We start from the raw sequence: 56920 nt of genomic DNA on the forward strand, positions 1-56920 counted from the left end.
CGCGGACGTCGTGGCCGTCCTCGACACCACCCCGCAGGCGCCGGGCCCGGCGTCGGAGAGCCTGCACCGGACCGTGCGCGGCGCTACACAGGTGGTGCAGACGGCCCTGCAGCGCGGCGACCGGGCCGGGGTCGTCGTCCACGGGTTCCGGCTGCGATGGCTCGGCGCCGACATCGGACGCAGGCAGTTCTACCGAATCCTCGACACGGTGCTCGACTCCGACGCCGGCGCCTCCGAAGGCACACTCGTCCCGCGGGTCGCGTTGCCGCCGAGGGCCGTGGTCATCGCGTTCTCCACCATGTTGGACACCAACTTCGCGCTGTCGCTGCTGGAGCTGAGGCGGCGCGGTCACGTTGTCGTGGCCGTCGACGTGCTCCGCGGCCCGCCGTTCGAGTATGAACTCGATCCGATGACCGGCAGGATGTGGCGGCTCGAGCGGCGGAACATGTACCGGAACATGGGTGTTCTCGGGGTCCCGGTGGTGGCGTGGGACGACGATTCCGCACTGGATCTGGCGCTGGCCCTCGCCGATCGTGCCCGCCGGCCGTCGGGGGCACTCCGATGAGGTGGATTGCGGTGGTCGTGGTGCAGGCGGCGCTGGTCGCCCTCGTCCTGGGCAACGCGTCCGCGTTCGCGGCGGCCGCCGCGGGTGTCGGGGCGACGGGACTGCTGCTCGTCGCGTACACCGGTCTCGCACCGGGAATCTCGACGCTGCTGCTGGGCGCGGTCGTCACCGGCGCCGCGGCGTCTCTGGCAGCGGCACTGCCGGACGGGCCGGCATGGATGTGCCTGCTCGGGCCGGTTGCGGCGGTGGTGCTGTTCCTCGTCGCGGTGTGGCCGTACGTCGCCAGGCGCACGCCCACGACCGAGGATCAGAAGCGGCGGATGCTGTAGATGTGGAACTGCGACAGCGGCGCCAGACCCACGGGCACGCCGCGCCCGTACGCATTGAAGACCTGACCGAAGCCGGCGTAGATACCGATGTGCGACGCGTCCGGGTTGAGCACCACGATGTCGCCGGGAGCCAGCGCCCACAGCGGAATGGGTGCGCCGACCTCGGCCTGCTCCCATGTGGTGCGTGGCAGATTCACCCCCGCCTGCCGGAATGCCCACTGCACCAACCCCGAGCAGTCCCACGCGTCCGGACCCGTCCCACCCCACAGATAGGGCTTGCCCGTCTGGGTCGTCGCGGCCGCGAGCGCGGCCAGCCCGGTCGGGGTGGGAATGGGTGTCGGGAGAACGGACGAACCCATCGAACTGCCGCCGGTGCTGCCGCTGTCGGAACTGCCCGCCACCGGTGCGGCGTTCGCGGGAAGAGCAACGAGGGCGGTCGCACAGAACGCGAGAGCACCGGCAACGGCAGCGCGTCGCACGGGACGGAGATGTCTGCGCTGGGACACGAGGTCCCCCCTTTGTTCGCTACTGCTCGTGGAGAGCCGTGGAACCGCCCCGACCATCGGTTGACACGTCTCGATGAGGTCACGGAAAGCGTACAAAGTGTTGCGGCATCATGCCTGATAATTGCGAATATCCGTCCGAAGTGGGCGGATTCGGTCAAATTTCGGTAACTGTCACCCCTGGGCCAGGGTCAGCACCACGTCTGCCAGGGCTGGAGCATGATCGCGCTCGGGAACCGTGGCCGAGATGAGGAGCCGGCCCTCGTCCCGCCAGATCCGCGTGTGCAGCGTCTCGCCGGGAAAAACCACCCCCGCGAACCGGACTCGGAACCCCGCGACCTGCGACGCGTCCGAGTCGAGCATCGCGTCCACGGCCGCTTTACACACCATCCCGTACGTGCACAGGCCGTGCAGAATCGGGGCGGGAAACCCTGCGGCGGAAGCGAACTTCGGGTCGGAATGCAGGGGGTTGCGGTCGCCGCACATCCGGTACATCAGCGCCTGCTGCGGAAGGACGGGGGTGTCGACCTCGACGTCGGCAGGCCGGTCGGGCAACTCGACGGACTGGGCCGGTCCGCGCTCACCCCCGAAACCGCCTTCGCCGCGGGCGAAGATGGACGACCGCCCGGTCCACAGGGGAGTGCCGTCGAGGTCGGTGGTCGTCGATTCCTGCACGATGACGGCGGCCTTGCCCTTGTCCCATACTTCGGCGATTCGGGTGGTGGTGCGGGCCTTGCCCTCCGGCGGGATCGGCTGGTGCACGGCCACTTCCTGGCTGCCGTGGACCACATTGGCGAGGTCGATCTCGACTCCCGGGAACGACACACGCGGGGCCTCGGTCGCGTGGAAATTCGCGGCCACCGTGGCGAACGTGGGGAGCACCTGCGGCTTCCCGTCGGTGAGGTACCGCAACTCCTTCTCGTCGAGCGGACGGGATCCGGCACCGAGAGCGAGGTGGTAGTGCTGCACGTCGGAACTGGTCCAGGAGTACTCCTGAACGGGCAGTTCGGCTCCGATGGCGATGTTCGGATCAATGGGCATTGGTGGTGTCTCCGGTGAGTGACGTCGGGGAATCGGCCTGGGAGGACTTGTCGAGGATATCGAGAACCGCGAGATAGCCGAACGTCATCGCTGGGCCGATGGTCGCGCCGGGGCCTGCGTAGGTGTGGCCCATCACCGGGCCGCTGGCATTGCCCACCGCATAGAGGTTCTCGATCGTGCTGCCGTCCTCCCGCAGCACGCGGGCGTTGCGGTCGGTGCGGAGACCGCCCTTGGTGCCGAGGTCGCCGGGGACCATTTTGACGGCGAAGAACGGCGTCTTCTCGAGCGCCCCGAGGCTCGGATTGGGCTTGTTGCGGGGATCCCCGTAGTAGTGGTCGTAACCGCTCTCACCACGGCCGAAGTCCTCGTCCTTGCCGTTCCGGGCGAAAGTGTTGAAACGCGAGACCGTTTCGGTGAGTGCGTCGACCGGCACGCCGATCTTCCCGGCCAGCTCGGCGACGGTGCCCGCCTTGACGATCACACCGGCCTTCAGCCAGCGACCCGGGAACGGGGAGCGCGGGGTGACTCCGGCGAACGCGTACCGGTCGCGGTAACGCTGGTCGAGGACGAGCCAGCACGGCACGTTCTCGCCCGGTCCGTCGCCCTGCCCGTGCGTGCCGCCGTACATCGCGTGCGTCGCCTCGACGTACGGCGCGGATTCGTTGACGAAGCGTTTGCCGGATTCGTTGATCATGATGCAGCCGGGCAGGCTCCGTTCGGACAGCGCGAACCACGGGCCGCCGGTGAGCGGGATGGACGGTCCCCACCAGGCGTCTTCCATCAGATCGAGCGCGGCGCCGAGCTTTTCGCCCGCCCAGATGCCGTCGCCCGTGTTGGCCTTCGCGCCGACGGTCCATTCGGTGCCGATCGGTGCCCGCTGATACTTCTTGCGGGCCTCGTCGTTGTGCTCGAAGCCGCCCGAGGCGATCACGACGCCGCGGCGCGCCCGGAACACCTGCGGCTGTCCGTCGACCGTGGCGTTGACGCCCTTGACCACGCCGTCCTCCACATACAGGTCGGTGAGCGGGGTGTCGAGCAGGATCGGGACACCGGCGGCCTTCAGTCCGGCCTGCAGTCCCGCGACGAGCGCCTGACCGCGGACGAGCAGGCGCTTCCCGGTGAGCTTGGCGCCGAGGAATCGGAGCCCGACCCGGGCGGCGCGCAGCGGGCCGCGCGGGTTGCGCATCAGCAGGTTCAGCCAGCGGTAATCGGCCTGGGTGATCACGAAATTCGACGGTGCCTTGACGTAATCGGGTTCGAGCTTCGCGAGGTCGGCGCCGAGCTTCCTGCCGTCGAACGGTGTCGGTTCGACGGACCGTCCGCCGAGCCGTCCGCCGGGGGCCTCGGGGTAGTAGTCGGAGTATTCGGGCACCCACTGCAGTTTCAGTGGGCTGTTCTTCAGCACGAACGACAGCATCTCGGGGCCGCGGTCGATGTAGGCGTCGATCCGGTCCTTCGGGACGACGTCGCCGATGATGCTGTGCAGGTAGGTCCGCGCGGCGTCCGTGGTGTCCTCGACTCCCGCGGCGATCAGCGCCTCGTTGTTCGGGATCCACACGCCGCCGCCGGAGCGTGCGGTGGAGCCGCCGAAGTGCGGCGCCTTTTCGAGGATGACGACGCTGAGTCCCTTGTGGGCCGCGGTGAGGGCCGCGGTCATTCCACCGGCACCGCTACCGACGACCACGATGTCGTATTCGTGCTTGCTCATGTAGAACACGTTATAGAATGATGGGGTTGTCAGTCCATCCTTTCTGCCAGGAAGTATTACTGACGCCAACAAACAAGAACGAAACACGTTGCAGTGGAAACCGGTGGGCGTGCGCACGCAAACGAACTTCAGGGAAGGTCCTCACACCATGCTCTCGACCCAACTACGCACCGAGTTGGCGAATCAGCTCGACGCCGCGGAACGGGGCCGCGCTCCCATCGGCCCCCTGACCGCCGACCACCCCGACATCGACGTCGTCGACGCCTACGAGATCCAGTTGATCAACATCCGCCGCCGGCTGCAGGACGGCGCAAAGGTCGTCGGGCACAAGGTCGGCCTGTCGTCCCTCGCCATGCAGCAGATGATGGGCGTCGACGAACCCGACTACGGCCACCTGCTCGCCGACATGGAGGTCTTCGAGGACCAGCCCGTCGACACGGCGCGGCTCTGCTTCCCGCGCGTCGAGGTCGAGGTCGCGTTCGTGCTGGGCGCCGACCTCCCCGGCGCAGGCTGCACCGAGCAGGACGTCCTGGACGCCACCGTGGCGTTCGCGCCGTCCATCGAGCTGATCGACAGCCGGATCACCGATTGGAAGATCACACTGCCGGACACGATCGCGGACAACGCGTCGTCCGCCGGTTTCGTGCTCGGCAAGAACCGGGTGCGGCCCGCGGACATCGACATCACAGCCATCGACGCCGTCCTGACGAGCAACGGCGAGACCAAGGCCGAGGGACGCAGCGACGCCGTGCTCGGCAACCCGGTGACGGCCGTCGCCTGGCTCGCGCAGAAGGTCGAGAGCTTCGGCGTCCGGTTGAAGGCCGGCGACATCGTGCTGCCCGGATCGTGCACCCGCGCCATCGACGCGCATCCGGGCGATCACTTCCGCGCCGAGTTCAGTGGGCTCGGCTCCGTATCCCTGCAGTTCAAGTAGGAGTTTGTTCATGACCAAGGCAAGTGTGGCGATCGTCGGTTCGGGCAACATCAGCACCGACCTGCTCTACAAGCTGCAGCGATCCGAGTGGCTCGAACCCCGGTGGATGATCGGGATCGACGCCGAGAGCGAGGGCCTGGCACGGGCCCGCACGATGGGACTGGAGACGTCGGCCAAGGGTGCCGGCTGGTTGCTGAACCAGCCGGAGAAACCCGATCTCGTCTTCGAGGCCACGTCCGCGTACGTGCATCGGGAGGCAGCACCGCGGTACGAGGCCGCCGGCATCCGGGCGGTCGACCTGACACCCGCCGCCGTCGGACCGGCCGTGGTCCCGCCGGCGAACCTGCGCGAACACCTCGGCGCCCCCAACGTCAACATGATCACGTGCGGAGGGCAGGCCACGATCCCGATCGTGTACGCCGTCTCCCGCGTCGTCGACGTGCCGTACGCCGAGATCGTCGCGTCGGTGGCGTCCGTCTCCGCGGGCCCGGGCACCCGCGCCAACATCGACGAGTTCACCAAGACCACCAGCCGCGGCATCGAAACCATCGGCGGAGCGCAGCGCGGCAAGGCCATCATCATCCTCAACCCGGCCGACCCGCCGATGATCATGCGGGACACGATCTTCTGCGCGATACCCGAGGACGCCGACCGCGCCGCCATCACCGATTCCATCCACCGCGTCGTCGCGGACATCCAGCAGTACGTCCCCGGCTACCGGCTGCTCAACGAACCGCAATTCGACGACCCGAGCGTCGTGTCGGGCGGGCAGGCGACGGTCACGACGTTCGTCGAGGTCGAGGGTGCAGGCGACTTCCTGCCCCCGTACGCGGGCAACCTCGACATCATGACCGCAGCGGCAACCAAGGTGGGCGAGGAGATCGCCCAGAAGCTCCTGAGTGTGGAGGCATGAGCACTATGGTCCAATTCGACGGGGCGAGCGGAGCGACGGGAAATATGCGCAGCAGTTGGGACATCCGCGTCACCGACACCTCGCTGCGGGACGGTTCGCACCACAAGCGGCACCAATTCACCGGTGAGGAGGTCCGGGCCATCGTCGGTGCGCTCGACAACGCCGGGGTCCCGGTCATCGAGGTGACGCACGGCGACGGACTCGGTGGGTCCTCGTTCAACTACGGGTTCTCCAAGGTCCCCGAGCAGGAACTCATCTCGATCGCCGTCGACACGGCGAAGAACGCGAAGATCGCCTTCCTCATGCTGCCGGGGCTCGGCATCAAGGACGACATCATCGTCGCCCAGGACAACGGCGCCTCGATCTGCCGCATCGCCACGCACTGCACCGAGGCGGACGTGTCCATCCAGCACTTCGGGCTGGCCCGCGACCGCGGTCTCGAGACCGTCGGCTTCCTGATGATGGCGCATTCGATCGCACCGGAAAAGCTCGCCAAGCAGGCCCGCATCATGGCCGACGCCGGCTGCCAGTGCGTGTACGTCGTCGACTCCGCAGGCGCGCTCGTGCTCGAGCAGGTGTCGGACCGCGTCGAGGCGCTGGTGCAGGAACTCGGCTCGGACGCCCAGGTGGGTTTCCACGGTCACGAGAACCTCGGACTCGGTGTGGCCAACTCGATCGCCGCCGTTCGGGCAGGGGCCAAGCAGATCGACGGCAGCACACGCCGATTCGGCGCCGGTGCCGGTAACGCGCCGGTCGAGGCGTTCGTCGGCGTGTGCGACAAGATCGGCATCAAGACGGGGATCGACTTCTTCGCGATCGCCGACGCAGCTGAGGACGTGGTGCGTCCGGCGATGCCCGCCGAATGCCTCCTCGACCGTCAGGCGCTGATGATGGGCTACGCCGGCGTCTACTCGAGCTTCCTCAAGCACGCCGAACGCCATGCCGAACGGTACGGCGTCTCGTCCGCCGAACTCCTCGTCCGCGCCGGCAAGCGCAAGCTCGTCGGCGGCCAGGAAGATCAGCTCATCGACATCGCCCTCGAACTGCAACGCGAGCGGGCTGCGGCTGCGCCGCCCGTGAGTACTTCTTAACGTCCCGCGGTTAATAAGTACTCACGGGTCAGCGGGCGGTCTCCCACAGCCCGACGACGTTGCCCTCGGAGTCGGTGAAGTATGCGGCGAATCCCATGTTCCCGACGGGGGTCCTGCCGGTGACGGTCTTGCCACCGAGGGATTCGATCCGTTCGAGGGCGGATTCGATGCTCTCGACGTCGACGGTGACCACGGGAGAGGTCACTTCCCCGCGCTGCATCATGCCGCCGTTGATGTAACCCGGTTCGTCGGGCATGCCGCTCTCACCGACGGGTCCGGTGGTGACCATGCTGTAGTCCATGTCGGGGATCTCGGCGATGGCCCACCCGAATGCGTCCCGATAGAACGCTCGTGCGCGGTCACCGTCGTCGAAGGGGATCTCGAAGTGCACGATTCGGCCTGTCATGGCGCGCCTCCGGCTCGGCTGGAACCGCCGGATCCGACGGCACATCCAGCCTAAGCGCCCAATGTGACATTCGTGCAGCCTGACTGCACGAATGTCACATTGGGCGACGCATCCGCCGCAGCGGTACCGACGACTATTCGACGCGATCTCGCACGTCGATGAACCCCTCCATCACCGCGTGGTTGATGCTGTCCCACAGTCGCGGGCACCCCTCGCGGAGCGCGGTGGACTGTCCCTCGCCGACGGCGTCCCGGAACGTCGGGCACGTCTTCGCAGGGTCGTCCGTCCACTGGACGCTCGTGTGCTCGAGGCTGTTCTTGCGCACCAGCACACAGGTTCCGCACGTACGGCACTCGACTTCGTTCATGCCGTCGTCGAGGTAATTGGCCTTGTCGGCCAACGTTTGCGCATGAATGGCCTCGAGCCGAGCAGGCTGCCCGGCGAAGTCGGGAGCTTTGGCCCATTCGGTCGAGGCACTCATGATCAGACCTGCGCTTCCTTGCTTTCGGACCGCTCCGCGGTCGCGCTCTCCGCGGCCTCGCGTTCGGCCTTCTGCCGGGCCAGGTTCTCCTCGACCTCGTGCTGCCAGGCTTCGTTGGCCTTGGTGGTGTCGACCTCGAATTCGAAGCGTTGCGTCATCTTGTCGGTGACGTCGGCGACGTCGACGTAGAACTGGTCGTACCAGCGTCGCAGCTGGTAGACCGGACCGTCCTCGTCGCAGAGCAGGGGGTTGTCGATCTTGGTCTTGTTCTTCCAGATCTCGACGTCCTGCAGGAACCCCTCGGCGATGCCCTCGGTGAACTTCGCGGCCAGCTTGTCGGCGGTTTCGTCGTCGATGCCGGTCGGCTTCTTGACGGTGACGCCGTACTGGAGCATGAACGAATTGTTCGTCACCGGATAGTGGCAGTTGATGAGGACGCTCTCGACCTCGTACCCGCCGTAGCTGTTCCACAGCGGATTGATCATGTAGGACGGCCCGTAGTACGCGGCCTCGGAGCGCAGCAGCGATTCCATGCCGTACTGCGTCGCCATCCCGACGTCCGGGCGACCCTTCGTGTTGAGGTACTGCGTTGCGATGTGGCCTTCGAAGACGTTCTTGAAGTACGTCGGGAACGCGTAGTGGATGTAGAAGAAGTGCGCCATGTCGACCACGTTGTCGATGATCTCGCGGCAGTTGGACCCCTCGATCAGCATCGAGTTCCAGGTCCAGTCGGTCCATTCGTCGCTGTAGGCGCCCTCGATGCGGGGGATGGTCACGTTCTCCGGCGGGGGATTGCCCTCCGGGTCGTTCCAGACGAACAGCTGGCCGTTCTGCTCGAGGGTGAGCCACGCCCGGGTGCGGGCGATCGGGGGAACCCGGCGTGCGTAGGGAATGCTGGTGCACTTGCCGTTGCCGCCCCAGCGCCAGTCGTGGAACGGGCAGGCCACGGAATCGCCCTTCACCGTGCCCTGCGACAGGTCCCCGCCCATGTGCCGGCAATACGCGTCCAGAACCTTCAGTTCGCCCTTGCTGTCGGCGAAGACGACGAGTTTGGTGCCGAATGCCTCGATCGAATGCGGTTTGCCGTCCTTGAACGTCTTGGTCAAACCGAGGCAGTGCCACCCACGCGCGAAGCGGGTCTGGACCGTGCCCACATCGATCTCGCGAATCTGCGCCATTGTGCCCTCACATCCCTTCATGCTGTTAGTAGAACACGTTATAGAACTTCGACACGATCCGCCAGATTTTCGGGGGCTTTCTTCCAGACCCGGGCCGTCAAACAGCACCTTTACCGGTATCTCGACATAAATGGGAACGTGTTCTAGTCTCAGAAGATAAGTGAACCATCGAACGAGACAGGAGCGTCCTGTGGGTGACCATGACAGTCACGAGGTGATGCAGCGGCTCGACGCACTACTGCCGACGCTGCGAGAGCGTGCGCAGGAGACCGAGGATCTCCGTCGTATCCCCGACGATTCCATGAAGGCGCTCCAGGAGACCGGATTCTTCCGGTTGCTCCAGCCCGAACAGTGGGGTGGCTACCAGGCGGATCCGGTGCTGTTCTACTCCGCGGTGCGGAAGATCGCGAGCGCCTGCGGTTCCACCGGCTGGGTCTCGTCGATCATCGGTGTCCACAACTGGCACCTCGCGCTGTTCTCGCAGCAGGCTCAGGAAGACGTGTGGGGCAACGACACAGACGTCCGCATCTCGTCCTCGTATGCGCCGATGGGCGCCGGCCAGGTCGTCGACGGCGGATACACGGTCAACGGTGCCTGGGCATGGTCGTCCGGCTGTGATCACGCCAGCTGGGCGGTGCTCGGTGGGCCCGTCATCAAGGACGGCCGCCCCGTCGACTTCGTCAGCTTCCTGATCCCGCGCGAGGACTACCGGATCGACGACGTGTGGAATGTCGTGGGACTTCGCGGAACCGGCAGCAACACTGTGGTGGTGGAGGACGTCTTCGTCCCGACGCACCGCGTTCTCAGCTTCAAGGCGATGAGCACCCTCACCGCTCCCGGGCTCGGGCGCAACACCGCGCCCGTCTACAAGATGCCCTGGGGGACAATCCATCCCACCACCATCTCCGCGCCGATCGTCGGGATGGCCTACGGCGCCTACGACGCGCACGTCGAACATCAGGGCAAGCGCGTCCGCGCAGCGTTCGCCGGTGAGAAGGCGAAGGACGACCCGTTCGCCAAGGTTCGCATCGCCGAGGCGTCGAGTGACATCGACGCCGCCTGGCGCCAGCTGTCGGGGAACGTCGCCGACGAATACGCACTGCTCGTCGCGGGTGAAGAAGTGCCGTTCGAGCTGCGGCTGCGGGCACGCCGCGACCAGGTGCGCGCCACGGGCCGCGCCATTTCGTCCATCGACAAACTGTTCGAGAGCTCGGGGGCCACCGCGCTGGCCAACGGCACGCCGCTGCAGCGTTTCTGGCGGGACGCGCACGCCGGACGCGTCCACGCGGCCAACGATCCCGAGCGCGCCTACGTCATGTACGGCACCGGCGAATTCGGTCTGCCCATCACCGACACGATGGTCTAGGAGAACACGTGACGACTACCGAAGAGGCCCTCACGTTCGAGTCCACCTCGAAGTTCGCCCAGGTCCGGCCCGACCTGAAGTTGCACTACCACGAGGCCGGGGTCGGCAACGACACCACGATCGTGCTGCTGCACGGCGGCGGGCCGGGCGCTTCGTCGTGGTCGAACTTCGCCAGGAACATCCCGGTTCTCGCCGAGAAGTTCCACGTGCTCGCCGTCGACCAGCCGGGATACGGGTTGTCGGACAAGCCGACCGAGCACCCGCAGTACTTCGTGCACAGCGCGTCCGCGTTGAAGGATCTGCTCGACACCCTCGACATCGGCGGACGTGTCCATCTGCTCGGCAACTCCCTCGGTGGCGGTGCCGCAGTGCGTTTCGCGCTGGACTACCCGGACCGCGCGGGCCGGCTGGTGCTCATGGGCCCGGGCGGACTCAGCGTCAACCTGTTCGCCCCGGACCCGACCGAGGGCGTCAAGAACCTCGGCAAGTTCGGCTACCAACCCACCCGGGAGAACCTCGAGTCGTTCCTGCGCATCATGGTGTTCGACCAGAAGTTGATCACCGACGAACTGATCGACGAACGCTTCGCCGCGGCGAGTACACCCGAGTCGCTCGCCGCCGCCAAGGCGATGGGAAAGTCGTTCTCCTCGGCCGACTTCGAGCTGGGAATGCTGTGGCGCGAGGCGTACAAGCTGCGCCAGCGGGTGCTGCTGATCTGGGGGCGCGAAGACCGGGTCAACCCGCTCGACGGGGCGCTGGTGGCGCTGAAGATGATTCCGCGGGCGCAGTTGCACGTCTTCGGCGGGTGCGGGCACTGGGCGCAGCTGGAGAAGTTCGACGAGTTCAACCGTCTGGCAACCGATTTCCTTCTGGACGGGGGTAAGTGATGAGTATTCGTTCACTGGCATACATGCGCATCGAGGCCACCGACATGGCCGCGTGGCGCGAATACGGTCTCAAGGTGCTCGGCATGGTCGAGGGCAAGGGCTCCGACCCGGACGCCCTGTATCTGCGGATGGACGACTTCCCGGCTCGCCTCGTGATCTTCCCGGGGGAGCAGGACCGGCTGTCGGTGTCGGGCTGGGAGACGGCCAATGCCGCGGAGCTGCAGGAGGTCCGCGACAACCTGTCGGCGGCCGGCGTCGCATTCAAAGAGGGGACGGTCGAGCAGCTGCAGGACCGCAGGGTCGACGAGCTGATCACGTTCGAGGACCCGTCGGGCAACACGCTCGAGGCGTTCCACGGCGCGGCCCTGGAGCATCGCCGGGTGGTCAGCCCGTACGGGCACAAGTTCGTCACCGGTGAGCAGGGCCTCGGACACGTCGTCCTTTCGACCACGGACGACGAGGCGTCGCTGCGCTTCTACCGCGACGTCCTCGGTTTCCGCCTGCGCGATTCGATGCGGTTGCCCCCGCAGATGGTCGGGCGGCCGGCGGACGGCAAGCCGGCGTGGTTGCGGTTCTTCGGCTGCAACCCGCGGCACCACAGCCTCGCGTTCCTGCCAATGCCCACGCCGAGCGGCATCGTGCACCTGATGATCGAGGTCGAGAACTCCGACGACGTCGGATTGTGCCTCGACCGCGCGCTCCGCAAGAAGGTCAAGATGTCGGCCACGCTCGGCCGCCACGTCAACGACCTGATGCTGTCGTTCTACATGAAGACCCCCGGCGGCTTCGACATCGAGTTCGGTTGCGAGGGACGTCAGGTGGAGGACGAGAGCTGGATCGCGAGGGAGAGCACGGCCGTCAGCCTGTGGGGTCACGACTTCAGCGTCGGGATGCAACCGTGAGCGAGGTGACCGAGGACGGGGCCGTCGCGGCCGAGGCGATCGATCCGCGACGGTTCCGGACGGTGCTCGGCCAGTTCTGCACCGGCGTCACCATCATCACGACGATCGACGACGGCGTGCCCGTGGGGTTCGCGTGCCAGTCGTTCGCCGCGCTGTCGCTCGAACCCCCGCTCGTGCTGTTCTGCCCGACCAAGACGTCGCGGTCGTGGGCGGCGATCGAGCGCAGCGGCATCTTCTGTGTCAACGTGCTCGCGGAAGAACAACAGTCGACGTGCGCCCGTTTCGGTTCCCGCGACCCGGACAAGTTCGCCGGGATCGACTGGTCGGAGTCGCCGCTGGGCTCGCCGATCCTCACCGGTTCGCTCGCCCACATCGACTGCTCGCTCGAGAGCGTGCACGACGGCGGCGACCACTGGGTCGCGTTCGGCCGGGTCTCCTCCCTGAGCGAGATCAGGGAGGAGCGACCGCTGCTGTTCTACCGCGGGCAGTACACCGGCATCGAACCGGACAAGACGGTGCCTGCGCCGTGGCGCGACGACCTCGAGGCGTTCCTCACGACGTCGTCGGAAGACACCTGGCTCTAGCTCCTAGACGGCGACACCGATGTACTTCGTCTCGAGGAATTCGTCGATGCCGGTGGTCCCGCCTTCGCGCCCGAGCCCGGATTCCTTCACGCCGCCGAACGGCGCGGCCGGATTCGACACCACACCCTGGTTGAGCCCGACCATGCCCGACTCCAGCGCCTCGCACACACGGATGCCGCGTTTGAGGCTCTCGGTGTACACGTAGGCCACCAGCCCGTACGGGGTGTCGTTGGCCCGCTCGACGGCCTCGGCCTCGGTCTCGAACGTGCTGATCGCGGCCACCGGGCCGAAGATCTCGTTGTGGCACATCTCGGCGTCGTCGGGCACACCCGTCAGGACCGTCGCCGGGTAGAAGTTGCCCGGACGGTCGAGTGCCGAGCCGCCGGTGAGCACCGACGCCCCGCGGTCGATCGCGTCCGCGACGAGACTGCTCACCTTCGCGACGGCCGCCTCGTCGATCAGCGGTCCGACGACGACGCCGTCCTCGGTGCCGCGCCCGACGGGCAGGGCCTCCATTCGTTGCGTGAGTTTGCGGGTGAATTCCTCGGCGACCGAACTGTGCACGAGAATTCGATTGGCAGCCGTGCAGGCCTGGCCGATGTTGCGCATCTTCGCCGCCATGGCCCCGTCGACGGCGTCGTCGAGATTCGCGTCGTCGAAGACGAGGAACGGCGCGTTTCCGCCGAGTTCCATGGACGTGCGCATGACCGTGCGGGCGCACAGTTCGAGCAGATGCTTCCCGACCTTGGTCGAACCGGTGAACGAGAGCTTGCGGGCCCTGCCGTCGAGGATGAGAGGGGTGATCACCTCGTCGGGGCTGGACGTGGTGACGACGTTGACGACGCCGTCCGGCAGCCCGGCCTCGGTGAGGATGTCGGCGAGCGCCAGGATCGACAGCGGCGTCTGGGCTGCCGGCTTGATGACGGACGTGCACCCGGCGGCGATCGCGGGCCCGATCTTGCGGGTGCCCATCGCCATCGGGAAGTTCCACGGGGTGATGAGCAGGCTCGGCCCCACGGGCTGCTTGGTGACGAGGAACCGCGACCCGCCGCCGGGCGCCGTCATGTAGCCGCCGTCGATGCGGACGGCCTCCTCGGCGAACCAGCGGAAGAACTCTGCGGCGTAGGCGATTTCGCCCCGCGCCTCGGTGAGTGGCTTGCCCATCTCGAGCGTCATGACCAGCGCGAGCCGGTCGACGTTCTCGAGCAGCAGCCGGTGCGCATTCATGAGGATGGTGCTGCGTTCGCGGGGGGTCGTGGCCGCCCACGACGGTTGCGCCGCCACCGCCGCGTCGAGCGCCTCGCGGGCCTCCGCGGCGTCGGCGTCGGCGACCGTGCACAGGATCTGTCCGGTGGACGGGTCGTGGACCGGCATGGTGCGTGCGCTGTCGCGCCACTTGCCGCCGATGAACAGGCCGGTCTGCACCGATGCGATTGCTGCTTCCTCGAGCATGATTATTCCCCATTCTCCATTGCCGAAGGGACGGTCCCCATGTTATACAGATTGTCAACAATCTGACAATGCACTTGCCGACATCCGCCGGCATCTACGCGTGGGAGGGTTCTCGTGACTCGGCTATCTCCACTGCTCGCTCAGGCCACACCCGTGACGGTCGATCACGGTGAAGGTTGCTATCTCTACGGCACCGACGGCAGGCGCTATCTCGACTTCACCGCGGGCATCGGCGTCACCAGTACCGGGCACTGCCACCCGCACGTAGTGGAGGCCGCACGCAGGCAGGTCGGGTCCCTGATCCACGGCCAGTACACGACGGTCATGCACCAGCCGATGCTCGAGCTGGTCGATCGACTGGGATCGGTGCTGCCCGCGGGCCTCGACTCGCTGTTCTTCGCGAACTCAGGAAGTGAGGCGGTGGAGGCGTCGCTACGACTGTCGCGGCAGGCGACCGGCCGCCCCAACGTGATCGTCTTCCACGGCGGATTCCACGGACGCACGGTCGCGACGGCGACGATGACCACGTCCGGCACCCGATTCTCCGCCGGCTTCAGCCCGTTGATGGGCGGCGTGCACGTGGCACCGTTCCCCAACGCCTACCGCTACGGCTGGTCCGAGGAGGAGGCGACCGCGTTCGCGCTGAAGGAACTCGACTACATCTTCGCGACGCTCACCGCGCCGAACGAGACGGCGGCGTTCGTCGTCGAGCCCGTTCTCGGTGAGGGCGGGTACGTGCCCGGCAACACCGCGTTCTTCCAAGGACTCCGCGAGCGCGCCGACCGGTACGGCATCCTGCTCGTCATCGACGAGATCCAGACCGGTTTCGGCCGCACCGGCAAGTTCTTCGGGCACCAGCACTTCGACGTCCGGCCCGACATCATCACCATCGCCAAGGGTCTGGCCAGCGGCTTCCCGCTGTCGGGCATCGCGGCGTCCGAGGAGCTCATGGCCAAGGGCTGGCCGGGGTCGCAGGGTGGAACGTACGGCGGCAATGCCGTGTCCTGCGCGGCCGCGGTCGCGACGCTCGAGGTTATCGAGAAGGAAGATCTCGTGGCCAACGCCGCCGCGCGGGGTGTCCAGTTGCTCGACGGTGCGCGCACGCGCGCCATCGAGGGGATCGGCGACGTCCGTGGCCTCGGACTGCTCGTGGGCAGCGAGTTCACGGCCGCCGACGGCAGCGCGGACCGCGCGAAAGCGGCTGCGGCGCAGCAACTGGCCGCGAAGAAGGGACTGCTGCTGTTGACCTGCGGCGCCCACATGAACGTGGTACGGATGATTCCACCGCTCATCGTGACGGCGGAACAGATCGAGGACGCCCTGAAGATCTGGTCCGAAGTACTCGACGAAGTGTGACAAGCACCCGTGAGTACTTGTTAACCGCGGGCGGTTAACAAGTACTCACGGCTCCGAAGGAGGACCTGTGGCTCGCTACATCACCATCAGCCTGGACAAGCGCGGCGTGACCTGCCGTGCCCGGCTTCTCGACGAGGACGCACCACTCACCTGCGACGCGGTGTGGGACGTGCTCCCGCAGAGCGGCGACGCGTACCACGCCAAGTACGCGCGCAACGAGGTGTACACGCTGATCCCACGGATCACCGCGGCACCGCGGCGGGAAAATCCCACCGTCACACCGATTCCCGGTGACGTGTGCCTGTTCGACTTCGAGCCCTGGGAAATCGGCAACTCCGCCTACGGGTACGAGCCGGGCTCCGAGGCGCACGCCGCGCAGGGCGCCACCGACCTCGCGATCTTCTACGGCCGCAACAATCTCCTGCTCAACGGCGACGTCGGCTGGGTGCCCGGCAACGTGTTCGCCGCCATCGAGGAGGGGCTGCCGGAATTGGCGGCTGCGTGCAACGACCTGTGGATGCGCGGCGTCGAAGGCGAGACGATGAGCTTCGCGCGGGCCTGACGCCGGCGCGACCGGTCCAGAGTGTGCGGGATGGCCCTCGACGAGCGCCGGGGCGTCCACCACCATCGGACGATATGAAGCTGGACATCTATCAGATCGACGCATTCGCCGCCGGACCCTTCGAGGGCAACCCGGCGGCGATCATGCCGCTGATCGACTGGCTGGACGACTCGGTTCTTCAGCAACTCGCCGAAGAGAACAACCTGTCCGAGACGGCGTTCTACACCGCTCGGCTTCCCGTGGACGCGGGGCCCCACGACCCGGAATATCCGGCGTATCACCTGCGATGGTTCACCCCTGCCGTCGAGGTGGACCTGTGTGGCCATGCCACCCTCGCCACGGCCGCGCAGATCTTCGAGGACGTGCACCCGGACGCCGACCGCGTCCAGTTCTGGACGCGCAGCGGTTGGCTGCAAGTCGACCGTGGACCGGACGGGAAACTGGTGATGGATTTCCCGGCCGAGCCGCCGGTGCCGACCGCGGCCGATCCCCGGATCGTCGCAGCACTCGGCATTCCGGTGCGGGAGTGCCTGAAGGCCACCGACCTCGTGTTCGTCGCGGAATCCGAACACGACATCGCGTCGATGGCTCCCGACTTCGCCGTGATCAGCCCGCTGGAGGTGCGGGGCATCGTCGTCACCGCAGCGTCCGACGTCGAGGGACTCGATTTCGTGTCGCGTTGGTTCGGCGCCGCGGCCGGCGTTCAGGAGGATCCGGTGACGGGGTCCGCGCACTCGCAGATCGCGCCGTACTGGGCTGACGTCCTGGGCCGAAACGGCCTTGTCGGACGCCAACTGTCGGCGCGGGGTGGAACCGTGCACTGCGAGGTGCGCGGCGACCGCGTCCACCTGTCCGGGGCGTACCGGCGGTACCTCCGGGGCACCGTCGAGTTCTAGCGCTAGCTGAAGACCTCCGAATACAGCGTCTCGATCTGGCAGGCGGTGGGCACGACCGGATTGTTGCCGGGCGATCCGGACGCCAGCGCCTGCTCTGCCATCAGCGGAATGAGGCCGTCCCAGGCGTCGCGGTCGATCCCGTATGCGAGCGGCGTCGGAACCTTCAGGTCGTGACACAGCGACGTCAGGGTCTCGACGAGGAACTGCGCGGCGACGGAATCGCCCGCCGATTCCGGTGCAGCGCCGAACGCACGCGCGCAGTCGGCGTAGCGGCTCTCCGCTCCGTTCACGGAGAACGCCGTGATCGCGGGAAGCAGCATGGCATTCGACAGTCCGTGTGCGACATGGAAATGCGCACCGATCGGCCTGCTCATCCCGTGTACCAGCGCCACGCTCGAGTTGGAGAACGCCATACCGGCCTGCATGGACGCGACCATCATCGCTTCTCTCGCGGTGCGGTCTTCACCGTCCGCGTACGCCGTGCCGATGTGCGTACCAATGGTGCGGATCGCGGAGAGCGCGAGTCCGTCGGTGAACGGCTGGGCCTTCTTGCTGACGTATGCCTCGATGGCGTGGGTGAGCGCATCGATTCCGGTGTCGGCGGTCAACCGCGACGGCATCGACATCGTGAGTTCGAAATCCACGATCGCGGCGATCGGCAGGAAGGAGAGTCCCGGGCACAGCATCTTCTCGTCGGAAGCGCTGTCGCTGATAACGGTGAATTGCGTCGCCTCCGAGCCGCTTCCAGCGGTGGTCGGTATCGCGATGATCGGCAGCGCCTTCCCGGTGTACACGTGAGGTGCCTTGTACGACCGCATCTCGCCGCCGTTCGTGGACAGCACGGCCAATGCCTTCGCGGTGTCCATCGGACTACCGCCGCCGAACCCGATCACCGAATCCGCGTTGTGCTCGGCGACGATCCTCAGCCCCTCCTCCAGAGAATCGGTGGTGGGGTCGGGCACGGTGCCGGAGAACAGTGCCGGCTCCTTGCCCGCGGACCTGAGGAGGCTCATGATCCGGTCGGCCGCGCCGGTGCCGGTCAGATAGGAGTCGGTGACGAGAACCGGCCTCTGCAGACCCAGTTGGTCGACAACCGAGCCGATCTCGTCGACTGCTCCGGCCCCGATCCTGGCGAAACGGGGGAGTGAGAGATGTGCGGTCATGGGAGAGGTTCCTTAGTTGTTCTGGGGGAATCCGAGGTTGAGGCCGCCGTGGCTGGGGTCGAGCCAGCGGGTGGTGACGACCTTGCCGCGGGTGAAGAAGTGGACGCCTTCGGTGCCGTGGGCGTGGGTGTCACCGAACAGGGAGTTCTTCCAGCCGCCGAAGGAGTAGTACGCCATGGGGACGGGGATGGGGACGTTGATGCCGACCATGCCGACCTCGACCTCGTTCTGGAACCGTCGGGCGGCGCCGCCGTCGTTGGTGAAGATGGCGGTGCCGTTGCCGAACGGGCTCGAGTTCACCAGTTCCAGGGCCTGCTCGTAGGAGTCGACGCGGATCACGGAGAGGACGGGTCCGAAGATTTCGTCGGTGTACACGCTCATGTCGGTGGTGACGTGGTCGATCAGGGTCGGGCCGAGCCAGAACCCGTCCGCCCCGCCATTTGCCTGCACCTGCCGCCCGTCCACGACGATGGTGGCGCCGTCGTTTTCGCCGGCGTCGATGTAGGAGGCGACCTTGTCGCGGTGCACCTTGGTCACCAGCGGGCCCATGTCGGAATCGAGGGTGCCGTCGCCGATCTTCAGGGTGTCGGTGCGGTCTTTGATCTTGGTCACGAGTTCGTCGGCGATGTCGCCGACCGCGACCAGGGCGGAGATGGCCATGCAGCGTTCGCCGGCGGAGCCGAAGCCGGCGTTGACCATGGCGTCGGCGGCGAGGTCGAGGTCGGCGTCCGGGAGGACGATGGCGTGGTTCTTCGCCCCACCGAGGGCCTGGACGCGTTTGCCGTGGGTGGTGCCGGTGGCGTAGACGTATTGGGCGATGGGGGTGGATCCGACGAAGCTGATGGCCTTGATGGCGGGGTGGGTGAGGAGTTCGTCGACGGCGGTCTTGTCGCCTTGGAGGACGTTGAACACCCCGGCGGGCAGGCCGGCTTCGGCCCAGAGTTCGGCCATCCAGATCGCGGCGGTGGGGTCCTTCTCGGACGGTTTGAGGACGACGGTGTTGCCGGCGGCGATGGCGATGGGGAAGAACCACATCGGGACCATGGCGGGGAAGTTGAACGGGGAGATGATCCCGACCGGGCCGACGGGCTGGCGGAGGGAGGAGACGTCGATGTTGGTGGAGGCGTTTTCGGTCATGCCGCCCTTGAGCAGGTGCGCGATGCCGCAGGCGAATTCGACGACTTCCTGGCCGCGGGAGACCTCACCCAATGCGTCGGAGACGACCTTGCCGTGCTCGGCGGTGATGATCTCCGCCAACTCGCCTTTGCGGGCGTTGAGCAGTTCCCGGAATGTGAAGATCACCTGGGTGCGCTTGGCGAGGGAGGTGTCGCGCCAGGCGGGGAACGCGGCGGCGGCGGCGTCGATCACGGCGCGGGCGTCCTCGACGCTGGCCAGGGCGACCTGACCGGTGACGGCACCGGTCGCCGGATTCGTGACCGGTGCGGTATCGACACGCGTTCCGGGGTAGGACTTGTTGTTGAGCCAATGCGAGATAACGGCCATGGGGTTCACTCCTGGGAAAGGTGGGGTGCCCACGAGTCTGCTGGGCAACAATGCCTGCGTCAACGAGTAAAATGGCACTTCGGACTGCACTTTTGCACAGGGATGAGGACGATGTTCACCGCAGACAACATGCGCTACCTCCTGGAGTTGTCGAGAACCGGCCGCCTCGCCGATGCGGCGAAGCGGCTCGGTGTCGATCACACGACCGTCTCGCGGAGAATCACCCGACTCGAAAAAGACACGGGCACCAGACTTTTCGATCGGGGTGTCTCGGGATGGCAGCTCACCGAGGCGGGCCGACGACTGGTTCCCCACGCGGAGGCGGTGGAATCCGCGGTGCTCGCCGCTCTCGACGAAACCTCGTCCCTGGGCGGGCTGACGGGCACCGTCCGCATCATCACTCCGGACGGTTTCGGATCGTTCGTGCTGGTGCCGGGTCTGGCAGCGGTGCGGGCGGAGCACCCCGATCTGTTCACCGAACTCGTCACGTCGACCACCCACGACCTGCTGACCGGGCGCGACTTCGACATCGCGGTCACCCTCGAGCGTCCGTCGCCGCGGTCCGTCGTGGTCCGCAAACTGGCCGAGTACGACCTCCGTCTGTACGCGTCACGGCGCTACCTGGACGCACACGACCCCATCACGTCACTCGAGGATCTCCGGCATCACACGCTCATCTGGTACGTGGATGCGTTCCTCGATGTCGAACCGCTGCGTATCCTCGACTCGCTGATTCCGGATTTCCGGGCCCAGATCCAGACCAACAACATCGCGGGTCACTACCAGGCCGTGAAGCACGGAGTCGGGATCGCGCCGCTGCCGAGCTACATCGGGGCGCTGGACGAGGATCTCGTGCCGGTTCTCCGCGACGACTTCATTGCGCACCGCACCTACTGGCTGGTGGTACCGCGGGAATTGACGCGACTCGCGCGGGTGAAGGCGATCACCGCGGCGCTCTACTCCATCGTCGACGGCAATCCCGAACTGCGAGGCGCAGTAGGGTAACTCACCGATCCGCGGGAACGGGTCCGGCGGAACCTCCGGAGTGCCCTCATGGAACGCGCCACACATTCGCTTTCCAGCCGGTTCTGGACCTCGGCCACCGCGGAACGATTCACGCAGATACCGGCGGGTGAGCGTATCCAGTTGGTGCGGCGCGACTCACGTCGTCGCGTCGGTGCTGCCCTTGATGGCCTCGATCTCGGCCCAGAATCAATCCGTACATGTCCTCGAACGCGCGCACGAGCGTCTCGGTTTCGTCCGAGGTGAGTAGCTCGGCGGCCACAATCGGGTGAGGTCGGAGCCGCGATCGTCGCCGGTGACCACGGCGATCCACCGGCCCAGGGAGGCGATCGGCACTAGCCCACCCGCTCCGTGGACCAGGTGACCGCGGTTCGCGCCGGAGTGCTCGACGACGAAGTTGCGCACGAACCCGACAGGAGGTCGCCGGGAGCTGGTGAAGCGCAGAGGGCCGACAGATACTCGCGGCTGCGGGTGGTCGCGAGCATGGCGTCGGACACCGAACATCCGAGCGACATCCCGCTGCGGGTCTGCTGTCGGCGATCATCGAATACAGCAGCAGAGCGTTCTTCTGGGTGGGATTAGTGATCCACGACGTTGCGGTGGCGACCGCGTCGGTGTGCGAGCGCGTGAACAGGGGATTGGTCGCGTTGGCGCCGTCGGCGCAGCGGGGCAGGCCGCAGCATTCCATGTTGTCCAGGACGCGCCCGGCCCAGTTCTGCAACTTTCGGGCGGGGGAGTCCGTCCCGGGAAGGTCTTCCCAGACGAGGCTGGTGTCGAGGTCCGACTTGGGGAGCGGTTCGCGCCGGGCCATCGACCCGAGAAGCAGCCAGGACGTCCGGTGGGGAACGTGGTCGGCGCCGACGTCGGTCAGCTCGACGAGCCGCCTGATGATCGCGTCGATCACCTCGACCTCTCCGGTGCGGACTACGAAGAAGTCATCGAGTGCGGCCTCGCCTGCCTCGACGATCCGTGTGCCAGGCGGCGAAGAACTCGACCTCCACCATTCGAGCCAGGGCATCGAGGTCGCCGGTCGATCTCGCGGGTGAGGTAGCCGGTATCGATTCGACCCGCAGTCGATCCCGCGGGGAGCGTTCCTCCGCCGAGTTCGTCGCACCCGAAAGTTCCGCGCTCCGCTGACAGTCATCCAACTCCGCATGCCAGGCGGTCGTTTCCGTGGGACGGTGGACGGGTAGCCGACCGGTGCGGCGGAGCAGACGAGATGACGACGGAGGACCATGAACCCCGAGATCCATCACGAGCCCAGCGAGATCAGCTACGACGAGCAGTTCTACCCGGCGCGCCCGCGGCCGTTGAAACCGTCGGTCCGCCGTGCGACCAGGGTCGATGCGCAGACGGGTGAGCCCGTGCCGGACAACCCGAACTATGTGGAGTGGCTGATCAGTCAGTCGATCCTGCACGATGCGAAGTTGATCGCGGAGCAGTTGTCCGGCAAGGGCAGCATGTGGCAGAACCCGTATGCCGATCCGAATCCGCGCGCCGCGGTGGAACGCGGATCGGTGTGGTTCACGGCGTACCCGATTTCGATCATCACGGCGCCGGGCGCGAGTTTCCTGAGTTCGCTCGGCGACGAGTCCCTGTGGCAGGCGTTCTCCGAGATCGGGGTGACGGCCGTCCACACCGGGCCGGTGAAGCAGGCAGGCGGGATCAACGGCTGGCGGGCCACGCCGTCGGTGGACGGCCATTTCGATCGCATCAGCATGCAGATCGACTCGGCCTTCGGGACCGAAGAGGAGTTCCGCAAGCTCTGCGTCGTCGCCGCAGCATACGACGGCATCGTCATCGACGACATCGTCCCCGGTCACACCGGCAAGGGCGCCGACTTCCGGCTCGCCGAGATGGCGTACGCCGACTACCCCGGCATCTATCACATGGTGGAAATCGAACAACAGGATTGGCACCTGCTTCCCCGCGTGCCGGAAGGCCAGGACTCGGTCAACATCGACGCCGACACCGAGGCGCAACTCGCCCGGGCCGGGTACATCATCGGTCAACTCCAGCGCGTCATCTTCTACGAACTCGGTGTCAAGGAAACCAACTGGAGTGTCACCCCCGTCGTGAAGGGGGTGGACGGCATCGAGCGCAGGTGGGTGTACCTGCACTATTTCAAGGCCGGGCAGCCCTCCATCAATTGGCTGGATCCGTCGTTCGCGGGCATGCGCCTCGTCATCGGGGACGCCTGCCACTCCATCGCGGACCTCGGTGCGGGCGCTCTTCGACTGGACGCCAACGGATTCCTCGGGGTCGAACGCCGGACCGAAGGACTGCCCGGCTGGTCGGAAGGGCATCCACTGTCGGAGGCGGCGAACCACCTGATCGCCAGCATCGTGCGGAAGATGGGGGGATTCACGTTCCAGGAACTGAACCTCACCATCGACGACATCAAGGCGATGGGCACCACCGGAGCCGACCTGTCCTACGACTTCATCAATCGCCCCGCCTACCATCACGCCCTCGTCATGGGGAACACCGAATTTCTCCGGCTCACCATGAACCTCGCCCGCGATCACGGTGTGGACGCCGCGTCGCTCGTCCATGCGCTGCAGAATCACGACGAGCTGACGTTCGAGCTGGTCCACTTCGCGACGCTGCACAAGGACGACGAGTTCGCGTACGGCGGTGAGTCGGTCACGGGGTCCGATCTCGGTGATCGCATCCGTAAGGATCTGTGCGAGCGGCTCACCGGGCGCTGGGCCCCGTACAACCGCACGTTCACGACCAACGGGATCGCCTGCACGACCGCCAGCGTCATCACCGCTGCGCTCGGAATCCGCGACCTCGACAGGATGGATGCCGCCGACATCGACACGGTCAAACAGGCGCATCTACTCCTGGCGATGTTCAACGCGCTCCAGCCCGGTGTCTTCGCCCTGTCGGGCTGGGATCTGTGCGGGCTGCTTCCCGTGCCGTCCGAGGAGGTCGCCGACCTTCTCGCCGAAGGGGACACCCGCTGGATCAACCGCGGCGCGCACGACCTGATGGGGGTCAATCCCGAAGCGGCCCGGTCGGAGTCGGGCATCCCCCGGGGCACCAGCCTGTACGGGAGTCTGCCGGTGCAACTGCAGGATCCGGCGTCCTTCGCTCGTGGTCTCGCCCGCATCATCGACATCCGAAACCGGTTCGGCATCGCCACCGCGGTTCAGCTCGACGTGCCCACGGTGTCGCACAAGGGGCTGCTCGTCATGGTCCACGAACTGGCGGACTCGAGTCTCGAAGTCACGGTTCTCAACTTCACGTCCGAGGAGATCGCCGCGACCGTGCAGTCCCAGTTCCTGCCGGCCGGATCGCCTGCGGTCAACCTGTTCACCGACGAACAGATCGGCACAGTCGACGAACTCCACAGCTTCCCTATCTCCCTCGCGCCCTATGAGGGAGTTCCTGTAGTCGTGCGGCCGGGCAGGGCGGACGACGCGGGCTGAATCCGGGTACGATTCGGGCTCCCTGTTGCCCTGGAGCTCGACCTCGGCGAAGACTGATCTCATGGCCCGCACTCAGAGCGACGCCGAGTTTCACCAGCTACGGACTCCACGGGCCGCGGCGGTCGCCGGTGTCGTCTTCGGTGTCCTGTTCGCCTCGAGCATCGTTCTGCTGCGTAGCGCGCTGCCCGGCGCAGCCGCGACCCCGTGGTTACACCACCAACGGCAGATCACGGCAGCCCTGATACTCGCACCCTTCGCGGGCATCGCGTTCCTGTGGTTCATCGGTGTCATCCGCGACCGGCTCGGGGACCTCGAAGACCGATTCTTCTCGACCGTCTTCCTCGGCAGTGGGTTGCTGTTTCTCGCCATGACGTTCGTGTCGACGGCAATCGCAGGCGGGCTCCTCGCCGTGTCCCGGCTCTCCGGCGTTCCGCAGAACGACCTCGTCTTCTTCGGGCGCGAAGTGATGTTGCATGTGAACAACGTCTACGGGGTTCGCATGGCCGGGGTGTTCATGATTTCGCTGGGAACCATCTGGCTGCGCACCGGACTGATGCCGCGATGGCTGGCTGTCAGCACCTACCTGCTGTCACTCACCCTGCTGGTGGTCGTGAGTTTCAGTCTCTGGGTGACGTTGGTCTTCCCGGCGTGGGTGATGGTGATCAGCGTGTACATCCTCGCCGTGGATCGACCGCCGTCGATCCCCCCGGACTGACGGCCGGTACTCGGACACGAGGTTCTCACCCGGTGCGGGTGATGTGGCGCGGGCGCACCGCGAGCAACGTCAGGACTGCGATTCCCCCGATGATGCGAGGAGAGACAGATGACGGACGCGAAACCCAACATCCTGGTCATTTGGGGCGACGACATCGGTATCACCAATCTCAGCTGCTACAGCGACGGACTGATGGGGTACCGGACGCCGAACATCGACCGTCTCGCCGACGAGGGCATGAAGTTCACCGACTCCTACGGTGAGCAGAGTTGCACGGCGGGTCGCGCGTCGTTCATCACGGGGCAGAGCGTGTATCGCACCGGCATGAGCAAGGTCGGAATCCCGGGAGTCGACGTCGGATTGTCGCCTGACGACCCCACCATCGCCGAACTCCTCAAGCCCCTCGGATACGCCACCGGACAGTTCGGAAAGAACCATCTCGGCGATCTGAACAAGTATCTGCCGACCGCTCACGGGTTCGACGAGTTCTTCGGCAACCTCTATCACCTGAACGCCGAGGAAGAACCGGAGCTCCCCGACTACCCGAGCGCACAGGACTATCCCAAACTGCACGAGGTGATGATGCCGCGTGGTGTCCTGCACTGCTTCGCCACCGAGGAGGACGCGGGTGAGGTCGATCCGCGGTACGGCCCGGTCGGGAAGCAACGCATCGAGGACACCGGTCCGTTGAGCAAGAAGCGGATGGAGACCATCGATGACGAGACGGTCTCCGCGGCAATCGACTTCATCACGCGGCAGAAGGAAGCGGAGACACCGTTTTTCGTGTGGATGAACACGACGCACATGCACCTGAGGACTCACACGAAGCCGGAAAGCGTCGGCCAGGCCGGGCACTGGCAGTCGCCGTACCACGACACCATGATCGATCACGACAAGCACGTCGGCCAACTTCTCGACGCGGTCGACGAGCTGGGTCTCGCCGAGAACACCATCGTCATCTACAGCACCGACAACGGTCCCCACGCGAACACCTGGCCGGACGGCGCGACCACCCCGTTCCGCAGTGAGAAGGACACCAACTGGGAGGGCGCGTTCCGCGTCCCCGAGGTGATCCGCTGGCCGGGCAAGATCCCAGCCGGCGTGGTGTCCAACGAGATCGTTCAGCACCATGATTGGCTTCCCACCTTCCTCGCCGCCGCGGGTGCACCCGAGGTCGTGGAGCAACTGAAGACCGGGCACACGATCGGCGAGAAGACGTTCAAGGTGCACATCGACGGCTACAACCTGCTCCCGTACCTCACCGGTGAGGTCGAGACGTCCCCGCGCCGGGGAATGGTGTACTTCTCCGACGACTGCGACGTGCTGGGCATCCGTTTCGACAATTGGAAGATCGTGTTCATGGAGCAGCGGGCGCAGGGCACCCTCGGGCTGTGGGCGGAGCCGTTCACCCAACTGCGGTTGCCGAAACTGTTCAACCTGCGCACCGACCCGTTCGAGCGTGCCGACATCACGTCGAACACCTACTGGGACTGGTTCCTCGACCACGACTACATCGCCATCTACGGGACATTCATCACGAGTCAATTCCTCGAGACGTTCAAGGAGTTCCCCCCGAGGCACGAGCCGGCGAGCTTCACGATCGACCACGCGGTGGCGAAGCTGCACGCGTTCCTGGCGAAGGACTGAGCGACGTGGGGGGCGGGCTGGGTGGTTCCTGGGCGGACGGATCGACGCGGTCCGCGATCGAGGACTTCGTCGGGCGGGTGACGACACGGGGACCGGACTTCGTCGAGCCCGCGGACCGCGTGGCCGTATTCGACAACGACGGCACACTCTGGTGTGAGAAGCCGATGCCCATCCAGCTCGACTTCACCATCCGGCGCTTCGCCGAGATGGCCGCAGGTGACTCCGACCTGCAGCAGATGCAACCGTGGAAGGCGGCCCACGAGCACGACCTTCAGTGGCTCGGTGCGGCGATGGTCAAGCACTATCGGGGCGACGACGGCGACCTGAAACTGTTGATGGGCGCAGTCACCGAGGCGTTCGATTCGATCACCGTCGAGAATTACGACGCGCGGGTCCGGTCCTTCTTCGACGACGCGGACCACCCGACGCTCGGCCGCCCGTATTCCGGCTGCGGATACGCGCCGATGGTCGAACTGTTGCGCTATCTCGAGGCGAACGGATTCACGATCTACATCGCGTCCGGTGGTGACCGGGACTTCATGCGCCCGGTCGCCGGACGGCTCTACGGGATTCCGCCGGAACGCGTCATCGGCAGTGCCCTCGGCCTCTCGTACCGTGAAGGGGCGGACACGAGCGACCTGCTCTACAAGGCCGCGATGGACTTCTTCGACGACGGGCCGGAGAAACCGGTCCGAATCTGGAGCCGGATCGGGCGACGGCCGATCCTGTCGGTCGGCAACTCCAACGGTGACCTGCCGATGCTCGCGTTCTCCGGGCTACCCGACCGCCCGGCGCTTCGGGTGCTGATCCTGCACGACGACGCCGATCGCGAATTCGACTATGTCGCCGGCGCGGAGCAGGCCCTCGAACACGCACGAGGAAAGAACTGGACCGTGGTAAGCATGAAGAACGATTGGACGAGCATCTTCTCGCCGGCCGTCACCTGATCAGGCAGAAGGGAAGGCGTGTTGGATACCCAGACCGTCTCCGAAGTCCGGCACATCCCCGCTCACACCTTCACGATGGGCTCGGATCGGCACTATCCGGAAGAAAGTCCGGCGCATCGAGTCGCGATCGACACTTTCGCCATCGAGGCCCACCAGGTCACCACCGCGCAGTACGCCGCGTTCGTCCGAGACACCGGTTATGTGACCGTCGCGGAGCGGCCGCTGGACCCCGCCGACTTCCCCGGCGCTCCCGCCGAGAACCTGCAACCGGGATCGATGGTGTTCACCCCCACTCGGGGCCCGGTCGATCTCCGTCACCTCAGTCAGTGGTGGACCTGGACTGTTGGCGCATCCTGGCGCCACCCCACGGGACCCGCGTCGACGATCACCGGCCGCGAACAGCATCCCGTCGTCCACGTCGCCCACGAGGATGCGGCAGCGTACGCGCAGTGGGCGGGGCGGTCCCTGCCCACCGAGGCGCAATGGGAGGCCGCAGCGCGCGGCGGACTCGACCACGCCGAATTCACCTGGGGTGACGCCCCCGAGAGCGAATCCCCTCCGCTGGCGAACTACTGGCACGGGGAGTTCCCGTGGCGCGCGGACCCCGGGTACGGCACCACGACCGCCGTCGGTAGCTATCCGCCCAACGAATACGGTCTGTTCGACATGGCGGGAAACGTGTGGGAATGGACCGCCGACTGGTACTCGGACCGCCACGCCGACACAGCGGAGTCGTGCTGCGCGCCACGCAATCCGCGTGGTCCCGGCATGTCGGAGAGCTTCGACCCCCGCCAACCCCAGTTCCGGGTGCCCCGGCGGGTGATCAAGGGCGGATCGTTCCTGTGCGCCGACAGCTACTGCCGGCGGTACCGGCCCGCTGCACGGCGGCCGCAGATGGTCGACACCGGGATGAGCCACATCGGATTCCGCTGCGTCACGGCCTTACCCGGATCAGATCAGGACCACCACAGCGAGTAGCGCGAGCACTGTGACGACGCTGGACGTGACGACGGCGGCGAACGTTGCCGGCGCAAACTCCCCGGATTCGAGCTGCCGGCTGATGACCCGGTAGCGGACGGTGCCGTAGGCGGATACCAGCAGCCCCGCGGCGATCAGGATCAATCCGGCAGCCACGGCGTGACCGCCGCGGTGCGGCGCGAACTTCGCCACCGCCACACCGAGCGCGGCGACGCTGATACCGGTGCGATGCCAGGCGAGGTAGGTTCGCTCGTTCGCCAGATGGTCGCGCGCGGTGCTTCCCTCGTTCGGCTGCGTGGGGCCGAAGATGTTGCGGCTCATGCGCCGCTACCCAGGAAGCCGATCTCCGACAGGCGCGACTGGAACCCGGACTCGCCGCCGGACAGTCCCGAGATCCAGACGAGGACCCGGTCGGTGGGTGCGGGCGTCCGGGCCACGATCTGGGTGACCCCGTCGCCGAGCGTGGCAGCGCCGATCACCTGGGTGCGATCGATGGTCGCCCACGCGACGGGCACGGTCCGGATCTCGACCGTGGTGCCCGGTGTCGGGGAGTCGATCAAGACGGTCCGCAGATCGACGGGCCCGGGAAACGAGACGATCAGACCGACTCCTCGCTTCGTCGCCGACAGTTGCTGCGGGTAGCGGTCGGTCGCCCAGGATGTCGCGGGGTTCGCGTCGACGGCGAGGGAGGCAGTGACACCGTTGTCGGGGAAGCGCAGAGGGGAGTAGACGGCCGCGGACGACGGGGTGAGCGGTGTCTGAAGGGGGTCCGGAACCGGCGCGATCTGACTGAGCATGCTGTCCGCGACGGCGGCCGGGGGAGCGTCCGACGAGGTGAATGTGGCACCCGCCGCCCACCCGGCGGCGCCGAGCGCGACGACCAGGGCGAGTGCGCCGCTCAACGCGGGAAGTGGCGCGCTCGGTCGGGCGGCCCGGTTGGCGGGTGCCGGGCGGGCTCTCTTCGTGGTCGCAGCGAATGCGGATGCCGAGCGAGCCCGCGCGTCCGCCAGGATGCGGTCCAGGGCGTCGACGACTGCCTGTGCGGTGGCCATCCCGGGTCGTCGAGCGAGGGCGTTCATCGCCACGTCGGACAGACGTCGTGGAATCGCGGGCCGCACACGATGCGGCGCGACGACGGAACCGTCACCACGCCTGCCTGCCGGGGGCAGTCCGGCTGCCCGGGTCTCGCCGGACGAGGACAGCGGCCACGTACCGAGCAACAGGGCGTACAGCAGCGCCCCGAGCCCCGCGACGTCGTCGGCCGCCCTGCCGTCGGCGAGAGTGGCGGGGAAGGCGAGGACCGCGAGTCCTTCCCGGGAGATCCGCACCCGGTTGGGATGATCGAGTGAGATGCGGGCACCGAAATGGTGTGCGTCTGCGGTCGCGGCGGCGAGGTCCCGCACGGTGCGAGCGGCATCCAACGGCCGCGGAACCGTGCGCGCGACATCCGCGACACGCCACCCAGGCGTCCATTCCGCGACCACTGCGATCCGGTTACCGACCGCCGCGATGTCGTAGACCTGCGCGATCCGCCCCTCGTGGCTGAAGCTGGTTCCGGTGGTGTTCCGGCAGAACCGCACCACCGGATCCGGGAGCGTATCGGTGGCGCGGACGTGCGCCGAGTCGACGAGGCTGAGCGAGACGTCCCGGCGCAGTTCGATGTCGTGCGCGTGCCACCACTGCACCCAGTCGGGGCCGGCGAACCGGCCGAGGAGGCGGTATCGGGTGGCGACGAGCATGCCCGGGGCGAGCGGATCCGGGTCCTGCGGCGAATGCGGCGGGACCCCGGACACCGGCGTCGCTGTCATCTACTCTCCCGGGCTCTCCCCGACCCGAAAAACCCTGTCGGGCAACTGTCACCCGGGGCAGCAGCGCAGTCGTTCGCGCCGCACCGGGCCTAGTGCTGATCATCCTCGGATGCAGCGCGAAACGTGTGCTTTTCGGTCGACCTAGCCGAGGACGTGCTCCGCATATCGCGCGACAGCGAGGACGAGGTCGTCCGAGTGACGGGGGCCGATGATCTGCAGACCCACCGGCAGACCCGCAGCGGTGCGGCCTACCGGGATGCTGATCGCCGGCTGCTGCGTCAGGTTGAACGGGTAGGTGAACGGGGTCCACTGCGGCCAGCTGGTGAAGTCGCTGCCCGGCGGGACGTCGAAACCTGCCTCGAAAGCCGGAATCGGGACGGTGGGTGTGAGCAGGACGTTGTGCGTCAGGTGGAATTTGCCCATCGTGATGCCGATGTCCGCGGCGACCGCGCGAGCGTCGAGATAGTCGACGGCGCTGAACTTCTCGCCCCGCTCCCAGATCTTGCCGAGCCCCGGGTCGACCTTGTCGCGCGCACCCTCCGGGAAGTTCTTCAACATGGCCGCGGCCCCGGACGCCCACAGCAGCTCGAAGGCCTCGATCGGATCGCTGAAGCCGGGGTCGGCGGTGGTGACCGGCAGACCCGCGGCGTCGAGGGCCTGCACGGCTCGGTCGACGATCGCCCGAACCTCCGGATCGACGGTCACATAGCCGAGCGTGGGGGAGTACGCGACGCCGAGTCCGACCACGTCGCGGCCGATCTCGCCGCGGAAGGTGGTCGGGAACGGGGCGAGCGATGTCGGGTCGCGCGGGTCCGGCAGCGACAGGATGTCCATCAGCAGTGCCGCATCCTCGACCGTGCGGGTGAGGGGGCCGGCATGCGCCAGCGGTCCGAACGGGCTCGCCGGGAACAGCGGGATGCGACCGTGGGTGGGTTTGAACCCGACGACGCCGCAGAACGAGGCGGGGATGCGCACACTGCCGCCGCCGTCCGTGCCGACGGAGCAGGGACCGAGACCCGCCGCGACCGCGGCGGCGCTGCCGCCCGAAGATCCACCGGCCGTCTTGGTCGGGTCGGCAGGGTTGCGGGTGATCCCGCACAGGGCGCTGTCGGTCACGGCCTTCCAGGCGATCTCGGGGGTCGTGGTCTTGCCGAGGAACACCATGCCGTCCTCGCGGAGTCGGGCGGCCACGGGACTGTCGACGTTCCACGGCTGGTCCTCGTCGACGGCCTGTGAACCCCGGAGTGTCGGCCAGCCGTCGGTGAGGAAGATGTCCTTGATCGAGATCGGAACGCCGTCGAGCAGTCCCTTGGAGTAGCCGGTGTTCCAGCGCTCCTCGGACTTCCGGGCCTGCGCGAGCGCCCGCTCCTCGTCGACGAGGCAGTAGGAATTGATGGTGCGGTCGCGTTCGGTGATGGCGTCGAGCATCGCCTGCGTCGCTTCCACCGGCGAAAGTTCTCCGGACGAGTAGGCCGTGACCAGTTCGACGGCGGTCATGTCGGTGGGATTCATGAGAACTCCTTCAGCCTGGACGTTCGGGCCCTGTCTTCATCGGCTCGGTACGTACCCGAGGTGCTTGTCAACTACGTTCTCGAGCGGGTACCCCGTAACCCAGCGTTCGAAATTGTCGGTGAACACGGTAACGAGGTCATCTCGCCAGCCGGCGAAGTCGCCCGAATTGTGGGGTGTGATCGAGACGTTCGGCATGTCCCAGAGTGGATGGCCGGCGGGGAGCGGTTCCGTGTCGAACACGTCGAGCGCGGCGCCCGCGATCGTCCCCGCGCGGAGCGCGGTGACGAGGTCGTCGGTGCGGACGAGCTCACCGCGTCCGACGTTGACGAACCGGGCGCCTGGCTTCATCGCGGCGAATGTCGAGTCGCGGAACAGGTGGCGGGTCTGCTCGGTGAGCGGTGCCACCGCGATCACGTAGTCGGCGACGGCGAGCTGCTTCGGGAGATCTTCCGTTGCGGTGACCGACCCGAAGTCGGGATCGGCGTTGCGGGCGTTGCGACCGGATCCGCTGACGTTCATCCCCGCCGCGCGGAGAAGCCGGGCGATCGCGCGGCCGATGGGACCGGTGCCGACAATCAGGGCGGTGCGGCCCGCGATCCGCTCGGATTCCCGGTGCTGCCACGTGTGGGACTGCTGCAGGCGGAGCGAGCCCGGCAGGTCCTTTGCGAACGAGAGGACCTGGGCGAGCACGTACTCGGCGATCGCCCCGTCGAACACGCCCCGTGAGTTGGTGATCGTGACGTCGCTGTCGCGGGCCTCGGGGAACATGACGGGATCGACGCCGGCCGCGGCGATGTGCAGCCACTGCAGGGAGCCGGCGGCGTGCCAAGCTCCAGGCACCGCGTCGGTGAGGAAGTCGTAGAGGAACAGCACGTCGGCGCCGTCGAGGGCATCGCTCAGCCCCGCCTTGCCGGTGTAGCGAACTTCGGCACGGGCCGCGACGGGTGCCATGAGTTCGTCGCTCGGCAGGACCTGGGCATGTAGCACCGCGACGATCGGGTTCCGACTCACGTTGACACCGTATGAGTAACTCGTATGATTGTCAACAATCTGAAAAGGCTCGGGCGCGGCCGAAACGAAGGTGAGGCCTGGTGTTGGAACTGAACATTCCCGAATTCGAGGGGCCTATCGCGCAACGGGGAATCGGCATCATCGCCCCGTTCGACCTGGCGCTCGAACGAGAACTGTGGCGATGGGCTCCCCTCGAGGTGAGCCTCCATCTGGCGCGCACGCCGTACGAACCCGTGCCCGTCAGTCTGGAGATGGCCGAACTCGTGTCCGAGCGAAGACACCTCATGGCGGCGACGCGCGACGTCCTGCACGTCGAGCCCGAGGTCGTGGCCTATCTGTGCACGTCGGGAAGCTTCATCAAAGGGCTCGACTACGAGCGAACCCTGTGCGACGCGATCTGCGAGGCAGGCGCCCAGCACGCGATCACCACGTCCGGCGCGCTGGTCGAGGCGATCGAACACCTCGATCTGAGCAGGCTGTCGGTGATCACGCCCTACGACGCCCCCCTGACCGAACGGCTGCATGCGTTCCTGCACGAGGCGGGCACCGAGGTGGTTCGCTCCGATCACCTCGGGCTCGGCGGTGGCATCTGGAAGGTCAACTACCGCACGATCGCCGAGCGGATCATCGCCGCGGACGACCCCAGGTCGGAGGCGATCTTCGTCAGCTGTACGAATCTGCCGACCTACGACGTCATCGCCCCGCTCGAGCAGGAACTCGGCAAACCGGTCCTCACCGCCAACCAGCTCACGATCTGGGCCTGTCTCGGCCGGATGAAGCTCCCCATGACGGGCCCCGGCAAGTGGCTCCGCAACGTCTTCTGACATCACCCCTCACGACTCGGAAAGAGGAGAACGCATGACGAGCACGCCGACCCCCACAGTGGGATTCATCTACCCCGATCACGCCGCCGAGGACGACTACCCCTTCGCCGCGGAGATGCTCGGAGTGGATCTGCCGGTCGTGCACATCTATGGCACCGACCTTCACGCCGTGCCCGAACTGCTCGACCTCGGGAGCCCGGAGAAGCTCGCAGGCGGTGCCGCGCTCCTCGCCGAGGAGAAGCCGGACGCCGTCGTGTGGGCGTGCACCTCGGGCAGCTTCGTCTACGGCCCCGACGGGGCGAAGCAGCAGGCCGAGACGCTCGCCGCGGCCACCGGTGTACCCACGTCCAGCACCAGTTTCGCGTTCGTCCACGCCCTGCACGCGCTGGGGATCACCCGCGTCGCGGTGGCCGCCAGCTACCCGGAGGACGTCGCGAAGCTGTTCGTCGAGTTCCTCGCCGCCGCCGGCATCGAGGTGCTGTCGATGTCGAGTGCGGGAATCGACACCGCGGCCGAGGTCGGTCTGCTCAGCCCGGAATCCGTGGTGGAACTCGCGGTGGAGAACGACCACCCGGACGCCGAAGCCCTGCTCATCCCCGACACGGCCATGAGGACGCTGGGTGCGCTGAGTACTCTCGAGCAGCGCCTCGGCAAGCCGGTCCTCACGGCAAACCAGGTGACCATCTGGGAAGGCCTGCGTCTTGCGGGCCACACGGCGGTGAACCCGTCGTTAGGAACCTTGTTCGAGAAAGGCCACAGTCATGGCTCTGACTGACCTGGAACCCGTCAGTCGTCAATCGACTGCCGAATTCATCGCGGACCGCCTGCGGATCGCCATCATGAAGGGGGCGCTCGAACCCGGTGCACAGCTGGGCGAGGCGGAACTGGCCGCGCATTTCCAGGTCTCGCGCGGACCCCTGCGCGAAGCCATGCAGAGGCTCGTGTCCGAGGGCATACTGCACAGCATCCGTCATCGCGGGATCTTCGTGACGGAGCTGACCCTCGACGACGTCGTCGACGTGTACCGCAGCCGCTCGGTCATCGAGCGCGGGGCTCTCGAAATGATTCTCGACGACGGCCGCCGGGAAGCCACGTACCTGGCGCTCGAACCCACCGTGCTCGTGATGCAGGCCGCGGCCGAGCGCGGCGACGCCGCCGCCGTCTCGGACGCCGACCAGCAGTTCCATCAGATCCTGGTGGAGAGTTCGGAGAGCCCCCGGCTCATTCGGGCGGCGCGGACACTGCTGATCGAGACCCGGATGTGCCTGGGTGCGTTGCAGACCACCTACGACGACATCCGCGAGCAGGCGCAGGAACACGCGACCCTGCGCGAGGCGATCCGATCGGGTACAGCTGGAGAGGTGCAGAAACTGCTCGCCGAACACCTGGACGACGCCGTCCAGCGGCTCCGCGCCGACCAGAAGACCCTGTCGTCGTAGCGACAGTCAAGTAGAGGGTAAGTGCCGAGGAGGGACAATGACCCAGGTAACTGAGGTTCAGGGACACACCAACCGCCACGATCGCTACCCGACTCGGATCGCCGCCGAGCCGTCCATGCTCCCACGGAGCGAACCCGCAGTGTGGGGCACACCCGCCGACGGGCCGTTCGATTCGTCGGCACTTGCCGGACACGAGTCGCGCGGCTTCACGATCATCGACAACTTTCTGAACGCGGGCGACGTGATGTCGTGCCGGGAGGAACTCGACCGGCTGTCCCGGGACCCGGCGATGCGCGACAGCGGGCGCGTCATCACCGAACGCGGCACCGACGAGGTTCGTTCGGTCTTCGATGTGCACCGGCGCAGCGACGCGGTCGCCGCGCTGATCCGCGACAGCAGGATTCTCGACCGCGCGCGGCAACTCCTCGGCTCCGACGTCTACATCCATCAGAGCCGGATCAACTCGATGCCCGGTTTCAAGGGCACCGGCTTCTACTGGCACTCGGACTTCGAGACCTGGCACGCCGAGGACGGTCTTCCCGTCCCGCGGGCTGTCAGCTGCTCGATCACGCTCACCGAGAACTACCCGTTCAACGGGTCGTTGATGGTGATGCCCGGTTCGCACAAGCGGTTTGTCCAGTGCGTCGGTGCCACCCCCGACGACAACTACATGTCGTCTCTCGTCGCGCAGGAGGTCGGGGTTCCGCGTCGCGAGGACGTGACGCGGATGGCGGCGGAGTTCGGGATCGACCAGTTCACCGGTGCCGCAGGCACCGCGCTGTGGTTCGACTCGAACGTCATGCACGGGTCGGGCAACAACATCACGCCCTACCCGCGGTCGAACCTGTTCCTCGTGTTCAACAGCGTTGAGAACACCCTCGTCGAGCCGTTCGCCGCCCCTCGTCCGCGGCCGGAATACATCGCGTCACGCGACTTCACCCCGCTGTCCTGACGTGAGTGGCAAGGAGTGCTCCGGCACGCCTTGGCACTCACCTATGCTGGGAACTCGTGTAGGGCTCGGGCGAGGTGGGCGAGCTCGGGAATGTCGGCGGCCCGATCGAGCGCCGCTTCCAGCGTGGCGTCGTGGGTGGGGCGCGCCTCGTCCAGTGCGGCCCGGCCCGCGGGTGTGAGCTCGGTGTAGATGCCGCGACGGTCGTCGTCGCACAGAATGCGGGTGAGCAGTCCGCGGTTCTCCAGACGGTTCACCAGCCGGGTGGTGGCGCTGCTGCTCAGCGCCGCCGCGCGGGCGAGTTGCGCCATGCGCATGTGCCAGCCGTCCTGACGGCTGAGTGCGTCGAGCACCGTGTACTCGACCACCGAGAGATCGTGCCCGCGCTGTAGGGCGCGCTCGAGCTCCGCCTCGAGCAGCCCGTGCAGGGCCGCGAGCGTGCGCCATCCCTGCGACCGGATCTCGACGGCGTCGTCAGCGACTGCCATGGGCCACCTCCTGTGGATACGACTGCAAGGTCAGAATACCAGCTTGCGCACATAGCAGGCGTGTGCAACTATTTATGGCGCGCCTGCAACTAATGCAGACGCGGTATTCGAGCTAGCGCTCTTATCTCCCAGTCTGTACGAAAGGAGTGGCTGCGATGCCACTGGGTCTGCTCGCCCTCGCAATGGGCGGCTTCGGGATCGGTCTCACCGAATTCGTCATCATGGGATTGCTGCCGGAGGTGTCGGCCGATTTCCAGGTGAGCGAGTCGGTGGCCGGCTACCTCATCTCCGGCTACGCCCTCTCCGTCGCCATCGGGGCGATCGTCATCACCGCAGCCGTCACCCGCTTCGACCGCAAACGCGTGCTCCAGGCGCTGATGGTGCTGTTCATCGGCGGCAATCTGCTGTCGGCGCTGGCCCCGACGTATGAGGTCATGATGGGCGGACGCGTCCTCGCAGCCCTGTGCCACGGCGCGTTCTTCGGCATCGGCTCGGTCCTCGCCGCCGACCTCGTGCCCGCGAGCAAGCGGGCAGGCGCGATCGCGACGATGTTCGCGGGACTGACCATCGCCAACGTTCTCGGCGTCCCGTTCGGCACGTTCCTCGGCCAGCAGTTCGGCTGGCGCTCCACGTTCTGGGCCATCACCGTCATCGGCGTCGTGGCGCTGATCGGCATCGCAACGCTGGTGCCGTCCGTGTCCCGTCCGGCGGGCGCACCGGAATCCGGCGGTCTGCGCACCGAACTGCAGGCCTTCCGGTCTCCGCAGGTGTGGTTCTCGATCGCCGTCACCATCCTCGGATTCGGCGGCATGTTCGGTGCGTTCACGTACATCGCGTTCACCCTCACCGAGGTCGGCGGATTCGCGTCGACAAGCGTCCCGTGGCTACTCGTGCTCTTCGGCGGCGGTCTGTTCGTCGGCAACGTCCTCGGTGGCCGGGCCGCCGACAAGGCACTCACCCGCACGCTGATCACGATCCTCGCCGTGCTCACCGTCGTGCTCGTCGTGTTCGCGCTCACCGCGGGGAGCAAGCCGATGACGATCGTAGCCCTGTTCTTCATGGGCGCCTTCGGTTTCGCGACCGTCCCCGGGCTGCAGATGCGGATCATGAATTACGCGGCACAGGCGCCGACGATGGCGTCCGGCGCGAACATCGCCGCCTTCAACGTGGGCAATGCACTCGGGGCCTGGCTCGGCGGCATCACCATCGCAGCGGGACTCGGCTTCACGTCGCCGATCTGGATGGGTGCCGCACTGACCGTGGGGGCGCTCGCCGTTCTCGTCCTCGCCACCGCCCTCGACCGTCGGTCGAAAGATGAGTCGGTGGAGGAGGATCCGGCGGTGGTATCGGTCTAGCGTCAGCGCGGCCGCGTCGCGTCGCCCGCTGCGCGCGTGATGGTGGCGATCGTGTTGTCGTTCTGGCTGGTGGCGTAGGCCTTCGTGCCGTCGGCGGAGACCGCGACGCCACCGGCACTGCCGCCGACGGCGAGCGACGTCACCTCGGCGTTGGTGCCCGGATCGAAGACCGTGACGGACCCACCCTCGGAGTCGATGACGTATAGCGTGTTTCCGTCCCCGGTCACCGCGGCGCCGCCCATTATCCCGTCGACGCCGAACGTGGCGGTCACTGTGTTGGTGGCGGCGTCGATCACCGACATCTCCGCGCCGCTCCGCACGTAGGCCCGGTCGTTCGTCGCCGTCACGGCACTGGGGTGGGAGGCGACGGGAATCGTGTCGACGACGGTCGTCGTGGCCGTGTCGATCACTGTCACCGTGTTGTCGGAGGAGTTGGTGACGTACACGTGCGTGCCGTTGGCCGCGAGCTGGATGGGGAAGGCGCCGACCGGAACCGTGGCGGTCACCGTGTTCGTGGCGGTGTCGATCACGGAGACGGTGCTCTCGACGCCGTTCGTGACGTAGACGTGGGCCCCGTCGGCGGATACCGCGACCGCCAAGGCGAATTCGCCGACCGGGATCGTGGCCGCCACCGTGGTGGTGGCGGTATCGATCACGGACACCGTCCGGTCGGCGGTGTTCACGACGAACACCCGCGCACCGTTCGGGGTGACGGCGATCCCGGTGGGTCCGCCGCCCACCGGGACGGTGGCGGTGACGACGTTCGTCGCGGTGTCGATGACGGAGACGCTGTTGGCCCCGGAGTTCGTGGCGTACGTGACGGCGCCGTTGGGTGCGACCGCCACCTGCATCGGCGTCTGCCCGACGGGGACGGTGGCGGTGACGGCGTACGTCGGCGCCGCGCCGGCGGTGGTGGCCAGCAGCCCGAGCGTGGCGGCGCCGATCGTCAGGACGGTCGAAGTGCGGGCGAACATCACCGTCGTAGTGTCTCTCGCACGCAGGCCGCCGTCGGGGATGTCGGCAAGATCACGTGGCAGGCTCGGCGAGTCCCCCCGCGTTCGCGGTCTCGCGTGTTCGCCGCGCCAGCTCGCTGAGGCGACGAGCACGCGCGATCTCGGCCGGAGTGAACGGCTCGTCCGCCGGCCGCACGAAGACGAGCGGCTCGCCCTCGCCCGACGGGATCGCGACGGACGCCGCCGTGGCCGGATGGTCGCTCACGCGCGAATCGACGTACTGGGCGCCGAGAAGCTCCGCGATCGACAGGGGCAGTTCGGACGGATCGGCCGCCACCCGCGACGCCAACGTCAGCGCCTTCGTCTGTCCGTCGATCAGCGCGAGCGCAGACGCCGGCCAGATGCCCACACTGCGGCCGCCCCCGGCCCGGACGGCATGCGACAGCGCCTCCGGTGACGTCCCCCGGTCCGCGCCGACGATCAACTCGTCGAGCGAACCGCCGTCCAGGTGATGGACGTGCACGGTCAGGATGTTGGCATCCAGCTTCGCGAGGTTGCGCGCCAGCGACTCGAGCTGTCCCGGTTGGTCGCTCACCCGGACACGGATACGCCAGAGTGACTGCCCGGTCGGGAGATCGCCGTGCCTGCCGTTGGGCGGACCGTGCAGCCAGCCACCGAGCAGTCTCATCGCCGACGGCTCCACCACCCAGATCACCAACACCGTGGTACTGACGGTCAGGACCGTGACGGTCATCAGATAGGAGACGTGGAAATGAATGACCAAGGCGTGGAGCACTAGTTCGACGGGAAATACGGCGCACAGTTTCGCGAGCGCCAGGCGGAGACGGCGGGGGTGCGGAAGCCGACCGCACGCCTCGCACGCGTTGACATGAACTCCGGGTTCTCTCGCGGCATCGTTCATGCACCCACTGTCGTCCGGAAGTATTGCCGAGTAGTTTCATCGCACGGTCGGTGGTGTGACGGATGATCGTGAAATCCGTTGGGGTGCAACGTCTATGTGGTGGGCGAGACACCGCGGCCCCGCTTGTGAGCGGGGGCACGTCGAGAGCTATCCGACCTCGAATTCGGTCGACGTCCCGGTGAACGCGGTGATCGTGCCTGCCGCGTCGCGGCTGTTGCCGAAGTGCTGCACACGGTAGCGCCCACCGGGTGTTCCGTCCGGGACGTCCCACGTGATGCGCGCGACCGACTGGTTCGGCCCGGTGCGCGTCCAGCGGTACTTGGTCGACCAGTCGCCGTCGTCGGCGTGACGCACCCAGCCGTCGCCGCCCCGGCGCTGGATCTCGAGGAACGTGCCACGTCGGCGCGGGTCGTTCCGGGGATGGCCGGTGACGAACTCGGCCGCGATCTGTTCGCCCGCCGACGCTTTCGCGGCGGGCTGGGTCAGCACGTCGCCGAAGACGCGGCCTGCGGGCGGTTCGTCGCGGTCGATGCCCGGACCGAGATAGGGCTGGAACTGCGACACGTCGCGGGGTGCCGGGCCGCGGGGAACGTCGCGACCGGTGCGCAAAGCGTCCGCAAGAGCCGCGAATCCCTGCTGGTACGCGGGCAGTGTGTATCGGCCGAACAGGGTCGAGCCGCCCTCGTACTGCTGCGCGTCGTACTCCTGCGGGGTGGTGCAGTAACTCGCGTACGAGTTGGCGTAACCCTGGAAGATCACGTTATCCAGCGGGACGTCGAGTCTGTCGGCGACGGTGCGGCGGATCCGCAGCCCGGACACGATCGTGAATTCCGCTGGGCCGCCCACGACGTACACCCCACCGATGCGGAGGATCTGGATTTTCAGCACGTGCGGAACCCACCCGTCGGGTGGCAGCAGACCGACGGCCACGAGCACGAGTTTCGGGGCCTGCGCATCCTGCAGCCACTGCGGGATCGGCGCGTCCATCCCACCGAGTGCGTCGACGAGCGGATTGGTGGTGCCCTCCGGGAAGATCGGGATGGCCGGACCGTCCTCGGTGCTGCCCGCGCTCATGGCGGCGCCGACACACGCGGGGGACGTCCGGCAGGTGCGGCCGTCGGGGGTGAATTCGCCGCCGACCTCCTGATTGGCCATGTCGAGGTACATGATTCGGCTGTCCACGCCGCCGGTGAGGGTCTCCGACGCCGACTCCCACGCCGTGCGTGCTGCCGCGACCTGCCGCTGCCCGATGATGCGGGTGTTCTCGAACTCGTCGTCGGTGGGACCGTGGCCGGGCCGGAGATCGAGGTTGGGGGACATGTCGCCGGTGTTCGTCTGCGGGAACGCGGCGACGAAATGCGGCTTCTGGTCGTCGAGGTAACGAACACCCTCGTGGTCGTGCTCCCAGAAGTAGGCGGCCGCGCCCTTGTTGTCACCGGAGATCAGATGGTTCGTGTCGGTGAGCGAAGCGCCGTGGGTCGGGAACCAGTTGATCGCCCCGACGTCTCTGCCGCCCTGCGTGATTCGCAGGACCCGCATCGACGTGTCGATACCCAGGGGATAGTAGTCCCGGTCCTCGGCGGGGTTGCGGTCGAAGGCGATCCGCGAACGGTTGACGCTGGCATCGGTGAGTTCGCTGCGGCCGTACGACACTGAACCGGGGGCGAGGGAATCGTGCGCGGCGGTGATCGCCTCGACGATGCCACCGACCTCGGCGTCGAACACCTGACGGTTGTGGCCGAGCACGGCGAGGTTGTAGGCGTAGTCGTGGGACGCGCCGCCGCACGCCGCGTGGGAGTGCACCGCCGTGAGCATGACGTTCCGCTCGGTGTACAGGTCGCCGTGGAGTTCCGCGAGCCGGGCGAGTACGGCGTCGTGAACGGACTGGAAGATCATGCACACGTCGACGCACACGTAGACCACGCGCTGCCTGTCGGGCTCGGCGAACACGAACGCCCGCGCACGAGTCCGCTGATGCAGTCCCTCGGCGCGCTGCTCGAAACTGGAGTACCCCATCATCCCGACGTCGGCGACCGGCCCGGTGGCATCGGAAATGCCGACACCGACGAGGAATTCGCCGTCGCCGTCGGTCGCGGGTTCTGCGGCCGCCGTCCCGGAACCGAGCGCGGCGAACGCCGGAGTCAGGGCCGCCCCCGCGAGCACGCTGCGTCGTCTGATCTGCACTACCGATCGTCCTTTCGGCGGCCGCCCCCCGGGGGTGCCACGAATTGGTCAAGCGTCCAGAACCGTAGCCGGTATTGGACCCCAGTTCGGTAATCGGCGCAACCCCCCACGTGCGTGCGGTCAGACGGGCCGCGCGTCCCCGAACATCATCTTCAATTCGGGGATCGAGGACGTGAGGAGTGCCCGTTTCGGAAGTCCCAGCGACCGCAATTCGTCCGCGATCGGGTGGCTGCCCAGTTTCAGCTCCGCGCCTCCGGGCCGGGAGCGGACCCCGGTCGGGTTCATGTCCCAGGTGGTGAACCGGGTGAGTTCGTCGAGGTGCGAATAGGCGGCGAGCGACGTGCCGGCCCCCGAACCCGGCACCGCGATGCCCGGTTTGACGCTCAACTGGGCGATCAGCCGGCCGTCCCGGCTCACCGAACCGCGCTTGACGGAACCGGTGTGGTCGACGTCGAAATCGGCCAGGACCTTCGGGAAGCCCCAGATGCCGCGACCGGCGGCCAGGGTGAAGTCGCCGTCGACGGGCAGTTGATGGATCAGCGCCCCCGCCCGGCCCCGGGCCAGCGCCTTCAGGTCCCGGCGGACCGAGGTGCCGTCGGCCCGAGGGTCGCGGACGAGGAGCACAACCCCGAATTCGTTGTACGGGCCGAGGTCGCCGTCCACGTAGTCGACGAACACGAGCACGCAGATGCCGCGTCCGGGCCGGAACTGCAGGATCTCCAGTCCGGAGTAGTCGATCAGCGACTGGGCGGCGGCGGTCGGCACCGAATACACGGCCATGAACGCCGACGCGGCCCGGATCTGCACGGGCATGTCGACCTGCTTGCCGAGAACCTGATGCGACGTCACGGCGCGACCACCCCGCGCAGGCCGTCGGCGCCGAACATGGGCTCGAACATCGACGTGAAGTCGGGCCCGCGACGCAACATCTGGCCGCCGTCGACGTTGATGATCTGCCCCGTGATCCAGGTGGAGTCGGGGCCGAGGAGGAACTTGGCGAGCGCGGCGATGTCGGTGACCTCGCCGATCCGTGCGATCGGGGTGTTGGCCATGTAGTCGTCGAGGACGGGTCCGCCGTCGGTGATGAGCGCGACGAGGTCGGTGCGGGTCAGGCCGGGGCGGATGCAGTTGACGCGGACGTTGCTGGCCCCGAGTTCGTCGGCGGCGAGTTGCGTCAGGTTGTCGACTCCCGCCTTGGACGGACCGTAGGCGCCGAACCAGCGGTGGGTGTTGCTGCTCGCGATCGAGGAGATTGTGACGATGGAGCCGCCGCCTCCGGCGACGAGCGCTCGGGCGGAATGCTTGATCGTCAGCATGGTGCCGGTGACGTTCAGGTCCACGGTCCGCCGCCACGCGTCGACGTCCAGCTGGGTCACGGGTCCCACCGTTTCGTTCCCGCCTGCGCACGTGACGACGCCGTCGAGTCGCCCGGTGCGCTCGCTCGCCCTGGCGACCGCGCGGATGACGTCGTCCTCGTTCGTGACGTCGGCGGTGATCGTGTCCACTGTCCCCGCGGGATTGTCGGCGGTGATCTGCTCCGCTGCGCGCGTCAGTTTCTCTTCGCTGCGACCACAGATCGTGACGTGGACGCCCTCGGCCGCCAGGGCGGTGGCGACGCCCAGTCCGATGCCACTGCCGCCGCCGGTGACGAGTACGGACGTCTTCGCGAGCCCGCTGCTGCCGTCGTGGGTAACCACGTCCACCTCCAGGTAATAGAACTCGTGTCAATTCTCGAGCCGAAAGGTCGTGAAACTTGCCGCTATACCACTGCGTCATAGTAAGAACACGTTCTATTATCAGGGCACGATTGGCGGGATTCAATGCTGAGGAGTACTCCGATGACGGACAGGCCGGAATTCGATCTGATCGACGGACGGTTCTACTCGGGCGAGCTCGGCGACCCGCGGCAGGATGCGCGCCCACGAACCGGTGTATCGCGCGGACGGGATTCTCGGCGCCGCATCGTACGAGGCCGTCCTGGCGGCCGAACGCAATCCGGAGTTGTTCTCCAACGCGGGCGGAATTCGGCCCGGGGTAGGCCCGCTGCCGCAGATGATCGACATGGACGACCCGCAGCACCTGCAGCATCGCCGACTCGTCAACGCCGGCTTCACCCGTAAGCAGGTGGAAGCGAAGATTGACCGGATCCGGGAGATCTGCGATCACCTCATCGACGCCGCGCGCGACAAGGGCGAAGTGGACTTCGTGCGCGATCTGGCCGCGCCGCTCCCCATGGCCGTCGTCGGTGACATGCTCGGCGTGCGGCCCGAGGAACGCGACACTTTCCTGCAATGGTCCGACGACCTGATGAACGCCCTCGGGAGCAACGCCACCCAGGAGGAACTCCAGGCACAGGCGAACGCCTACCTGGCATTCAACGAATTCACGCTCCGCACCATCGCGGAGCGGCGGAAGAATCCGACGGACGACCTCACCAGCATCCTCGTGCACAGCGAGATCGACGGTCACCGGCTCAGCGACCCGGACATCGTCGGCGAAACCCTGCTGATCCTGATCGGCGGCGACGAGACCACCCGGCACGTCCTCAGCGGCGGCATGGAACAGCTGATGCGTCACCACGACCAGCAACAGCGGCTCGTGAACGACCCCGACGGTATCCCGGCGGCCGTCGAGGAGATGCTGCGCTGGTCGTCGCCGATCAAGAACATGTGCCGCACGGTCACCCGCGACGTCGAATTCTTCGGAACCGACCTGCGCCAGGGCGAGAAAATGATGCTGCTGTTCGAATCCGCCAACTTCGACGAGTCGGTGTTCGCGCATCCCGAGGTGTTCGACATCGAACGGTCGCCGAACCCGCACGTCGCGTTCGGTTTCGGCACCCACTTCTGCCTCGGCAACCAACTCGCCCGGCTCGAAGCGAAGATCATGTTCGAGCAACTGCTGTCGCGGCTGCCGGGCATGGTGCTCGTCGACGACGGCCCGCTGCGGCGTCGTCCTGCCAACTTCGTGTCCGGGCTCGAGGAGATGCCGGTGAAGCTTTAGGCGCTCCGCGCCCGTGCGCCTTCTTGGTTGCTGGAACAGCCAAAAAGGCGCACGGGTGGCGGAGCCGCCTACTCCGGTGCGTCGATGTTCAACTCGTCCGGGTGGGCGCCGACACGGGTGCCGTCGTCCATCGTCTCGATCTCGCTGAGGTCCTGCTCGCTGAGCTCGAAATCGAACACGTCGATGTTTTCGCGGATCCGCGACTCGTGGACCGACTTGGGAATGACGATCAGCCCGCTCTGCAGGTGCCAGCGGATCAGCACCTGCGCGGCGCTCTTGCTGTGCCGGTCGCCGATGCGGGTGATGATCGGGTCGGTGAGCAGCGTGTTCGGCTTCGAGTCGTCACCCCACCCCGAGTTGCTGGTGCCACCGAGCGGGCTCCACGACTCGACGGCGATGCCGTGTTCGACGGCGAACGTCCGGATCTCCTGCTGCGCCAGATGCGGGTGCAACTCCACCTGGTCGACCGCCGGAACGACGCCGCCCCGGTCGATCAGCAACTGCAGGTGACGCGGTGCGAAATTGCACACACCGATCGCCTTCGCGCGACCGGACTCGGCGATCTTCTCCAGCGCATCCCACGTGCGGAGGATGCGGTCGTCGTCCTGCAGCGGCCAATGGATCAGGTACAGGTCGACATAATCGACGCCGAGTCGTCCGAGGCTGGCGTCGAACGCCTTCAACGCCGGTTCGTAGCCCTGATCCGCGTTCCACAACTTGGTGGTGAGAAAGATGTCTTCGCGGGCGACACCCGAGTTCGCGATACCGCGGCCCACCCCTTCCTCGTTGCCGTATGCGGCGGCGGTGTCGATGTGCCGGTAGCCCGCCTCGTCCAGGGCGAACCCGACGGCGTGTTCGGTCTGGTCGTTGTCCGCCTGCCAGACTCCCAAGCCGAGCTGCGGGAGGATGGTTCCGGAATTCAGCACGATGCTGGGTACTCGAGGACTCATGCTGTCCAGGCTATCGACTGCGGTGGGGTCGTGAGGGGTACATGCGCCGCCTGGCATCATGCGGAGGTGACGCAAATTCGGCTGTTGGCGACGGACCTCGACGGCACCCTGCTGCGGTCGGACCGCACGATCTCGCCGCGCACCGCGCAGGCCATGGAAGATGCGCGACTGTCGGGGGTCGAGGTGGTGTGGGCAACGGCCCGCGCCCGGCATTCGGTGCACGAGCTGGCGCAGTCGTGCGGATTCCGCGGCAAGGCGATCTGCGCGAACGGGGCGGTGGTCCTCGATCTGGCCGACGGAACCCCGGTGATCACGGCGACGACGTCCATCGCGATGGCGTCGGCCGCGGCGGCGATGGACCGGGTGCGGACGTTGATGCCCGGTGTCGTGTTCGCGAACATCGGCCCGACGCGCTTCGTCGCCGAACCGGCGTACGCGGCGTTGTGCGAGTTCGCCGACCACCACCGGCACCCGCACGAGATGACTTTGTCGGAACTGCTGCCCGACATCGACGAGCCGATGGTGAAGATCGTTGCCCGGCACCCGGAGGTTCCCAGCGCGGAGCTGTACCGGGCGGCGGTGGCGGCCGGGGTCGACGGCGTCGAGCTGACGCACTCCGGCGCGCCGTACGTCGAGATGGCGGCGTCCGGCGTGTCCAAGGCGAGTGCGCTCGCCGAGCTCTGCGCGGTCGACGGGATCTCGACGGAGGAGGTCGCCGTGGCCGGGGACGCCATCAACGACGTCCCGATGCTGACGTGGGCGGGCACGGCACTCTGCCCGTCCAACGCGCTGCCGGAAGTCCTCGCCCTCGCCGACCACGTCCTGCCCAGCAACGATGAAGACGGGGTCGCGAGCTACCTGGAGGGGCTGCGCCCGTGAGCCTTTTTGGTTGTTCCAGCTACCAGAAAGGCGCACGGGCGGCGGAGCCGCCTACAGCCCGGCGGCGGTGGCGAGCTCGGGCAGGTACTCGCGCGGCTGCCCGAAGAGCTGTGCACTCCCGTGCGCACGTTTGAAGTACAGCTGCGCGTCGTGTTCCCACGTGATCGCGATGCCGCCGTGCAGCTGGATGGCCTCCGCCGCGACGTGCTGCAGCGCCTCCGAGCAGTACACCTTCGCGATGACGGCGTCCTCGTGCGTCCCCGACAGCGCCGCGGCGTACGACATGGACCGGGCGGTCTCGACGAGGGCGTACATGTCGGCCATGCGGTGCTTGAGCGCCTGGAACGACCCGATCGCCCGGCCGAACTGCTTGCGCGACTTCGCGTACTCGACCGTCTGCTCCAGCGCCGCGGACGCCGCGCCCACCTGTTCCGCCGACAACGCGACGAGTGCGACCGTGCGCAACTGGTCGACGAGGTCGGTGGGGGAGACGAGCCTACGCGCCGCGACCCCGTCGAAGATCACCTCCGACAGCGGACGCGTCGGATCCATCGCCGGGACGCGACGACGCGTCACGCCGTCCGCCGCCGGGTCGACCTCGAACAGGCCTTCGGACGTGAGAACCAGCAGCACGTCCGCGACGTCACCGTCGAGCACGTACGACGCCGTCCCCGACAGCGCCTCGCCCGACGAAGTGACCCCGAAACCGGACCAGCCGTCCGCACCCGCCCAGCACAGCGCGGCCACCGAACCCGCCGCGATGCCGGACAGCAGTCGGGCGCACGCGTCGTCGTCCCCCGACAGCACCAGCGCCTGCGCGGCCAGCACGGCGCTGCCCAGCATCGGCGACGGCGTCAGCGTGCGGCCCAGTTCTTCCTGCACCACATGGACTTCCAGCAGCGACGCCCCGACGCCGTCGTACTTCTCCGGAACGGCGAGGGCGGCGACGCCGATCTGCTCGCACAACGTGGACCACAGGGCGTCGTCGTAACCGTGGTCGGTGGTGATCGCCCGGCGGACCGCGGCGGAGTCGGAGTGCTTACCCAGCAGATCCCTGACCGACGACCGGAGCGCCGCCCGCTCCTCGTTGTCGAAACTCATGACGCCTCCACGAGCGAGTCGACGACGCGGCCACGGTGAAACGCCGGCGTGCCCCAGGCCGTGACCAGTGCCCGGACCTTGGTGAGCCACAGCGACAGGTCGTGTTCCTGCGTGTAGCCGATGGCGCCGTGCACCTGCAGCGCCACCCGCGCCGCCCGGTACGCGGCATCCCCGCACGCCACCTTCGCCGCCGAGACGTCCCGGGAACTGTCGACGGACCCGTCCCGCACCGACAGCGCCGCACCGTGCAGCAACGGCCGCGACATCTCCAGCCCGACCGCGACCTCGGCCAGGTGATGTTTGATGGCCTGGAACTGTCCGATCACCCTGCCGAACTGCTTGCGCTGCTTGGCGTAGTCGGTGGTGACGTCGAGCATAGTCTGCCCGAGTCCCTGCAACTGGGCGGCGATGGCCAACGCCCCGAGGTCGAACACGGGCGTGAAGTCGACGTCGCCGAGGGCGACCCCGGCGGTGAGGGGGAACAGCCGTCGCGACTGATCCACCGAGTTCTGCACCACCCCGGCCTGTCCGAGGCTCACCGTCGCACCATCGACGAGCAGGACCAGATCGGCTGAGTCCGCATCCACGGCGAACGGCACGTGCGGCGCGGCCGCGACTGTGGCGAGCGAACCGGATGCCAACGCCGCCAACCGGTCCGGGGCCACCTGCGCGAGCAGGGCCGGCACGACCGCGACGGTCTCGGCCACGGGGCCGGGAACGGCATGGCGGCCGAGTTGTTCGACGGCCACGACGAGGTCGACGGCGTCGGCGCCCAGTCCGTCGTGCTCGTCCGCGATGAGCAGTCCGTTGACTCCGGTCTCGGCGAGGCGCTGCCACACCTTCAGACCCGGACCCGTGTCACCGGTGTTCCACGACCGGATCACCGCCGGCATGTCCGCCTTCGACAGCAAGGCGTCGATGCTGGACGCGAAGTCCTGATGGGAGGAGTCGAGTGTGAATCTCATCGATCCGCCTTCGGTAGGCCGAGCAGCCGCTCGGCGATCACGTTCTTCTGAATCTCGTTGGTGCCGGCATAGATCGGACCGGACAGGGAGAACAGGTAGCCGTCCATCCAGTTGTCCGCGAGCTCCGCCGAGGCGCCCTGAAGTTCGAGTGCGGTCTCGTGGGTGGCGATGTCCCACTCCGACCAGAACACCTTGTTGATCGACGATTCGGCGCCCAGCTGCCCGCCGTCGGCGAGCCGGGTGACGGTGCCGAACGTGTTCAGCTGGTAGGCGCGTGCGCCGATCCAGGCGTCGGCGACCTTGTTTCGCAAGGCCGCGTCGTCGGTGCGGCCGCTGTCCCGGAACAGTTCGACGAGCCGGTCGACCGTCGCGAGAAAACGGCCCGGGCTGCGCAGCGACAGTCCGCGTTCGTTGGACGCGGTGCTCATCGCCACGCGCCAGCCTTCGTTCACGCCGCCGATCACTCCGGACTCGCCGGGGTTCGCGGGGTCGTCCGGGACGAAGACGTCCTCGAGGAAGATCTCCGCGAAACCGGGCTCGCCGTCCAGCTGATCGATCGGGCGCACGGTCACACCCGTCGAGCGCAGGTCGAACATGAAGTAGGTGATGCCCTTGTGCCGCTGGGCGTCCGGGTCGGATCGGAACAGCCCGAAACCCCAGTCCGCGAAGCTCGCCCGCGAACTCCACGTCTTCTGCCCGTTCAGCACCCAGCCGCCGTCGACGCGCCGGGCGGTGGAGCGGAGCGACGCGAGGTCGCTACCCGACTCCGGCTCCGACCAGGCCTGCGCCCAGATGTCGTCGGCGCGGGCCATCCGCGGCATGATGCGGGCCAACTGCTCGGCATTCGCGTGCTCGAACAGTGTCGGGGCGAGCAGGAAGATGCCGTTCTGGCTGACGCGTCCGGGCGCACCCGAGCGGTAATATTCCTCCTCGAACACCACCCATTCCAGCAGCGACGCGTCGCGTCCGCCCAGTTCCTCCGGCCACGACACCACCGACAGCCGGGCGTCGGCGAGAGTGCGTTCCCACTCGCGGTGCGCTTCGAAACCCTCCGCGGTATCCATCGACGGCAGCGGCTCGGCGGGAACGTTGTCGCGCAGGAAGGTCCGCACCTCCTCGCGGAATGCGACGGTGGCGGCGTCGAACTCGAGATCCACTTACTTCGCCCCTTCGTTCGAGTTGCGCGCACTGGCCGCCATCGACTTGGCATCCATGCCGCCGAGCGGATCGGTGTCGATCTCGGCGTTGTGCGCGTGCGCGAAGTGGTGGAGACCGAAGACGGAGTCCATGCCGTTCCGCATGCCCATCTGGTCCTCGCACTGGTTGACGGCCTTCTTGGTGAGCGCGAGACCGAACCGGGGCATGGCGGCGATGCGTCCGGCGATGGCAAGGGTCTCCTGCTCCAGGTCCTCGCGCGGCACGACGCGGTTGACCATGCCCACCTCGTAAGCGCGCTGCGCGGTGAACCGGTCGCCGGTGAAGAGGATTTCCTTCGCGAACCGCGGTCCGAGCATCCACGGGTGCGCGAAGTACTCGACTCCCGGAATGCCCATACGCACGACCGGATCGGAGAAGAACGCGTCGTCCGACGCCACGATGAGGTCGCACACCCACGCCAGCATCAGGCCGCCGGCGATACACGCGCCCTGGATCATCGCGATGGTCGGCTTCGGGATCTCGCGCCAGCGACGGCACATCCCGAGATAGACCTCCATCTCGCGGGCGAACCGCTGGTCGCCACCCGGCTTGTCGACGTGGTCCCACCACATCACGGCCTTGTTGTCGTACTGCACGTGATGGTCCCGGCCCGGGGTCCCGATGTCGTGCCCGGCGCTGAAGTGCTTTCCGTTGCCGGCGAGGACGATCACCTTCACGTCATCATCCTCGACGGCCCGCTCGAACGCGGCGTCGAGGGCGTACGTCATCACCGAGTTCTGGGCGTTGCGGTAGTCGGGGCGGTTGAGCGTCACGAATGCGACACCGTCACGCATCTCGTAGGTGACGACGTCACCCTCGTCCGGAACCGTCATTTCTTCTCCTCACGCAGAACGTTTTTCATGACCTTCCCGGAGGGGTTCCGGGGGAGGGAGTCCACGAAGCGCACCGACCGGGGCACCTTGAAGTTGGCGAGTCGCTCCTTGCAGAACGCGACCACGTCGTCCTCGGCGAGCGTCGAGCCCGGCTTGGCGACCACGTAGGCCCGCCCGACCTCGCCCATCCGCTCGTCGGGAACGCCGATGACGGCAGACTCCGCGACGCCGTCGAGTCGGGCAAGAGCGTTCTCCACCTCAGCGGGATACACGTTGAAACCGCCGGAGATGTACATGTCCTTGAGGCGGTCGGTGATGTCGACGTAACCGCGGTCGTCCAGGGTCCCGACGTCGCCGGTGTGCAGCCAGCCGTCCGCATCGATGGTCTTGGCGGTCGATTCGGGGTCGTCGAGGTAACCGAGCATCACGTTCTCGCCGCGCACCAGGATCTCGCTCTTGTCGCCGATCCGGACCTCCATCCCGGGGATGGCGCGACCCGACGTGGTCGACACGGTCACCGGGTCGTCGTCGGTCCGGCACATCGTGACCACCACCGCCTCCGTCTGACCGTAGGCGGTGAGGACGGCGTCGAAGCTCAGCTCCGACTGCATCCGTTCCACCAGTGCGACCGGAACCGCGGCCGCGCCCGTGATCGCGACCCGCAGGCTGGACAGGTCGTACTTCGGGCGGTCCGGGTGGTCGAGGATCGATTGGAAGATCGTGGGGGCGCCGGGGAGCACGGTGATCTGCTCGTCGTGCACGGTCGCCATCACCTTCGGAACGTCGAACACCGCCATCGGCACTACCGTCGCCCCGTTCAGCAGGCACACCAGGAACCCCGCCTTGTACCCGAAGGTGTGGAAGAACGGGTTGATGATCAGGTAGTTGTCGTCGGAGGTCACCTCGGCGCACTCTCCCCACGCCTGCGCGATGCCCACCGACTGCCGGTGCGCACTCATCACGCCCTTGCTGCGGCCCGTCGTGCCCGACGTGAACATGACGTCGGAGACGTCGTCGGGGGAGACGGCGGCCGCGCGGGCGTCGGCCTCGGCGCGCGTGTCCTCGCCGGCGAGGGCGAGGAAGTCGTCGAAGTCGAAGACGCCGGGAACCTCGACGTCGCCGCCGTCGACCGGAACCCGGACGACGGTCGGCAGGTCGAGGGTGCTCGACTCGTCGCGCAGCGCCGCGTACCGGTCGGTGCCGAGGAATTTGCCCGCGACCACCAATGCGGTGGTCTTGGTGCGCTCGAGAATGTCGAGGGCCTCGGTGGCCGTGTACCGGGTGTTGATCGGGACGAGAGTCGCGCCGGCGTAGTGGATGCCGAGCGCCGCGACCACCCAGTGATACGTGTTGGGCGACCACACCGCGACGTGATCGCCGGGGCGCACGTCCTGTGAGCTGAGTGCTGCGGCGAAATCGCGGACACGGTCGTGCAGTTGTGTGAAGGTCAGACGGACATCGCCGTCCGCCACGGCTGTGAGCTCGCCGAATTCGCGTGCGGCCCGTTTCAGGGCGGACGGAGTGGTTGTCGGTTGTTCGGTCACTGGGCTCCCTACCTACCTAGCAAGTGCTTGGTAGGTTATCTTACAGACGTGGACCAGAGCGAGAGCCCGGACGGGCTGATCACCGACGACGACTTTGCGCAGACCGTCAGGACGTGGCTGAACGACAACCTCACCGGCGACTTCGCCCGGCTGAAAGGCAAAGGCGGCCCCGGCAGCGAGCACGAGTTCTTCGAGGAACGGCTCGCCTGGGACCGTCATCTCGCCGCGGCGGGATGGACCTGCCTCGGCTGGCCGACAGAGCACGGCGGGCGCGGAGCCACGCTGGCGCAACAGGTGGTGTTCCATCAGGAGTATGCGAAGTCGGGGGCGCCGGCGCGGGTCAGCCACGTCGGCGAGGAACTGCTCGGGCCGACGCTCATCGCCTTCGGTACCGAGGAACAGAAGCGCCGCTTCCTTCCCGGGATCAACACCGTGACCGAACTGTGGGCGCAGGGCTACTCCGAGCCGGGCGCCGGTTCCGACCTCGCCAACGTCGCGACCACCGCACGCCGCGACGGCGACAAGTGGGTGATCAACGGGCAGAAGGTCTGGACGTCCCTCGCGCACGTCGCCCAGTGGGCGTTCGTCCTCTGCCGCACCGAACCGGGATCCAAGCGGCACCAGGGCCTGAGCTTCCTGCTCGTCCCGCTCGACCAGCCCGGCGTCACGGTCCGGCCCATCCAGCAGTTGACCGGCACGTCCGAGTTCAACGAGGTGTTCTTCGACGACGCCGTCACCGACGCGGATCTGGTGGTCGGGGAGCCGGGGGACGGCTGGCGGGTCGCGATGGGTCTGCTCACCTTCGAGCGCGGCGTGTCCACGCTCGGGCAGCAGATCGGGTTCGCCCGCGAACTGCAGGGCGTCGTCGACCTCGCGAAGGCCAACGGTGCGGCGACCGACCCGAACATCCGCGAGAGGATCGCCCGCGCATGGGTCGGGCTGCGGGTGATGCGGGCACACGCCCTGCGCACCCTGGAAGCGGTCGACGCCGGGACCTCCGGCGCGGAGGCGTCCGTCGCGAAGCTGTTGTGGGCCAACTGGCACCGCGATCTCGGTCAGCTGGCCATGGACGTGCAGGGCGCGGCGTCGCTGCTCGCCCCGGCCGATCCGTCGTCCGACGTCACGGACCCCGAACATCTGGAACTGGGCGATTGGCAGCGACTGTTCCTGTTCACCCGCGCCGACACCATCTACGGCGGATCCAACGAGATCCAGCGCAACATCATCTCCGAGCGCGTGCTCGGACTTCCCCGAGAGGCCCGTTCATGACTACTACTCCGCTCGCCACCGCGCCCGTCGAGACTCCGGGGCATGACCTGTTGAAAGGCAAGAAGGTCGTCGTCACCGCCGCGGCGGGCACCGGCATCGGATTCGCGTCCGCGCGACGCGCCCTGCTCGAGGGCGCCGACGTGCTGGTGTCCGACTGGCACGAGCGTCGACTTCTCGAGACCAAGGAGAAACTGGCCGCCGAGTTCCCCGGTCAGGCGGTCGAAGCGCTGACGTGCGACGTGTCCAGCACGGAGCAGGTGGACGCTCTGATCTCCGGCGCCGCCGGCGCGCTGGGCAGGATCGACGTCCTCGTCAACAACGCCGGACTCGGCGGCGAGACCCCGCTCGTCGACATGACGGACGAGGAGTGGGACCGCGTCCTCGACATCACCCTGAACGGAACGTTCCGGGCCACCCGCGCCGCACTGCGCTACTTCAAGGAGGCCCCGCACAACGGCGTACTGGTCAACAACGCGTCCGTCCTCGGGTGGCGGGCGCAGCACTCGCAGGCGCACTACGCGGCCGCGAAGGCCGGCGTCATGGCCCTGACCCGGTGCAGTGCGATCGAGGCCGCCGAGTACGGCGTCCGGATCAACGCCGTCGCGCCGTCCATCGCACGGCACGCATTCCTCGCGAAGGTGACCAGCGAGGAACTCCTCGACAAGCTGGCGTCCGACGAGGCGTTCGGCCGTGCCGCCGAGGTGTGGGAAATCGCCGCCACCATCGCCATGCTCGCCAGCGACTACACCACCTACCTCACCGGTGAGGTCGTGTCGGTCTCGTCGCAGAGGGCGTAGCCGCCCTGTGCGCCTTTTCGGGCTCTACTGACTCATTCGTGGGTGGGTTCGGCCGGGTAGTTGTGGTCGAGCGCCCCCGAGGCTGAGCATCGCGAGTGCGATGACGGCCTCGGGGGTGTGGAACCCGAATCCGCGTCGGGTGATGAGGCGGATTTTGGTGTTGACCGATTCGATGCGCCCGTTGGACAGGCCGTGTTCGATGGCGGCGAGGATGGCGGGTTTGTGGGCGCGGATGCTTTTCTGCAACGCGACAAAGGCCGGGATCCGGGACCGTCTCGCCCAGCCGATCCATCGATCGAGTTCGGTGGCGGCGTTCTCGGCCGGGAGTTGGAAGATCAACCGCAAGGTTTCCTTGAGTAGGTAGGCGCGGTGCAGCACCGGGTCGTGCAGTTCGATCCACCGCAGCGTCGCCTGCTGCCCGGTGGTGAGGGTGTCCGGGTTCTTCAGCAACGCCCACCGGCTGCGTTTCACCGTTTGAGCTGGTCCGCCCTTCGGGCGGCGGCGTGGTTTCCAGCCGCCGCCGCGGGAGGCGTTCTCGGTGGCCCGGGCCGGTTCCACGCGGCCCGGCGGACCGCGTCGAGGGCTTCGGTGGCCCAGGCGACCACGTGGAACGGGTCCGCGCAGCGGATCGCATCCGGGCAGTACCGGGCCACCACCGATCCGATCCACCCGGCCGCGTCCGAGGTGACGTGGGTGATTTTCGCGCAGCGTTCGGGCCCGAGCCGGTCGAAGAACCCGGACAGGGTGGCCGCGTCGCGGCCGGGGCGGCCCACACCAGCCGGCCGGAGTCGTGGTCGACGACGACCGTCAGATACTTGTGGCCCTTCTTGTAGGAGATCTCGTCGATCCCGATCCGACGCAGCCCGGCCAGCGGGTCCCGGGCGGGTGCGGTGTCGGCCCACACCCGGTCCACGATCGCCCCGACCGTGCGCCAGGCGGTGCGCGTCACCTCGCAGGTCGCGGCCTTCGAGGTGTGCGTGGCCAGCCACGCCACCGTCTGGTCGAACGCGTGGGTGTGCCCGGCGCGGTGCCGGGCCCAGGGCACAGCGGCCACCGTGACCCCGTGTTCGCGGCAGGACACCCGTGGGGCGTCGGCCTCGATAAAGGTGCGGACCAGGCCGCAGTCCGGGCCGCGCCATCGCCGCCGCCCGGTGCCGCCGTCGTAGCCGGGGCTACGCCGACCGCACAGCCCGCACCGGGACCGGGCCCGGGCCTGCGGCCGGACCGCGACGATCACCGCCACGGCCGTGGCATCGAAATCAACGTGCTCGATCACCGTCTTTTCGACACCCAACACCTGACGCCATATCCTGGCTTCGCGCACGCCGTTCTCCCACACATGTAGCCGACTGACCCTAGACAAGCCAGAACGCTACTGGGACAACGGCGTGCGCCCTTACAATGCCCAGCTACCACCCACGATCACAGCAGTAGAGCCCCTTTTCGGTAGTTCCAGCAACCAGAAAGGCGCACGGGGCCGGAGGCCCTAACAAGCGCTTGGTTGATAGGATGTGACGATGACGCCACCCCCCGCCGACGACACGTCCGGCAAGTCCGGACGCCGGACCGAACTCCTCGACATCGCGGCCACCCTGTTCGCCGAACGCGGCCTGCGGGCCACCACCGTGCGCGACATCGCCGACGCCGCGGGCATCCTGTCGGGCAGCCTGTACCACCACTTCGACTCGAAGGAGTCGATGGTCGACGAGATCCTACGGGGCTTCCTCGACGACCTGTTCGGCAAGTACCGCGAGATCGTCGCGTCCGGACTCGACAGTCGCGCCACCCTCGAAGCGCTGGTTACCACGTCCTACGAGGCGATCGACGCGTCGCATTCCGCGGTCGCGATCTACCAGGACGAGGTGAAGCACCTCGTCGCCAACGAGCGCTTCGCGTACCTGTCCGAACTGAACACCGAATTCCGCGAGCTGTGGATGGGTGTGCTCGAGGCGGGTGTGAAGGACGGCAGCTTCCGGTCCGACATCGACGTCGAGCTCGCCTTCCGATTCCTCCGCGACACCGCCTGGGTCGCCGTCCGCTGGTACCGGCCCGGCGGCTCGGTCACGGTCGACACCGTCGCCAAGCAATACCTCTCGATCGTCCTCGACGGACTTGCGAGTCCCCGTAACTGACTAGGAGTTTCACATGACCGAGGCCTACATCGTCGATGCCGCTCGCACACCGATCGGCAAGAAGAACGGTGGCCTGTCCGGCGTGCACCCGGCCGACCTGGGTGCGCACGTCATCAAGGCCCTCGTCGAGCGCACGGGCATCGACCCGGCCGGTGTCGACGACGTCGTCTTCGGTTGCGTCGACGCGATCGGCGGGCAGGCCGGCAACATCGCCCGCACCGCGTGGCTGGCCGCCGGC

54 protein-coding genes and 3 pseudogenes (2 of these 57 only partly in view) are annotated in these 56920 nt (G+C 67.3%); 29 read left to right on the forward strand and 28 right to left on the reverse strand.

Going from position 1 to position 56920, the window contains the following annotated elements; all coding sequences use genetic code 11:
* Both FND50_RS04855 and FND50_RS04860 read left to right on the forward strand, forming a co-directional pair.
* Positions 1-565, forward strand: the final stretch of a protein-coding gene (locus tag FND50_RS04855) for a DUF58 domain-containing protein (protein ID WP_144284931.1). It extends 659 nt beyond the left edge of the window; 565 of the gene's 1224 nt are visible here — the last part of the coding sequence; its start codon lies off the left edge, out of view; its stop codon occupies positions 563-565.
* On the forward strand, positions 562-894 hold the full coding sequence (locus tag FND50_RS04860) for a hypothetical protein (protein ID WP_144284932.1): 333 nt from the start codon (positions 562-564) through the stop codon (positions 892-894). Before FND50_RS04855 ends, FND50_RS04860 begins: the two co-directional genes overlap by 4 nt.
* Here the strand turns inward: FND50_RS04860 and FND50_RS04865 are convergent.
* From FND50_RS04865 to kstD, 3 genes are all read right to left on the reverse strand, one after another.
* A complete protein-coding gene (locus FND50_RS04865; protein ID WP_005244825.1) occupies positions 873-1400 on the reverse strand; it encodes an NlpC/P60 family protein in 528 nt (175 codons plus the stop codon). The genes FND50_RS04860 and FND50_RS04865 overlap by 22 nt on opposite strands.
* 171 nt (positions 1401-1571) lie before the next feature.
* Positions 1572-2438: a MaoC/PaaZ C-terminal domain-containing protein gene (locus FND50_RS04870; protein ID WP_144284933.1), complete on the reverse strand. Its 867-nt coding sequence runs from the start codon at positions 2436-2438 to the stop codon at positions 1572-1574.
* A complete protein-coding gene (kstD, locus tag FND50_RS04875; protein ID WP_144284934.1) occupies positions 2428-4146 on the reverse strand; it encodes a 3-oxosteroid 1-dehydrogenase in 1719 nt (572 codons plus the stop codon). Before kstD ends, FND50_RS04870 begins: the two co-directional genes overlap by 11 nt.
* Positions 4147-4294: 148 nt before the next feature.
* Here kstD and FND50_RS04880 point away from each other — a divergent pair, with 148 nt between their 5' ends.
* From FND50_RS04880 to dmpG, 3 genes are read left to right on the forward strand one after another with little or no spacing between them, the layout of a single operon-like run.
* Positions 4295-5080: a 2-keto-4-pentenoate hydratase gene (locus tag FND50_RS04880; RefSeq protein ID WP_144284935.1), complete on the forward strand. Its 786-nt coding sequence runs from the start codon at positions 4295-4297 to the stop codon at positions 5078-5080.
* A 10-nt stretch (positions 5081-5090) separates the two neighbouring features.
* Positions 5091-5993 carry an acetaldehyde dehydrogenase (acetylating) gene (locus tag FND50_RS04885; RefSeq protein WP_144284936.1) on the forward strand — a complete coding sequence of 301 codons (903 nt, stop codon included), beginning with the start codon at positions 5091-5093 and terminating at the stop codon, positions 5991-5993.
* Positions 5994-6037: 44 nt separating this feature from the next.
* A complete protein-coding gene (gene dmpG / locus FND50_RS04890; protein ID WP_186301314.1) occupies positions 6038-7084 on the forward strand; it encodes a 4-hydroxy-2-oxovalerate aldolase in 1047 nt (348 codons plus the stop codon).
* 28 nt (positions 7085-7112) lie between these two features.
* Here dmpG and FND50_RS04895 read toward each other — a convergent pair whose 3' ends face one another.
* The 3 genes from FND50_RS04895 to FND50_RS04905 all read right to left on the reverse strand — a co-directional run bounded on the left by FND50_RS04895 (position 7113) and on the right by FND50_RS04905 (position 9149).
* Positions 7113-7490, reverse strand: a complete 378-nt coding sequence (locus FND50_RS04895) for a VOC family protein (RefSeq protein WP_005574864.1) — start codon at positions 7488-7490, stop codon at positions 7113-7115.
* Positions 7491-7623: 133 nt separating this feature from the next.
* A complete protein-coding gene (locus FND50_RS04900) occupies positions 7624-7971 on the reverse strand; it encodes a hypothetical protein (RefSeq protein WP_065489014.1) in 348 nt (115 codons plus the stop codon).
* A gap of 2 nt (positions 7972-7973) precedes the next feature.
* Positions 7974-9149, reverse strand: a complete 1176-nt coding sequence (locus FND50_RS04905; RefSeq protein WP_105420965.1) for a Rieske 2Fe-2S domain-containing protein — start codon at positions 9147-9149, stop codon at positions 7974-7976.
* A 190-nt stretch (positions 9150-9339) separates the two neighbouring features.
* Between FND50_RS04905 and hsaA the strand changes: the two genes are divergently transcribed.
* Genes hsaA through hsaB form a run of 4 tightly spaced genes read left to right on the forward strand, consistent with a single transcriptional unit; the run spans position 9340 to position 12888 of the window.
* A complete protein-coding gene (gene hsaA / locus FND50_RS04910) occupies positions 9340-10515 on the forward strand; it encodes a 3-hydroxy-9,10-secoandrosta-1,3,5(10)-triene-9,17-dione monooxygenase oxygenase subunit (protein WP_144284937.1) in 1176 nt (391 codons plus the stop codon).
* An 8-nt stretch (positions 10516-10523) separates the two neighbouring features.
* The gene (hsaD, locus tag FND50_RS04915; RefSeq protein WP_144284938.1) at positions 10524-11402 is read left to right on the forward strand and encodes a 4,5:9,10-diseco-3-hydroxy-5,9,17-trioxoandrosta-1(10),2-diene-4-oate hydrolase; all 879 of its coding nucleotides are present in this window, start codon (positions 10524-10526) and stop codon (positions 11400-11402) included.
* On the forward strand, positions 11402-12304 hold the full coding sequence (gene hsaC, locus FND50_RS04920; RefSeq protein WP_144284939.1) for an iron-dependent extradiol dioxygenase HsaC: 903 nt from the start codon (positions 11402-11404) through the stop codon (positions 12302-12304). The genes hsaD and hsaC overlap by 1 nt, the downstream gene beginning before the upstream one ends.
* Positions 12301-12888, forward strand: coding sequence for a 3-hydroxy-9,10-secoandrosta-1,3,5(10)-triene-9,17-dione monooxygenase reductase subunit (hsaB, locus tag FND50_RS04925; RefSeq protein ID WP_144284940.1), 588 nt, complete (start codon positions 12301-12303; stop codon positions 12886-12888). The genes hsaC and hsaB overlap by 4 nt, the downstream gene beginning before the upstream one ends.
* A gap of 3 nt (positions 12889-12891) precedes the next feature.
* Here the strand turns inward: hsaB and FND50_RS04930 are convergent, their stop codons facing one another.
* Positions 12892-14340, reverse strand: coding sequence for an NAD-dependent succinate-semialdehyde dehydrogenase (locus tag FND50_RS04930; RefSeq protein ID WP_144284941.1), 1449 nt, complete (start codon positions 14338-14340; stop codon positions 12892-12894).
* Between the two features lie 114 nt (positions 14341-14454).
* On the opposite strand from FND50_RS04930, the gene FND50_RS04935 reads away from it, so the two are divergent.
* The 3 genes from FND50_RS04935 (at position 14455) to FND50_RS04945 (ending at position 17154) form a co-directional block, all read left to right on the forward strand.
* Positions 14455-15696 carry an aspartate aminotransferase family protein gene (locus tag FND50_RS04935; protein ID WP_144284942.1) on the forward strand — a complete coding sequence of 414 codons (1242 nt, stop codon included), beginning with the start codon at positions 14455-14457 and terminating at the stop codon, positions 15694-15696.
* Positions 15697-15763: 67 nt separating this feature from the next.
* Positions 15764-16258, forward strand: a complete 495-nt coding sequence (locus FND50_RS04940) for a DUF3830 family protein (RefSeq protein WP_005244798.1) — start codon at positions 15764-15766, stop codon at positions 16256-16258.
* A gap of 74 nt (positions 16259-16332) precedes the next feature.
* Complete coding sequence (locus tag FND50_RS04945) at positions 16333-17154, forward strand: PhzF family phenazine biosynthesis protein (RefSeq protein ID WP_144284943.1); 822 nt, start codon at positions 16333-16335, stop codon at positions 17152-17154.
* Positions 17155-17156: 2 nt separating this feature from the next.
* Here the strand turns inward: FND50_RS04945 and FND50_RS04950 are convergent, their stop codons facing one another.
* Both FND50_RS04950 and FND50_RS04955 read right to left on the reverse strand, forming a co-directional pair.
* Positions 17157-18317, reverse strand: a complete 1161-nt coding sequence (locus tag FND50_RS04950) for an iron-containing alcohol dehydrogenase (RefSeq protein ID WP_144284944.1) — start codon at positions 18315-18317, stop codon at positions 17157-17159.
* A 12-nt stretch (positions 18318-18329) separates the two neighbouring features.
* Positions 18330-19820 carry a CoA-acylating methylmalonate-semialdehyde dehydrogenase gene (locus tag FND50_RS04955; RefSeq protein ID WP_144284945.1) on the reverse strand — a complete coding sequence of 497 codons (1491 nt, stop codon included), beginning with the start codon at positions 19818-19820 and terminating at the stop codon, positions 18330-18332.
* Between the two features lie 111 nt (positions 19821-19931).
* On the opposite strand from FND50_RS04955, the gene FND50_RS04960 reads away from it, so the two are divergent.
* Complete coding sequence (locus FND50_RS04960) at positions 19932-20825, forward strand: LysR family transcriptional regulator (RefSeq protein WP_144284946.1); 894 nt, start codon at positions 19932-19934, stop codon at positions 20823-20825.
* A 207-nt stretch (positions 20826-21032) separates the two neighbouring features.
* On the opposite strand, the gene FND50_RS37535 is transcribed toward FND50_RS04960, so the two are convergent.
* Entirely contained in the window at positions 21033-21347 is a 315-nt protein-coding gene (locus FND50_RS37535) for a putative nucleotidyltransferase substrate binding domain-containing protein (protein ID WP_313905303.1), read from the reverse strand.
* Positions 21348-21471: 124 nt separating this feature from the next.
* Positions 21472-22080 (reverse strand): annotated as a pseudogene (locus tag FND50_RS37540) (DUF294 nucleotidyltransferase-like domain-containing protein); the annotation flags it as partial.
* Between FND50_RS37540 and treS the strand changes: the two are divergent.
* The 5 genes from treS (at position 22079) to FND50_RS04990 (ending at position 28567) form a co-directional block, all read left to right on the forward strand.
* Positions 22079-24280, forward strand: coding sequence for a maltose alpha-D-glucosyltransferase (treS, locus tag FND50_RS04970; RefSeq protein ID WP_144284947.1), 2202 nt, complete (start codon positions 22079-22081; stop codon positions 24278-24280). The pseudogene FND50_RS37540 and the gene treS overlap by 2 nt on opposite strands.
* 61 nt (positions 24281-24341) lie before the next feature.
* Entirely contained in the window at positions 24342-24995 is a 654-nt protein-coding gene (locus FND50_RS04975) for a hypothetical protein (RefSeq protein WP_054246095.1), read from the forward strand.
* A gap of 108 nt (positions 24996-25103) precedes the next feature.
* Positions 25104-26642: an arylsulfatase gene (locus FND50_RS04980; protein WP_144284948.1), complete on the forward strand. Its 1539-nt coding sequence runs from the start codon at positions 25104-25106 to the stop codon at positions 26640-26642.
* Between the two features lie 5 nt (positions 26643-26647).
* Positions 26648-27589, forward strand: a complete 942-nt coding sequence (locus FND50_RS04985) for an HAD family phosphatase (protein WP_144284949.1) — start codon at positions 26648-26650, stop codon at positions 27587-27589.
* A gap of 75 nt (positions 27590-27664) precedes the next feature.
* Positions 27665-28567: a formylglycine-generating enzyme family protein gene (locus tag FND50_RS04990; RefSeq protein WP_260851022.1), complete on the forward strand. Its 903-nt coding sequence runs from the start codon at positions 27665-27667 to the stop codon at positions 28565-28567.
* Here the strand turns inward: FND50_RS04990 and FND50_RS04995 are convergent.
* The 4 genes from FND50_RS04995 to FND50_RS05010 form a co-directional block, all read right to left on the reverse strand.
* On the reverse strand, positions 28541-28888 hold the full coding sequence (locus tag FND50_RS04995) for a YidH family protein (RefSeq protein ID WP_144284951.1): 348 nt from the start codon (positions 28886-28888) through the stop codon (positions 28541-28543). The two genes, FND50_RS04990 and FND50_RS04995, sit on opposite strands and share 27 nt — an antisense overlap.
* The gene (locus FND50_RS05000; RefSeq protein WP_144284952.1) at positions 28885-30375 is read right to left on the reverse strand and encodes a protein kinase family protein; all 1491 of its coding nucleotides are present in this window, start codon (positions 30373-30375) and stop codon (positions 28885-28887) included. Before FND50_RS05000 ends, FND50_RS04995 begins: the two co-directional genes overlap by 4 nt.
* Before the next feature lie 141 nt (positions 30376-30516).
* On the reverse strand, positions 30517-31887 hold the full coding sequence (locus FND50_RS05005; RefSeq protein ID WP_007300835.1) for an amidase: 1371 nt from the start codon (positions 31885-31887) through the stop codon (positions 30517-30519).
* Positions 31888-31923: 36 nt separating this feature from the next.
* The gene (locus FND50_RS05010; RefSeq protein WP_144284953.1) at positions 31924-32898 is read right to left on the reverse strand and encodes a D-2-hydroxyacid dehydrogenase; all 975 of its coding nucleotides are present in this window, start codon (positions 32896-32898) and stop codon (positions 31924-31926) included.
* An 80-nt stretch (positions 32899-32978) separates the two neighbouring features.
* Here FND50_RS05010 and FND50_RS05015 point away from each other — a divergent pair, with 80 nt between their 5' ends.
* Genes FND50_RS05015 through thpD form a run of 4 tightly spaced genes read left to right on the forward strand, consistent with a single transcriptional unit; the run spans position 32979 to position 36113 of the window.
* The gene (locus FND50_RS05015; protein WP_144284954.1) at positions 32979-33722 is read left to right on the forward strand and encodes an Asp/Glu/hydantoin racemase; all 744 of its coding nucleotides are present in this window, start codon (positions 32979-32981) and stop codon (positions 33720-33722) included.
* Positions 33723-33756: 34 nt separating this feature from the next.
* The gene (locus FND50_RS05020) at positions 33757-34497 is read left to right on the forward strand and encodes a hypothetical protein (RefSeq protein ID WP_005254470.1); all 741 of its coding nucleotides are present in this window, start codon (positions 33757-33759) and stop codon (positions 34495-34497) included.
* On the forward strand, positions 34484-35161 hold the full coding sequence (locus tag FND50_RS05025; protein WP_005572088.1) for a GntR family transcriptional regulator: 678 nt from the start codon (positions 34484-34486) through the stop codon (positions 35159-35161). Before FND50_RS05020 ends, FND50_RS05025 begins: the two co-directional genes overlap by 14 nt.
* A gap of 37 nt (positions 35162-35198) precedes the next feature.
* On the forward strand, positions 35199-36113 hold the full coding sequence (gene thpD, locus FND50_RS05030; RefSeq protein ID WP_144284955.1) for an ectoine hydroxylase: 915 nt from the start codon (positions 35199-35201) through the stop codon (positions 36111-36113).
* Positions 36114-36154: 41 nt separating this feature from the next.
* Here thpD and FND50_RS05035 read toward each other — a convergent pair whose 3' ends face one another.
* Positions 36155-36598: a MarR family winged helix-turn-helix transcriptional regulator gene (locus tag FND50_RS05035; RefSeq protein WP_005254473.1), complete on the reverse strand. Its 444-nt coding sequence runs from the start codon at positions 36596-36598 to the stop codon at positions 36155-36157.
* Positions 36599-36753: 155 nt separating this feature from the next.
* On the opposite strand from FND50_RS05035, the gene FND50_RS05040 reads away from it, so the two are divergent.
* Complete coding sequence (locus tag FND50_RS05040) at positions 36754-37953, forward strand: MFS transporter (RefSeq protein ID WP_144284956.1); 1200 nt, start codon at positions 36754-36756, stop codon at positions 37951-37953.
* A 2-nt stretch (positions 37954-37955) separates the two neighbouring features.
* Here FND50_RS05040 and FND50_RS05045 read toward each other — a convergent pair whose 3' ends face one another.
* The 5 genes from FND50_RS05045 to FND50_RS05065 form a co-directional block, all read right to left on the reverse strand.
* The gene (locus tag FND50_RS05045) at positions 37956-38927 is read right to left on the reverse strand and encodes a beta-propeller fold lactonase family protein (protein WP_144288974.1); all 972 of its coding nucleotides are present in this window, start codon (positions 38925-38927) and stop codon (positions 37956-37958) included.
* Positions 38928-38979: 52 nt separating this feature from the next.
* Complete coding sequence (locus FND50_RS05050; RefSeq protein WP_144284957.1) at positions 38980-39828, reverse strand: amino acid-binding protein; 849 nt, start codon at positions 39826-39828, stop codon at positions 38980-38982.
* 147 nt (positions 39829-39975) lie between these two features.
* Complete coding sequence (locus FND50_RS05055) at positions 39976-42012, reverse strand: neutral/alkaline ceramidase (protein WP_144284958.1); 2037 nt, start codon at positions 42010-42012, stop codon at positions 39976-39978.
* Positions 42013-42132: 120 nt separating this feature from the next.
* Complete coding sequence (locus FND50_RS05060) at positions 42133-42861, reverse strand: acetoacetate decarboxylase family protein (RefSeq protein ID WP_144284959.1); 729 nt, start codon at positions 42859-42861, stop codon at positions 42133-42135.
* Positions 42858-43709: an SDR family oxidoreductase gene (locus tag FND50_RS05065; RefSeq protein ID WP_186301237.1), complete on the reverse strand. Its 852-nt coding sequence runs from the start codon at positions 43707-43709 to the stop codon at positions 42858-42860. Before FND50_RS05065 ends, FND50_RS05060 begins: the two co-directional genes overlap by 4 nt.
* 141 nt (positions 43710-43850) lie before the next feature.
* Between FND50_RS05065 and FND50_RS05070 the strand changes: the two are divergent.
* A pseudogene (locus FND50_RS05070) lies at positions 43851-45015 on the forward strand (cytochrome P450).
* Between the two features lie 68 nt (positions 45016-45083).
* Here the strand turns inward: FND50_RS05070 and FND50_RS05075 are convergent.
* Complete coding sequence (locus FND50_RS05075) at positions 45084-45965, reverse strand: aldo/keto reductase (RefSeq protein ID WP_144284961.1); 882 nt, start codon at positions 45963-45965, stop codon at positions 45084-45086.
* Positions 45966-46031: 66 nt separating this feature from the next.
* Here FND50_RS05075 and FND50_RS05080 point away from each other — a divergent pair, with 66 nt between their 5' ends.
* Positions 46032-46844 (forward strand): HAD family hydrolase, encoded by an 813-nt coding sequence (locus FND50_RS05080; RefSeq protein WP_144284962.1) that lies wholly within the window; start codon positions 46032-46034, stop codon positions 46842-46844.
* A 51-nt stretch (positions 46845-46895) separates the two neighbouring features.
* Here FND50_RS05080 and FND50_RS05085 read toward each other — a convergent pair whose 3' ends face one another.
* From FND50_RS05085 to fadD3, 5 genes are read right to left on the reverse strand one after another with little or no spacing between them, the layout of a single operon-like run.
* The gene (locus FND50_RS05085) at positions 46896-47945 is read right to left on the reverse strand and encodes an acyl-CoA dehydrogenase family protein (RefSeq protein ID WP_144284963.1); all 1050 of its coding nucleotides are present in this window, start codon (positions 47943-47945) and stop codon (positions 46896-46898) included.
* Positions 47942-48910: an acyl-CoA dehydrogenase family protein gene (locus FND50_RS05090; RefSeq protein ID WP_144284964.1), complete on the reverse strand. Its 969-nt coding sequence runs from the start codon at positions 48908-48910 to the stop codon at positions 47942-47944. Before FND50_RS05090 ends, FND50_RS05085 begins: the two co-directional genes overlap by 4 nt.
* A complete protein-coding gene (locus FND50_RS05095; RefSeq protein ID WP_144284965.1) occupies positions 48907-50067 on the reverse strand; it encodes an acyl-CoA dehydrogenase family protein in 1161 nt (386 codons plus the stop codon). Before FND50_RS05095 ends, FND50_RS05090 begins: the two co-directional genes overlap by 4 nt.
* Positions 50068-50940 (reverse strand): enoyl-CoA hydratase, encoded by an 873-nt coding sequence (locus FND50_RS05100; RefSeq protein ID WP_144284966.1) that lies wholly within the window; start codon positions 50938-50940, stop codon positions 50068-50070.
* Positions 50937-52484 carry a 3-[(3aS,4S,7aS)-7a-methyl-1,5-dioxo-octahydro-1H-inden-4-yl]propanoyl:CoA ligase gene (fadD3, locus tag FND50_RS05105; protein WP_144284967.1) on the reverse strand — a complete coding sequence of 516 codons (1548 nt, stop codon included), beginning with the start codon at positions 52482-52484 and terminating at the stop codon, positions 50937-50939. The genes FND50_RS05100 and fadD3 overlap by 4 nt, the downstream gene beginning before the upstream one ends.
* A 48-nt stretch (positions 52485-52532) precedes the next feature.
* Between fadD3 and FND50_RS05110 the strand changes: the two genes are divergently transcribed.
* Together FND50_RS05110 and FND50_RS05115 are read left to right on the forward strand one after the other, a co-directional pair.
* Positions 52533-53753, forward strand: coding sequence for an acyl-CoA dehydrogenase family protein (locus tag FND50_RS05110; RefSeq protein ID WP_144284968.1), 1221 nt, complete (start codon positions 52533-52535; stop codon positions 53751-53753).
* Positions 53750-54550 carry an SDR family oxidoreductase gene (locus FND50_RS05115; protein WP_144284969.1) on the forward strand — a complete coding sequence of 267 codons (801 nt, stop codon included), beginning with the start codon at positions 53750-53752 and terminating at the stop codon, positions 54548-54550. Before FND50_RS05110 ends, FND50_RS05115 begins: the two co-directional genes overlap by 4 nt.
* Before the next feature lie 24 nt (positions 54551-54574).
* On the opposite strand, the pseudogene FND50_RS05120 reads toward FND50_RS05115, so the two are convergent.
* Positions 54575-55874 (reverse strand): annotated as a pseudogene (locus tag FND50_RS05120) (ISL3 family transposase).
* A gap of 193 nt (positions 55875-56067) precedes the next feature.
* On the opposite strand from FND50_RS05120, the gene FND50_RS05125 reads away from it, so the two are divergent.
* Positions 56068-56682, forward strand: coding sequence for a TetR/AcrR family transcriptional regulator (locus FND50_RS05125; protein WP_005569817.1), 615 nt, complete (start codon positions 56068-56070; stop codon positions 56680-56682).
* A gap of 13 nt (positions 56683-56695) precedes the next feature.
* Positions 56696-56920, forward strand: partial view of an acetyl-CoA C-acetyltransferase gene (locus tag FND50_RS05130; RefSeq protein WP_144284970.1) — the start only. It continues 924 nt past the right edge of the window; 225 of the gene's 1149 nt are visible here — the first part of the coding sequence; it begins with the start codon at positions 56696-56698; its stop codon lies beyond the right edge, outside the window.

Origin of the sequence: Rhodococcus sp. WB9, from assembly GCF_007558985.1 — a bacterium.
In the GTDB taxonomy this organism is placed as follows: Bacteria; Actinomycetota; Actinomycetes; order Mycobacteriales; family Mycobacteriaceae; genus Rhodococcus_F; species Rhodococcus_F opacus.

Coding starts and splice junctions, on each gene's coding strand:
- FND50_RS04860 (WP_144284932.1), top strand. CDS start 562: ATGAGGTGGATTGCGGTGGTCGTGGTGCAGGCGGCGCTGGTCGCCCTC.
- FND50_RS04870 (WP_144284933.1), bottom strand. CDS start 2,438: ATGCCCATTGATCCGAACATCGCCATCGGAGCCGAACTGCCCGTTCAG.
- kstD (WP_144284934.1), bottom strand. CDS start 4,146: ATGAGCAAGCACGAATACGACATCGTGGTCGTCGGTAGCGGTGCCGGT.
- FND50_RS04880 (WP_144284935.1), top strand. CDS start 4,295: ATGCTCTCGACCCAACTACGCACCGAGTTGGCGAATCAGCTCGACGCC.
- FND50_RS04885 (WP_144284936.1), top strand. CDS start 5,091: ATGACCAAGGCAAGTGTGGCGATCGTCGGTTCGGGCAACATCAGCACC.
- dmpG (WP_186301314.1), top strand. CDS start 6,038: ATGCGCAGCAGTTGGGACATCCGCGTCACCGACACCTCGCTGCGGGAC.
- FND50_RS04895 (WP_005574864.1), bottom strand. CDS start 7,490: ATGACAGGCCGAATCGTGCACTTCGAGATCCCCTTCGACGACGGTGAC.
- FND50_RS04900 (WP_065489014.1), bottom strand. CDS start 7,971: ATGAGTGCCTCGACCGAATGGGCCAAAGCTCCCGACTTCGCCGGGCAG.
- FND50_RS04905 (WP_105420965.1), bottom strand. CDS start 9,149: ATGGCGCAGATTCGCGAGATCGATGTGGGCACGGTCCAGACCCGCTTC.
- hsaC (WP_144284939.1), top strand. CDS start 11,402: ATGAGTATTCGTTCACTGGCATACATGCGCATCGAGGCCACCGACATG.
- FND50_RS04930 (WP_144284941.1), bottom strand. CDS start 14,340: ATGCTCGAGGAAGCAGCAATCGCATCGGTGCAGACCGGCCTGTTCATC.
- FND50_RS04945 (WP_144284943.1), top strand. CDS start 16,333: ATGAAGCTGGACATCTATCAGATCGACGCATTCGCCGCCGGACCCTTC.
- FND50_RS04950 (WP_144284944.1), bottom strand. CDS start 18,317: ATGACCGCACATCTCTCACTCCCCCGTTTCGCCAGGATCGGGGCCGGA.
- FND50_RS04955 (WP_144284945.1), bottom strand. CDS start 19,820: ATGGCCGTTATCTCGCATTGGCTCAACAACAAGTCCTACCCCGGAACG.
- FND50_RS04960 (WP_144284946.1), top strand. CDS start 19,932: ATGTTCACCGCAGACAACATGCGCTACCTCCTGGAGTTGTCGAGAACC.
- FND50_RS37535 (WP_313905303.1), bottom strand. CDS start 21,347: ATGTTCGGTGTCCGACGCCATGCTCGCGACCACCCGCAGCCGCGAGTA.
- treS (WP_144284947.1), top strand. CDS start 22,079: ATGAACCCCGAGATCCATCACGAGCCCAGCGAGATCAGCTACGACGAG.
- FND50_RS04975 (WP_054246095.1), top strand. CDS start 24,342: ATGGCCCGCACTCAGAGCGACGCCGAGTTTCACCAGCTACGGACTCCA.
- FND50_RS04980 (WP_144284948.1), top strand. CDS start 25,104: ATGACGGACGCGAAACCCAACATCCTGGTCATTTGGGGCGACGACATC.
- FND50_RS04990 (WP_260851022.1), top strand. CDS start 27,665: ATGGGCTCGGATCGGCACTATCCGGAAGAAAGTCCGGCGCATCGAGTC.
- FND50_RS04995 (WP_144284951.1), bottom strand. CDS start 28,888: ATGAGCCGCAACATCTTCGGCCCCACGCAGCCGAACGAGGGAAGCACC.
- FND50_RS05000 (WP_144284952.1), bottom strand. CDS start 30,375: ATGACAGCGACGCCGGTGTCCGGGGTCCCGCCGCATTCGCCGCAGGAC.
- FND50_RS05005 (WP_007300835.1), bottom strand. CDS start 31,887: ATGAATCCCACCGACATGACCGCCGTCGAACTGGTCACGGCCTACTCG.
- FND50_RS05020 (WP_005254470.1), top strand. CDS start 33,757: ATGACGAGCACGCCGACCCCCACAGTGGGATTCATCTACCCCGATCAC.
- FND50_RS05025 (WP_005572088.1), top strand. CDS start 34,484: ATGGCTCTGACTGACCTGGAACCCGTCAGTCGTCAATCGACTGCCGAA.
- thpD (WP_144284955.1), top strand. CDS start 35,199: ATGACCCAGGTAACTGAGGTTCAGGGACACACCAACCGCCACGATCGC.
- FND50_RS05035 (WP_005254473.1), bottom strand. CDS start 36,598: ATGGCAGTCGCTGACGACGCCGTCGAGATCCGGTCGCAGGGATGGCGC.
- FND50_RS05040 (WP_144284956.1), top strand. CDS start 36,754: ATGCCACTGGGTCTGCTCGCCCTCGCAATGGGCGGCTTCGGGATCGGT.
- FND50_RS05045 (WP_144288974.1), bottom strand. CDS start 38,927: ATGTTCGCCCGCACTTCGACCGTCCTGACGATCGGCGCCGCCACGCTC.
- FND50_RS05050 (WP_144284957.1), bottom strand. CDS start 39,828: ATGAACGATGCCGCGAGAGAACCCGGAGTTCATGTCAACGCGTGCGAG.
- FND50_RS05075 (WP_144284961.1), bottom strand. CDS start 45,965: ATGAGTCCTCGAGTACCCAGCATCGTGCTGAATTCCGGAACCATCCTC.
- FND50_RS05085 (WP_144284963.1), bottom strand. CDS start 47,945: ATGAGTTTCGACAACGAGGAGCGGGCGGCGCTCCGGTCGTCGGTCAGG.
- FND50_RS05090 (WP_144284964.1), bottom strand. CDS start 48,910: ATGAGATTCACACTCGACTCCTCCCATCAGGACTTCGCGTCCAGCATC.
- FND50_RS05100 (WP_144284966.1), bottom strand. CDS start 50,940: ATGACGGTTCCGGACGAGGGTGACGTCGTCACCTACGAGATGCGTGAC.
- FND50_RS05115 (WP_144284969.1), top strand. CDS start 53,750: ATGACTACTACTCCGCTCGCCACCGCGCCCGTCGAGACTCCGGGGCAT.
- FND50_RS05125 (WP_005569817.1), top strand. CDS start 56,068: ATGACGCCACCCCCCGCCGACGACACGTCCGGCAAGTCCGGACGCCGG.